The 46,834-nt window shown below is 54.3% G+C and carries 34 protein-coding genes, 1 tRNA gene, 1 CRISPR repeat array and 1 riboswitch; of the genes, 25 read left to right on the top strand and 10 right to left on the bottom strand.

Annotated elements, in window-relative coordinates; genetic code table 11:
• The first annotated feature begins 101 nt into the window (after positions 1-101).
• From BLS94_RS12025 to BLS94_RS12005, 5 genes are all read left to right on the top strand, one after another.
• Positions 102-830, top strand: a complete 729-nt coding sequence (locus BLS94_RS12025) for a hypothetical protein (RefSeq protein WP_090961365.1) — start codon at positions 102-104, stop codon at positions 828-830.
• Between the two features lie 53 nt (positions 831-883).
• Entirely contained in the window at positions 884-1,417 is a 534-nt protein-coding gene (locus BLS94_RS12020; protein ID WP_143021693.1) for a hypothetical protein, read from the top strand.
• 87 nt (positions 1,418-1,504) lie between these two features.
• Positions 1,505-1,939 carry a hypothetical protein gene (locus tag BLS94_RS12015; RefSeq protein ID WP_143021692.1) on the top strand — a complete coding sequence of 145 codons (435 nt, stop codon included), beginning with the start codon at positions 1,505-1,507 and terminating at the stop codon, positions 1,937-1,939.
• Between the two features lie 853 nt (positions 1,940-2,792).
• Positions 2,793-6,170, top strand: coding sequence for an Eco57I restriction-modification methylase domain-containing protein (locus BLS94_RS12010; RefSeq protein ID WP_090961355.1), 3,378 nt, complete (start codon positions 2,793-2,795; stop codon positions 6,168-6,170).
• A gap of 5 nt (positions 6,171-6,175) precedes the next feature.
• Positions 6,176-6,895 (top strand): hypothetical protein, encoded by a 720-nt coding sequence (locus BLS94_RS12005; RefSeq protein ID WP_090961352.1) that lies wholly within the window; start codon positions 6,176-6,178, stop codon positions 6,893-6,895.
• 140 nt (positions 6,896-7,035) lie between these two features.
• On the opposite strand, the gene BLS94_RS15340 is transcribed toward BLS94_RS12005, so the two are convergent.
• Together BLS94_RS15340 and BLS94_RS11995 are read right to left on the bottom strand one after the other, a co-directional pair.
• Complete coding sequence (locus tag BLS94_RS15340; protein ID WP_090961349.1) at positions 7,036-7,383, bottom strand: hypothetical protein; 348 nt, start codon at positions 7,381-7,383, stop codon at positions 7,036-7,038.
• Positions 7,384-7,523: 140 nt separating this feature from the next.
• Positions 7,524-7,615: transfer RNA gene (locus tag BLS94_RS11995), tRNA-Ser, on the bottom strand.
• 275 nt (positions 7,616-7,890) lie between these two features.
• Here BLS94_RS11995 and BLS94_RS11990 point away from each other — a divergent pair.
• Positions 7,891-8,418 carry an adenine phosphoribosyltransferase gene (locus BLS94_RS11990; RefSeq protein WP_090961346.1) on the top strand — a complete coding sequence of 176 codons (528 nt, stop codon included), beginning with the start codon at positions 7,891-7,893 and terminating at the stop codon, positions 8,416-8,418.
• A gap of 235 nt (positions 8,419-8,653) precedes the next feature.
• On the opposite strand, the gene BLS94_RS11985 is transcribed toward BLS94_RS11990, so the two are convergent.
• The gene (locus BLS94_RS11985; RefSeq protein ID WP_256325413.1) at positions 8,654-10,345 is read right to left on the bottom strand and encodes an alginate export family protein; all 1,692 of its coding nucleotides are present in this window, start codon (positions 10,343-10,345) and stop codon (positions 8,654-8,656) included.
• Between the two features lie 350 nt (positions 10,346-10,695).
• Positions 10,696-11,106, bottom strand: coding sequence for a nucleoside diphosphate kinase regulator (gene rnk / locus BLS94_RS11980; RefSeq protein ID WP_072767339.1), 411 nt, complete (start codon positions 11,104-11,106; stop codon positions 10,696-10,698).
• A 730-nt stretch (positions 11,107-11,836) separates the two neighbouring features.
• Here rnk and BLS94_RS11975 point away from each other — a divergent pair.
• From BLS94_RS11975 to BLS94_RS11935, 9 genes are all read left to right on the top strand, one after another.
• Positions 11,837-12,517, top strand: a complete 681-nt coding sequence (locus BLS94_RS11975; protein ID WP_090961342.1) for an O-methyltransferase — start codon at positions 11,837-11,839, stop codon at positions 12,515-12,517.
• Positions 12,518-12,688: 171 nt separating this feature from the next.
• Positions 12,689-12,792, top strand: a riboswitch (guanidine-I (ykkC/yxkD leader).
• Positions 12,793-13,005: 213 nt separating this feature from the next.
• The gene (locus BLS94_RS11970; RefSeq protein WP_090961374.1) at positions 13,006-14,472 is read left to right on the top strand and encodes an APC family permease; all 1,467 of its coding nucleotides are present in this window, start codon (positions 13,006-13,008) and stop codon (positions 14,470-14,472) included.
• Positions 14,473-14,535: 63 nt separating this feature from the next.
• Positions 14,536-15,267, top strand: coding sequence for an urea amidolyase associated protein UAAP1 (locus tag BLS94_RS11965; RefSeq protein ID WP_090961371.1), 732 nt, complete (start codon positions 14,536-14,538; stop codon positions 15,265-15,267).
• Positions 15,264-15,947, top strand: a complete 684-nt coding sequence (locus BLS94_RS11960) for an urea amidolyase associated protein UAAP2 (RefSeq protein WP_090961340.1) — start codon at positions 15,264-15,266, stop codon at positions 15,945-15,947. Before BLS94_RS11965 ends, BLS94_RS11960 begins: the two co-directional genes overlap by 4 nt.
• A 139-nt stretch (positions 15,948-16,086) precedes the next feature.
• A complete protein-coding gene (gene uca / locus BLS94_RS11955; protein WP_090961337.1) occupies positions 16,087-19,782 on the top strand; it encodes an urea carboxylase in 3,696 nt (1,231 codons plus the stop codon).
• A gap of 1 nt (position 19,783) precedes the next feature.
• Positions 19,784-21,661: an allophanate hydrolase gene (atzF, locus tag BLS94_RS11950; protein WP_090961335.1), complete on the top strand. Its 1,878-nt coding sequence runs from the start codon at positions 19,784-19,786 to the stop codon at positions 21,659-21,661.
• 734 nt (positions 21,662-22,395) lie between these two features.
• Positions 22,396-24,897: an ABC transporter permease gene (locus tag BLS94_RS11945; protein ID WP_090961333.1), complete on the top strand. Its 2,502-nt coding sequence runs from the start codon at positions 22,396-22,398 to the stop codon at positions 24,895-24,897.
• Positions 24,898-24,947: 50 nt separating this feature from the next.
• Positions 24,948-26,105 carry a DNA polymerase IV gene (gene dinB / locus BLS94_RS11940; protein ID WP_090961331.1) on the top strand — a complete coding sequence of 386 codons (1,158 nt, stop codon included), beginning with the start codon at positions 24,948-24,950 and terminating at the stop codon, positions 26,103-26,105.
• 124 nt (positions 26,106-26,229) lie between these two features.
• Positions 26,230-26,700 (top strand): thermonuclease family protein, encoded by a 471-nt coding sequence (locus tag BLS94_RS11935; RefSeq protein ID WP_072767345.1) that lies wholly within the window; start codon positions 26,230-26,232, stop codon positions 26,698-26,700.
• 158 nt (positions 26,701-26,858) lie between these two features.
• Here BLS94_RS11935 and BLS94_RS11930 read toward each other — a convergent pair whose 3' ends face one another.
• From BLS94_RS11930 to BLS94_RS11920, 3 genes are all read right to left on the bottom strand, one after another.
• Positions 26,859-27,143 carry a hypothetical protein gene (locus tag BLS94_RS11930; protein ID WP_256325411.1) on the bottom strand — a complete coding sequence of 95 codons (285 nt, stop codon included), beginning with the start codon at positions 27,141-27,143 and terminating at the stop codon, positions 26,859-26,861.
• Between the two features lie 245 nt (positions 27,144-27,388).
• The gene (locus tag BLS94_RS11925) at positions 27,389-29,041 is read right to left on the bottom strand and encodes an MFS transporter (RefSeq protein WP_072767347.1); all 1,653 of its coding nucleotides are present in this window, start codon (positions 29,039-29,041) and stop codon (positions 27,389-27,391) included.
• Positions 29,042-29,201: 160 nt separating this feature from the next.
• Complete coding sequence (locus BLS94_RS11920) at positions 29,202-30,242, bottom strand: phytoene/squalene synthase family protein (protein ID WP_090961323.1); 1,041 nt, start codon at positions 30,240-30,242, stop codon at positions 29,202-29,204.
• A 491-nt stretch (positions 30,243-30,733) separates the two neighbouring features.
• Between BLS94_RS11920 and BLS94_RS15335 the strand changes: the two genes are divergently transcribed.
• From BLS94_RS15335 to BLS94_RS11895, 6 genes are all read left to right on the top strand, one after another.
• Positions 30,734-31,663: a CRISPR-associated endonuclease Cas3'' gene (locus tag BLS94_RS15335; protein WP_256325410.1), complete on the top strand. Its 930-nt coding sequence runs from the start codon at positions 30,734-30,736 to the stop codon at positions 31,661-31,663.
• Between the two features lie 128 nt (positions 31,664-31,791).
• Complete coding sequence (locus BLS94_RS15330) at positions 31,792-32,937, top strand: CRISPR-associated helicase/endonuclease Cas3 (RefSeq protein ID WP_256325409.1); 1,146 nt, start codon at positions 31,792-31,794, stop codon at positions 32,935-32,937.
• Between the two features lie 20 nt (positions 32,938-32,957).
• A complete protein-coding gene (gene cas5c, locus BLS94_RS11910) occupies positions 32,958-33,614 on the top strand; it encodes a type I-C CRISPR-associated protein Cas5c (RefSeq protein ID WP_090961368.1) in 657 nt (218 codons plus the stop codon).
• Positions 33,611-35,314 (top strand): type I-C CRISPR-associated protein Cas8c/Csd1, encoded by a 1,704-nt coding sequence (gene cas8c / locus BLS94_RS11905; RefSeq protein WP_090961320.1) that lies wholly within the window; start codon positions 33,611-33,613, stop codon positions 35,312-35,314. Before cas5c ends, cas8c begins: the two co-directional genes overlap by 4 nt.
• Positions 35,315-35,320: 6 nt before the next feature.
• Entirely contained in the window at positions 35,321-36,436 is a 1,116-nt protein-coding gene (gene cas7c / locus BLS94_RS11900) for a type I-C CRISPR-associated protein Cas7/Csd2 (protein ID WP_090961317.1), read from the top strand.
• Positions 36,437-36,439: 3 nt separating this feature from the next.
• A complete protein-coding gene (locus BLS94_RS11895; protein ID WP_090961314.1) occupies positions 36,440-36,646 on the top strand; it encodes a 2-oxoisovalerate dehydrogenase in 207 nt (68 codons plus the stop codon).
• A 75-nt stretch (positions 36,647-36,721) separates the two neighbouring features.
• On the opposite strand, the gene BLS94_RS14940 is transcribed toward BLS94_RS11895, so the two are convergent.
• Positions 36,722-36,871, bottom strand: coding sequence for a hypothetical protein (locus BLS94_RS14940; protein WP_176767868.1), 150 nt, complete (start codon positions 36,869-36,871; stop codon positions 36,722-36,724).
• Positions 36,872-36,906: 35 nt separating this feature from the next.
• Here BLS94_RS14940 and cas4 point away from each other — a divergent pair, with 35 nt between their 5' ends.
• The 4 genes from cas4 to BLS94_RS11870 all read left to right on the top strand — a co-directional run bounded on the left by cas4 (position 36,907) and on the right by BLS94_RS11870 (position 42,575).
• Positions 36,907-37,533, top strand: coding sequence for a CRISPR-associated protein Cas4 (gene cas4, locus BLS94_RS11885; RefSeq protein ID WP_090961311.1), 627 nt, complete (start codon positions 36,907-36,909; stop codon positions 37,531-37,533).
• Positions 37,534-37,538: 5 nt separating this feature from the next.
• A complete protein-coding gene (cas1c, locus tag BLS94_RS11880; RefSeq protein WP_090961308.1) occupies positions 37,539-38,573 on the top strand; it encodes a type I-C CRISPR-associated endonuclease Cas1c in 1,035 nt (344 codons plus the stop codon).
• 2 nt (positions 38,574-38,575) lie between these two features.
• Positions 38,576-38,866, top strand: a complete 291-nt coding sequence (gene cas2, locus BLS94_RS11875; protein ID WP_090961305.1) for a CRISPR-associated endonuclease Cas2 — start codon at positions 38,576-38,578, stop codon at positions 38,864-38,866.
• 179 nt (positions 38,867-39,045) lie between these two features.
• Positions 39,046-41,749: a CRISPR direct-repeat array (repeat unit 37 nt; unit sequence GTAGCGCCCGGCCAACCGACCGGGCGAGGATTGAAAC).
• A 418-nt stretch (positions 41,750-42,167) separates the two neighbouring features.
• The gene (locus tag BLS94_RS11870; RefSeq protein WP_090961302.1) at positions 42,168-42,575 is read left to right on the top strand and encodes a CBS domain-containing protein; all 408 of its coding nucleotides are present in this window, start codon (positions 42,168-42,170) and stop codon (positions 42,573-42,575) included.
• Between the two features lie 164 nt (positions 42,576-42,739).
• Here the strand turns inward: BLS94_RS11870 and BLS94_RS11865 are convergent, their stop codons facing one another.
• On the bottom strand, positions 42,740-44,026 hold the full coding sequence (locus BLS94_RS11865; protein ID WP_090961300.1) for a PQQ-dependent sugar dehydrogenase: 1,287 nt from the start codon (positions 44,024-44,026) through the stop codon (positions 42,740-42,742).
• 345 nt (positions 44,027-44,371) lie between these two features.
• Positions 44,372-46,705: a penicillin acylase family protein gene (locus BLS94_RS11860; protein ID WP_256325408.1), complete on the bottom strand. Its 2,334-nt coding sequence runs from the start codon at positions 46,703-46,705 to the stop codon at positions 44,372-44,374.
• Positions 46,706-46,834: the final 129 nt, after the last annotated feature.

Raw genomic sequence — 46,834 nt, 5'->3', positions numbered from 1 at the left:
TTACCATATCAAGGTCTCCTTTTCGGTAACCTTCAATATGGCGCAACGTTATTTCTCAGAATACCTTTCGGTTACATTTAATTCGGCGCAATTCGTTTAAGATGAAGAAGTTTTCGGAGAATGATTTTCATAACTATATTTATAAGGTCGGTCTTGAGGCCGTCATCACATCAGATTTTCCTTATCCTGTGGAAGATAATCTGGTAGTTCAATCGAACAATGAAGAACCCGCGTTCGGTGATGAACCTTCTTTTGAGTTGTGGCGGTTGATGCGCGAGCGTGCCGTTACGCGTCTTGCCGCGCTCCATGATCTCGTCCGCTACGGCACCTTCATTGGATCAAAGGTCAAGCTGCCGACGGGACAGGACAAGCGGATGGAGCTTGATCTGCTTGGGACGCACGAGAGCGGGCTGTTCGTCCTTGAACTGAAGGTCGACAAGACTGCCGAGCGGAACGCCTTCTCTGAGCTGTTCGGCTACAGCAATTACATCGCAGAAGCCGCAGCCGCTTCCGGACGGCGGGATATCACCAACGTCCTCGTGGCCAAGCTCGACAACGAAATCACGCGGCACGCATTCCTCTACGATCTGCTCATCACTGGCCGCGACATCATCGTCTATAAGCCTGTCTGGGACGATACCGTCGAAAGCGTCAAGCTCGAACCGTTCCTGCCGGGCGACGCAGTTTCCGCCGGTTTTCCAACCGGCTCCTTTCGCACGAAGCTATGTCATGCGTCGTTGCGTCCTTCCATGATCTGGAGGGCTGGTATGATTCCAAGGAGGAGAGCAGCGGGATCAACGACTACACGAAGCACCACCTCTCGCAGGTAAGCACCTATGCTGCGCAACTCATGGAGGCAGAGGGGCTCCACGGCTTTTGCTTCATGCGCAAGCCGTGGGAAGAGCACGATTTCCACCACTACCGCAATGCTCTCATCATCTGCGCGATCAACCCGTTTAAGGTCCTGAACGAGCAAAGTGCGAGCGCCACTGCGGTCCTTGAGCAGCTCAAGGAGGAAGACCAGTCTGCGTTCTTCGAGGTGCCGATGTACGGATTCGATGGTCGGCTGATCGACATCGCGAAGCGTGCGGTCGAAGAGTGCCTCGACCATGGCCAAACAGCAAACCTCGAATGCCCGCTGTGGAGCGGGATGGTGACGAGCATGATCGAGACGGTGTTTCATCATCTCTTCGGGTTCAGGCCGACGGGAATGCTGCGTGAGGCCTATAGCAGCCAGCTCCGGTCACTATATTCCGCTAAGTCGGCCGGCCTCGACATCGACCTTGAGCTTCTTCAGGGCAGCGAAATCTTCAACTGGTTCCGCGCGTGGACTTTCATGGAGCAGTGCGGCTTTGTCGCAGGCGAGGTGCCCGACGAAACCGATGACAAGGATGAGAATGAAGTGGCCGACGACTAGTAGGGCTATCTCGTCATCGCCGATCACACCATGCCATTTCCGGAGAACCCTCATGCCCGAGAGTTCATTTGGATTACCGAACATATCATGCGGCTGATGGAAGTGCGGTCTATCCGTGCCTGGCACTACGCTCGGATGACCGACGCCGAGGTCGAACTGCTTCGTGAGAACGGGATCTATCTTTCCACCCTCGACTCAATTCGTGCGCGGTTGACAACGCAAGTTGCTGCGAGTGCTTTTGCTCAGGATATTGCTGATTGGCTCTTTACCGATAGTCCGTTTCGGAGCGAACAACTCGGCGCTCGATCCAATAAATTCTGGATGATCTCCCATCCCACCTGCACCGAGGACAGCGGTGTCGAGCTTCTTCTAGAAAGCCGGAGCGGCGAGGCTGCTTATTTCTGGCAGCAGGATCCAGACCTTCAGGCACTCCTGATGTGCATTGGTCGTCCTCGCATCCTGGAGCTGACAATGCCGCTCGTGCATACGCGCCACGATACTCGGGCGTTGAGGCAGTTGTAGAAGCCTATGGACGCAACCTTGGATGCCGACTCGATCGGAAGGTGTTTGACCCTCTATACTCATCAGCCGCTCGGTCCTGAGCATCTTCTCGCCGTTCATAGTGAAGGCGATGAGACCTTATTGGCCATGGCGCGTGGGTATTCCTGTTGGATACGTCCAGGTTGGCTGTTCTAGGGAGCCGGAGGAATGACAGAGCAACGGAGGACCACGACCCGGCTACAACCGCTAGGACGATAAGGACGTCACGGCCCGAACAGGAAATTTTCGACGAGATCGCCGAGCTGACGGTCATGCCCGGCTATCCTGCCTGGTTGGGTGTGAGAGAGCCACGTTTCCTAACTCAGTCGCTTTTTAATTGCTATCTTATTGATAAATAGCGATATAATTTATTTGTGCGGCAACCGGCGGCTTTTGGCGGCCGTCCGGGAGCCAGATGGGCCCGATGTCTACTCTATAGCCCTCCCAATTGAACCTTAAAGAAGAGGCGCCAAGCACCGGTAAGCGCCGTGCCCAAATTTAGGGCAAGAAAGGGTTCCTTTTAGCACCGTAGTGGTGCATAGTGGTGTAGCATCAAGGGTTTGATCAACATGTCCTCAAAAGTAAGATTTTCCGTCAGCTTGGACCAGACGACCAACCAAGCCATTGAGAAGCTCGCACAACGGCACAAGCCGGAGCTCTCGAAAAGTTACATTGTGGAGTATGCCCTCGTTCGTTTCCCAGATGCGATGGAAGCAAAGCAACTTGGTGCGGGAGGCCGGATGTGATGCAGACCGCTGAGCACGCCACCCGTCTTACTGAATGACGACCTGCCTGATGGAACGCCGAGCCCTGCAAATCGCGATCGGAGTATGCCGTGGATAATCAAGGCCGCGCGCTCCTCGATCAGATATATAGTAGCTTTTCGGACAGGTCGGACAATCTTCTCGATGCGGTGGCAGAACCCGGCGCTCTTCAAGAGCTGGACAGTTCCGCTGAGCGCTGGACTGACTTGGGCGATTGGCTGAGCCTCGCGGAGAGGCTCGGAGCCGAAAAAGTTCTTTTTGTCCGCGGTGATCCCGTCGCGGTGTTCACTGACGCTCGCACGGCGCCAGATGAAGCAGCATTGGGTGAGCTTTATCGACGCGCTTGGTGTATGTCGGAGCCGCGATGCCTTTTCGTGGCGCTTCCGCACGAGCTTCGCATCTATGATCTCAATCTACCCCCGAAGCGTGGATCCCCTCCAAGCGATCCTTGGCGGGTGCTGTCCTCTGCTGCCGATGTGCTCAGCCTCACGCGCGAAATCGATGAATATGGTCCCGATCTGCAGGGACTGATGCAGGTGGGTGGTACCACACCTGCGCGTGCTGACCGTCGACTCATTGAAGATTTGAGGCATGTGCGCTCACAGCTTGAGTCGACAGGCCTTTCCATGGCTGAGGCGCATGCCCTTATTGGTCGATCTATCCTCGTACGCTATCTGGAAGATCGTGGGGTGTTGACACGTGCCTATTTCGAACGGGTGGCTGGCGACAATACTGACTGGAGGCATGCGCTCGACGACGAAAGCACTATACCCGTGCTTGGACCGCTGGGAAAGCAGCGTCTCTATGATAGGGTGCTCTGCAATGCCAGCTTTACCCATGCGCTGTTTAATAGCCTTGCCGCCGATTTCAACGGTGATCTGTTTGCGCTTGGAGAAGCTCGGGAAAAGCGGTTCGGCGAAGCGGCGCTTCAACTGCTGCGAACTTTTCTTCTTGGCGAGATACAGGCCGAGCAAAAGCCTCTGTTTTTCTGGGCTTATGATTTTGAGGTAGTCCCCCTTGCCCTGATCAGCAGTATCTACGAGCAGTTCTATCATGACGCCCTTAGCATGGAGACGGCTCGCAAGGCATCTCTGGGAAAAGATTGGGACGCCCGAGAAGCAGCAGGCGAAAGGAAGGGGGCATCTGCCCATCGTGCTGGCGGGCGTCTTGAGGGGGACGCCTCTACGGAAGACGAGCTAAACTATGGCGCCGGTACTCACTACACGCCTGCAAATCTTGTCCATGATGCGCTTCGCCGCACTTTGACGCCAGCGTGCCTAGCGCTCAAGCCGACAATTCTCGATCCAGCGTGTGGGTCAGGTATTTTCCTTGTAGAAGCATTTCGGCGGATCGTTCGCTACGAAGCACAGGGACGGAAACGCAAGTTGTCGCCCGTCGAGTTGCGTGAAATTTTGCAGCATCGCATTTTCGGGGTGGAGATCAACGCGGAGGCCGCACGGGTAGCCGCATTCAGCCTTTATTTGGCTCTTCTCGACCAGCAGGAGCCGCCCGACATCGTGTCAAGCGGCCCGCTTCCCTATCTCATCCACAATGGTCTGCGCGACGAGGCGCATTTTGGCATTTTGGTCGTTGCAGACGCCTTTATTCTTACTGATGAGGAGCGACACCAACTGTCTCTGCGCGTCGCTGCCAAAAGAAGCTACAAAGGTCGTGCGGGCGACGTCCGCCTGCTCGCCACCGCTGGCGCTTTCGATTTGCCGCTCGGTGGCTTCGACGTAGTGGTCGGCAACCCACCTTGGCAAGAGTCGCCATCGGAAAACTCCATACCCCGACTTTGGGCAGTCTCATTCAAACTGCCCACCGGCGAAGGGTCTTATTCTCAGCTGTTTATTCATCGCGCCCTGACAATGCTCCGGGAGGGCGGGACTCTGGGTCTGCTCATCGGCATGAAAATATTCTGGAATGACCGGGATACGAGCAGAGGGTTTCGCTGCCACCTCCTAGCGCACGCTGCGGTTAGGCAAGTCGTGAACATGACCCATGTGCGACGCGTGTTCTTTGCCAAAGCTGTCGCACCGTTCGCGTTCCTGCTAGCTGAAAAGCGGTCGCCCTTACCTGACGAGCTGGTGGTGTTCTGGAATGCGAGACGGGTTGGGTCCGTTGATCGGTTACGCTCTCTGGCCGCCGTCCCACTTGATCGGCGCGTCGTGGCTCAGAGCGATCTGGCGGAAGCGGATTATCTTTGGAAAGTCTTTTGGTGGGGTGGGCATCATGATGCTGCACTGGTATCTAGGCTTACACTAGAGCGGTCGCTTGGCGAAACGGTCAAAGATGTAGATCCAGAACCTCGGTACGGTTGGCAACGGGGGAGCGCTCTGCCGTCCGGGAGGGTCGCGGTCCTGCGTGAACTCGACAATAAAAAGGTTCAGGCATTTGGCGCCTTGCAGGATAGCTGGTTTCTTCCGCCACCGATCGGCGTCAAGCGGGACCCCGATCAGCGCATCTATAACGGCCAGCGCCTTGTTATCACGCGCGGAGTCCGGGAACCGATCGGCCCCGTCGCGCGCCTAGAGACGCGGGAGTTCTCTTTCCGCCATAGCTTCTATTGTGTTCCTTTGCCACATCTCACCGAAACTGAGGCGAAACTGGTGCTCGGCGTGCTGTGGTCCTCGCTCGGCCGTTATCTCCTATTCATGACCGCAGGAAGCTGGGGCGGATGGCATGATCAGGTGACGGCACGCGACGTTCTGCGTGTTCCTGTGCGCCTCAAGCCCTCTTGGGGCATGTCAAAATCGGAGCATGACGAGGCTGCAGCACGTATCGTGCAGGCAGTAAACTGCCTGCGCGAACTTCCATCCCAAACCCCTACTACTTTCGAGCTTTTTGGCACTCCGTCGCATGAAGCGCCCGAAAAAGCGTGGCTCTACCAGCTCGACGACGCCATCTTCGACCTATTCGAGCTTTCCCAAGCGGAACGCGAGCTAGTCGAGGATTTCTGGGCCGAGAGCCATGATCTCTACTGGAAAGGGGCGGATGCAGAGGCGACAAACCGTTTGCCATTGCCCCACGCTGCGTATGGCACCCGAGCAGACCTTGGGGACGCCCCGGTCAGAGGCGGATTACAACCCTACCTCAGCGCTTTTCTGGATGCTTGGAATGCGCAACTGCCAGAAGGTTCCGAATTCCATTGGCAGGTGGTTGCCTCGCCGGGTCGCGACGCGATCGCTGTGGTCTTCGCCCTGACCGATCCACAGGGGCTGAAGAAACAGGATATTGACGGGTTTTGGCAATCCGTCGTCGCCCGGTGCGCAGATGCTCTCGACCAACCCATCTCACCGGCGTTCTATGTGAAGCGTGCCGTCAGGGTAGCGTCGGCTGACAGCTTCATTGTCCTTAGAGAGAATGCGCGCCGGCTCTGGACCGCCAGCACCGCCAGAGAGGACGCCGAAGCATTGTTCGTTCAACTTGCCTCGCGTAACGGAGGTTGATCTGGATGGCGGGGCTGGATGCGGTTTCGATCAACCTGTGGCCGTCGTTTGTCGAGAAAGTACAGGACGTTGTTCGGGCAGGCCTTGAGCGGCTAGCCGTGGATGCAGGGAAAAATGGTTTCGGTGCATGTTGCGAGAATGATCTCAACAGGGAGCTATTCTTCCGAATGAGGCGGATTGCAGCTAACCGTCACAAACTGCTGTTATCACTCTCCCCCTGCCCAGCCCTATGTCGGGAACACACTTGGAATCTCGTACCCGTGAACGAGGCCAACAATCAACCGAGTCCGGATGATCCTGAGAGAACTCCTCGAGAGAACAAGCGCCCCGATTTCCAATGGAGCTTTCAGGACGATCAAGCGGTAGATCTCGACCGTGCTACGCGAACCTATGTCGTTGAATGCAAGCGCCTTGGCCAAGCGATTGGCACCTGGATATTCAACATGAACTATGTTGCGCAGGGGGTGCGGCGGTACATCGACAAGTCGCACCTCTACGGCAAGGACGACATAGGAGGTTGTATGATCGGCTATATTCAATCCATGGACGTTGAGACGATCTGGACTGAAGTTGACCAACAGCTCAACATGGCCGGATATGAGAGGCTCCCTAAACCCTCTCCTTTTCCCGGATCGTCGGTCCTGCATTTCGCATCACATGACCTGACCCGGTTGGATAGCTCGTCGCCATTTCAGCTGAATCATGTCTGGGTCGATCTCCGATGATCGATTTGATCAGGGAGCGCCTTTTGCAGAGGGTCGAGTGTGAAAGTCGTAAATATATCTCCCTGATCCCGCTGTGGACCTTTGGGGTTTCAATTATCAGATGGATGTTTCGATCGTCGTCACCATCGATCTACTCCTCATCAAAAAGACCGCGAACCAGATAATGCTCGAGCCTGCGATGATAAATATATTGAGGCGGCCCAAGATGTGCGTAGCCGTCGCCATCGTTCGATGTCGTCGTGGTTCACAGCTTCTCGCGCTTCTTTCGCGACGAATTTGAGATGGAATTTTATTACCGCAAGCTGGCGAAGAATGGCGTCAAGCTCGTCAAGGTCATCCGCGATCAGACCATAGCCGACGCTGACTGAGCGCAAGCGCTGCTTGACAGCCCCGGCCACAGCGCGATCACCCTCACGATGATCCGGGGATTCGCGCCGCGCGCACGCGAGCGCATCCGGGGCAGCGAGCGGGGCTATCGGCGGGATCATCTGCGCGCCCTAGCGCAGCGTGTCGAGGTCGCCGACGACGCAATCCCAATCATGGGATCGAAGGCGGAGCTGCTAAGGAAGCTATTGCTGACCAAGTGCGGCAATCAGCGGCGATTGGCGTGCCCAGAGGCGGTCCAAGGTGGCGGAGAGAGAGGGATTCGAACCCTCGGTACGGTTTGAGCCGTACGCACGCTTTCCAGGCGTGTACCTTAAACCACTCGGCCATCTCTCCGAATACAAAATCACCTGCCGGAACCGGCAAGGGGCGCAAAGAATAAACCAGAACGCCGTTTCCGGCAACTTTTCCGGTATTATAAAGGATTAACGCCGTTTGCCCTCGAAAAACCATAAAGCGAACTGCGTTATTGCCAATTTATAGCTGCTTACCTGTTCCGCTTCCCAAATTGAGAGCTCATCATTTTACGCGAATAGCGGAGCCCCAGGCTATGGCGGCATATAGGCGCTCCGGGTGTCGAAGAAACTAAAATCAGAAAAACAAGACTTCTTATGCAAATTAAATCCCGCATTCGCACCATCGCACATTATCCTCATGAAGGCATCATGTTTCGGGATATCACTACGTTGTTGAAAGACCCGGTCGGTTTGCGCGCCACCATACAGGAAATAGCGGAACGTCATAAAAACGTAAAGATCGACAAGGTTGCCGGGATCGAGTCGCGAGGTTTCATCATCGGAGCACCGGTTGCTTATGAGCTTGGCATAGGATTTGTGCCGGTGCGAAAAAAAGGCAAGCTGCCTGCCGAAACACGTGGCCGCGATTATCAACTGGAATACGGGAGCGATCGCATCGAGATTCATGTGGATGCGATTCAGAAAGGCGATCGGGTGCTGCTCGTGGATGATCTCATTGCCACCGGTGGAACGGCGGAGGCCGCCGCCAAGCTGATAGAGGAAATGGGCGGCGAAGTGGTGGAGTGCTGTTTTGTTATCGACTTGCCAGATATCGGCGGCAGATCGCGTCTTGAAAATCAGGGGTTGAAGGTGTTTGCCCTATGCGAGTTTGAGGGAGATTGAGCATCTCAATAGGGTATCTGGATATTTCTGGGTCATGGCCGGGTGCGCTCCTTGCGGCTAAGCGATAGCGGGCTCCCCCACAGACATTTTCGACTTCAGTGAACAAGGTTGACTCTCTAAACATTTCCATGCGGTGCAATGCGCTTTGCTTATTGCGCCCTACGTTTTTACTCATCCTGGAGCCAGTATCTTTTTCTAACTAGCCATAAGGACTCACGTGTTTATTGGCCTATCGTTAGAAACGGAAGTTATACTGAACGTAGAAGAGGCTAGGCGATACGCCCGGTGCTCTTGCCTTTAGAAAATTCCCTGCAAACAGCTTCGAATATCCCACCAGGACGTCCTGGTGCCGGTCGACATGAACATTGAGACGGAAGTCGATTTCATCACCGACATAGCTGCCTGATTGGCCGGTGGGATCTCGCAAGGTAGCGGCGCCTGCGGCGTTGTATAGAAAGTCGCGCTTGTTTGCCAGATAGAACCGATGGTACTGGGCTGTGAAAGTTGCCCATGGCTGGGGATGAAGATTGATCTGGGCATTGAAATCGTGGATATTCTGCCTGCCAACGCGATCGATCCAACCCAGGTAATAGTTTCCGAAGGGGAAGAGCTGATTGAATGTGTTGCGGCTGCCGTCAGCCGAGTTGTTATCCCCGGAGGCGAAGTCATAGCGCAGCCAGAACTGGGGATTCATCGGCGTTCCCTTGAAGTGATAGCCGGCACCGGACGCGACCGCGAAGGCCGAGATGTCCTGATTGGAATACTGGCCAAACTGGTACATGCCTTCCAACTCGTACAGAAAACGGTTGTAGTCGCCTGCAATTCGACTGCCGAGGGTATGCACGATTGAATTGCCTCTTGCATTATTTCTTCCGATCGCAAGATCCCGATTGTCGGCAAGGCTCAGGAAATAAAAATCGGCCAGTTGACCCTTCATGGGCTTGTACGTTCCCCACAAGCCGAAGAATTCACGCTTTGTGTCCCAGTTATCAAATGCATCTCTTTCCGTATTCATCGGGCGTACCCAGAACGCGTCCAGATCGAATGTCGGGGTTCGCCAGAAGCCCTTCACACCTTGAAATGTGCGCCGCGTATTAACCCAGTCCAGGGTGGAGATCAGCCTCTGCGAGCCATAGAGCAATTCCTGGCGGCCGACGCGCAGATAAGCCGGCCCGTCCTTGATGTTGGCGATCTTGATATCCGCAAATAGATTCAGCATGTCCGTATGGTTGACGTCCGTGGCAAGTGGCGTCAGGCCCTGGCCGAAGCTGCGTGCATCCAGAAACTCGGCAAATAGCCGGACCCGGTCCTGGTACCAGAAATCGGCATGGAATCGGCTGCGTATCAAATGGTAATTATCATTTGCGGAAGTCAGCCGGACATCGGATTCCCGCATATACCGGTACCAGAAGCTGCCCCCAAACGACAGCAGAAAGTCATTGCCGATATGGATGCGTTTGATGGGGTCGAAGAGATCCTTTTCATGCCCCGGTTTTTCCAGGTAGCGGAAATCGATATCAAAAGCCGGTGTGGTCATGAGCGCATAGGGCGCGTAAGGCGAGACCGGCGGAGTTTGGCGTTGATTGCCGGTGACCTGATCCAGGAGCGAGTAATATCCCGGCCCGGATGGCGCTATCGAGAACAGGCCGGGACGCGATGGAGCGGTGACAGGAGGAACTTTTGACCAATCGAATAGAGCGCTGATGGTTGGGCCCGCCGAAGCTGATGCAGCAGCCGTTGCCGTTGCAGTATTACTGGCAGATATGGAATCCGCCGCCCACACTTGAAGAGTCAAACTCAGCGCGCTTGCCCCGAGGCAGAATTTCAATAGTGGGGTGCGCGTGAGTGGTGTGGATAAAATGGAAAGCATCTTTGGTTCGGCGCCGCCGCTTGTGGCTACCGAAACCGGGGAACTGATCAGGGTCATGGTGGAGGTTATTGCAAATTTCCGGGTTAAAAATTGGCCGCGACTATAGCAGAATCAGGGCAGCCTTTGAACAACTGAGCAGTTGACCGGCATTGGGTTTCCTGCCGGACCCGAGGTTTCCGCAAAGTAATTTCAAATTTCAGCAAGTCATGACAAGGTGTAGGGCGGCAATAAGCGCAGCGCATTGCGCCGTAGGAATAGCCGTACGAATCGAATAAATCAGTCCGACTGGCGGTATGACTGATGGGTCAAGCAGGTGAGTGAGCGGCCATGTGTAACCTTTCATCCACTGGATAAAAATGAACAGTTATCCAGTGGATCTGCAGAAGCCGATTGAGTGCTGCAGGGCTCTAGCGGTAGAATTTTCCTTCGCGTTCCGGTTGGTAGACGATTTCCACTATCCGTACCTTTATCATGCCTCCACCCGGTCGGGGCCACTCTATTTCATCCCCGGTGGAGAGGCCCAGGAGGGCGCTGCCTACCGGTGCGAGGATGGATATCTTGTCACCGGAGCCGTCAACGTCTTTGGGATAGACCAGAGTCAGGCAGAAGTCATCACCGGAAGAATCGATACTGAAGCGTACGGTTGAATTCATGGTTACCACGGAAGGCGGTATCTGCTCGGGCTCGACGATTTCGGAGCGGTCAAGCTCGGCTCGCAATTCCTTGGCGGGAAATGCATTGGCTGGAAGGGTCTCGAGCAAAGCTTCAAGCCGGTCCAGATCCTGAGACGTTAGTACAACTTGCGGTCTGCTATTCATTTCACCCTCATTTCAAGTTTGGATTTTAATTCAGGCAATCAAGGCAACTGTTTGCCTTGGCCGATTTGCGTTAGAGTCGCTGAGGCCCACACGAAGGCCAAAGGAAGTAATGCGACTGGGGTTTTCGTTATCTGTTTGACCGGCACTGTACAGATTAGTGCGGCGCCTTACCTCAGGTACATTGCGCAGGTACATCTACCGGCGATCCAAATGTGATAACCCAATTTGGAAAGGAAGAAATACATTCTACACCAAATGGCATCAATATTACTCAGCAGTGCTCTGCCTGCCAGTGCCAGTGATTCGCCTCGTTGGTAAGTAAACATGACCTATTCAAAATATGCACTCCGGGGCGTCGGGTAGTGCGTTCCATGCTGTAGGAATGGGCCTCCAATTTCAATTGATTCTGCCATTTTATATCTATACAGCATAGCAGTAATCTGAAGGTTCCAGCATGTGAAAGGTTATCCATGGGCATGCGCCATTAAGAACAGCCGACCATGCGTTGACCCCTCCTTGCGTTGAGCGTAGAGTCAATCATTGAACCTAACTCCGGCAGTTGACCGCTCATTTGTGAACAGCGCTATAACCGAATAACTGAAAAGGAGTGCGCTTGCTCTGCATCCCAAAAACCGCTTACTCCACCCCGACCAACTGCCGGATTTAGGTTGAATCCAGGTTCAGCGGGCAGTTTCCATTCCTGTTTGTTTCCTGAGGAGCAATCATCGAAATGCAATCTCCTACCGTTTCAAATCCCGTCGTATTAGCCCCGCTTAACCCGGCAATTGAAAAATACATGCGCAGCCTGGTCAGCCAGACCGATCATCCAGTTCTGGCCGAAATGGAAGCTGTAGCGGAGAAAAACAATTTTCCTATCGTAGGCCGCCTGGTGGGCGTTTTTCTGGAAACCCTGGCAAAGACTGTTAATGCGAAACGTATATTCGAATTCGGCAGCGGCTATGGTTATTCCGCCTACTGGTTTGCGAAGGCAGCGGGCATGGATGGACGAGTGATTTGTACCGATGGAGATCCTCTCAACAAAGAGCAGGCCGAGCGATACCTCAAGTCTGCGGATTTAGCGCAGCGGGTCGATTTCCATGTTGGGATCGCACAGGAGACATTCACGCAAACCGAAGGAATATTCGATATTTGCTACAACGACGCCGACAAGGGCGATTATCCTCAGATTTGGCGTATGGCTAAAGACCGGATTCGCCCTGGCGGTCTTTACATCGCTCATAACGTGCTTTGGCACGGAAGGGTGGCGCTGGAGCATTATGTTGATATTGTTCCCGGCTGGACAGAAGCCATTCTTGAGCACAATTCACTCATTTTTAACGATCCCGAATTTGATGCTTTTATAAATCCGACCCGTGACGGCGTTGTCGTTGCACGTAAAAAAGAGATGTGACGAGAAAACGGGAGTGTGGAAGCCAATGCTCTGCAGCGACTGGCCCTGTTCAGAGGTTAAGTATTGCTTTTTTGGATGAGGTGTGTAAAATTATTTGTACCTGAAACAGTTGCCTGATTTGCTGTTTATTTAAAGAAATACAGAAACACGCCGCAGTGTAGCGCGGTTGAAGTAAAGCGAAACTAGGGTTCCGGCTTTCCGTTGAAAGTGTCTGGTCCAAGAGTTTCCGGCTTCGTCGTGACGAGGCTCCACGGAGGGATAAAAGCCCGGGAGATAATGTAGGTAATACATTAACTCTTGGAATTTGATCCGCTGATAAAGGAGACTGGTCATGCACTTCTCTTTAGTTTTTTCTCCCCCTTTAGCAATAATCGATAGTGCCCGGGATCGCTTGATCTCATCGAATGGCGTTTTTCCAGCATGAGTTGGCGCGTGGGTCATCGGCCAGGCATGGTTGTCCCGCTCCTCTCGAAATGGGCGTCATCTCAATGAGGGAGAGCCGGTATATCCCTCCTTCCGCTGCTACCGTTGCAGCGGCGCCCGTCGTCGCCGATAAACTCCACCGTAGCATGAGTGTCTGGAGTAGCCTCATCCTCGGTTTCGCCGTTGTTTCGCCGGTAGTAGGGCTCTACGCCATCATTGGCGTACAGACTGTCGTGACAGGCGGCGGCTGGTTTGGCGCGCTGATGCTCTGCCTGGTGATGCAATTGCTTGTGGCCACCGTCTATGCCGAGCTTTCCTCGCAGTTTCCAATCGCTGGCGGCGCCTACAAATGGGCGCATCAGCTCGGTGGCGCCATCACCGGTAAATATGCCGGCGTAATTTACGTCAGCTCCACGGTTGCAATGCTGACCACAACTGCTTATACCGGGGGAGTCTGGCTTTCCCTCTTTTTTGGATCAGAGAGTGAAACCGGGCTCAGGTTGGTGACGTGGGGCGCGGTATTTCTATTGCTTTGCACGCTGATCAACGTGGCGCACATCAATATTTTCAAGCTGATCATTTCATTGGGCGTTTATGCGGAAATGATCGGGTCCGTGGGTGTGGCTCTGCTGCTGTTTCTTTTTTTTCGGCAACATTCATTTTCGGAGTTATTTCAGCATTTGGGCACGGGCACGGCACCCAATGAGATAAGCGCCTTTCTGGCGGCGCTCGCCATCGCGGGTTGGGCGTTTATCGGGTTTGACGCCTGTTCCACCATCGCCGAAGAAACGCATGATCCCAAACGCATGGTGCCGCGCGCGGTCTTCTTTTCCCTGTGCATGGTGGGGTCAGTAGTGCTGTTCAATTCCGCGGCGCTGACGCTGGCTTTCGATCGCGATACGCTGATTGCCAGTGCGACGTCCGACCCCATTACGCCCGTGATCATCTCAAGCTTCGGCGCGTGGGCGGAGAAGCCGTTCCTTGGAATTGTCATGATCGCCTTTCTCGCTTGCGGGGCATCGGTGGTGAAGTACACGTCGCGCATCATTTATTCGATGGCCCGCGAAGGCAATATGCCTGCTGTGTTAAGCCGATTGGCGCCGGACAAGACGCCGCGCAACGCGGTGATATGCACGGTATCGATGTCCGGGCTTGGGTTGCTGTTCGGGCTGAACGATGGCGCCGTGGCTACGGTGATTGCGTTTGGCACAGGTGGACTCTACGCCATGTTTTCCATGACCACCGGGGTTGGGTTGTATGCCCGGCTCTCCGGCCGCTGGAACCCGGCTCTCGGTGAGCTAAAGCTTGGTATCTGGGGCTTGCTGATCAACTCCGTAGCCTTTGCCTGGTCGGTGTTTGAATTCGTCAACATTGCCTGGCCGCGCGCCTACGCGGTTGCACCCAACGCACCCTGGTGGCAGCTCTGGGCGGTGCCCCTGGTGCTGGGCGGCATCCTGGGAATAACGACTCTTCATATCCTGATGTCTCGAACGCAGCAAAAAGACTTTGAAAAAAAGATTTTGTCTAAATGAAGTGCGATGTCAGCCTTCTCGAAATTCATTCAACCGAAAATTTATTACGACGAGGAGAAAAACATGAACCAACCGGATGCATTGATTTGGGAACAGCACATCCCCGGCGGGTGCCACTGGTCTGGCATTGTGCGGCGGGGTACGACACTACGCCTGGTGGATGTGATAGGACGAGCCAATGCCGCCGTACTATTTTTTAATCAGGAGGAAAAACTGGAACGTTACAACATGGCCGATACACTCAAGTCTCAGCATACGTTCCGTTTGACTAAGGGCCATGCGTGCCATTCGGATATGGGCCGTATTTTCTGCTGCATTACCGAAGATACCGCCGGGTGGCACGATACCGTATGCGGCATGAGCGATGCCGAATTGATACGCCAGAAATATGGTTCGGCGCGGTTCGAGGAGCGTCGTAACGAGATGTTTCGCAACGGGCTGGATGGCATGCTGATCGAATTGGGAAAGTGGGGGCTGGGCATACGTGATGTCGTATCCAATATCAATTTCTTCAGCAAGGTAACCGCCAATTCATCCGGTGAATTGACGTTTCATCCGGGTAACAGCAAGGCGGGAGATTATGTGGATCTGAGCTTCGAAATGGATACGCTAATGGTCTTATCCGCTGCGCCACACCCGCTTGATTCGTCAAAGACTTACCAGCCGGGCGCAGTCAATCTGGTGGCTTTTGTGACGCCGCCATCGGTGGTAGCGGAGTGCACTCGCATTGCCGAGAACGCGCGCGCGCTGCTGAATACCCAGCATTTATATGCTTGTCATGGAGGTGCGGCATGAACAAGAAGCAATTTGTTGAAAGTAAGCTCGATCCCGAGGCAGCAACGGTGGACGAAGTCTGTCCGGCAGGTGAGCCTTGGGTCAGGCTGCTGACAGAGAATCAGGTGTTCCGCATTGTCGATCTGGGAGGTAACCAGGCTGTCGATACATTGTTCTACAACGCATCCCATGCCTTTGAGCGATACAGCGCAACCGATACCATCCGCCGCCAGAAGAAGCTCTATCTGACCACCGGCAGCAAGCTGTATTCCAACTTCGGCAATGTCATGCTCAATATCGTGGCGGACACATGCGGACGGCATGACACCATAGGCGGGGCCTGCGCCGCGGAGAGCAATACCGTCCGGTATGGGTTGGAAAAATTTCCAATGCACAGTTGTCGCGACAACTTTCTGCACGCGCTGGCCCATGAACCGGTTTGTGAACATCTTGGCATGAGCAAACGCGATCTGCCCAGCAACATCAATTTCTTCATGAACGTACCCGTGTCGGAGGCCGGCGGCCTGGAGTTCGCAGATGGAATGTCCGCCCCATTCAAATATGTGGAAATGAGGGCCGAAATGGATGTGATCGTGTTGATTTCGAACTGTCCGCAACTGAACAATCCGTGCAACGCCTACAACCCTACACCGATCCGTCTCCTGATCTGGGATGATCCCGAAGACATGTCGTTTGATTAATCTTCCCGGGTTGCGAGCAGATTGCGGAGTGCTGCACGTCGCCATTGTGATTCTTTCAAATTACGAGAGCGACGCTACTGCGGAGGTTCGCGCGCATCATGCGGTAGCTTCCAGGAAGTAGGACTGAACAGGATAAACCATGTTTAAGAAGGTATTAATAGCTAATCGCGGCGCCATCGCCTGCCGCATCATCCGTACATTGCGCCGGATGGGCGTGAAAAGCGTGGCGGTCTATACGGATGCCGATGCACTGTCGCAGCATGTGATAGAAGCCGATGAAGCATACCGAATCGGCAGCGGCGTCGCTGCGGAAAGCTATTTGCGGGCCGACAAGATTCTGGAAATCGCCGCACACTCAGGCGCCAAGGCTATTCATCCTGGTTACGGCTTTCTCAGCGAAAAGGCGGACTTTGCCGAGCAATGTGATGCGCATGGCATTTGTTTCATTGGCCCCAGCCCGCAGCAGATGCGTGCGTTCGGGCTGAAGCATACGGCACGGGAACTGGCTTTGCAGAACCAGGTGCCGCTGCTGCCGGGAACCGGTCTTTTGGAAGACCTGGAAGATGCACTCCGTCAGGCAGCCCACATCGGTTATCCAGTCATGCTGAAAAGCACCGCGGGAGGGGGCGGTATCGGCATGCGGTTGTGCTGGAACAGGGAAGAGCTCAATGCCGCCTACGAATCGGTGAAGTATCTGGCCCGAAATAATTTCAATGATGCGGGTCTGTTCCTGGAAAAATATGTGGAGAATGCTCGCCATATCGAAGTCCAGATTTTTGGTGACGGCAAGGGCGGGGTTATCGCGCTGGGCGAACGCGACTGTTCCATGCAGCGGCGCAACCAGAAGGTGATCGAAGAAACGCCCGCACCCCACTTGCCATCACGCGTGCGCCAGGCGCTATTGGATGCGGCGGTACGTTTGGGCAAAACGGTCAACTATCAGTCGGCCGGGACAGTGGAATATATTTTCGATGCCTCTACCAGCGAATTTTATTTCCTCGAGGTAAATACCCGGCTGCAGGTCGAACATGGCGTGACAGAGGAGGTGACCGGTATCGACCTGGTGGAATGGATGGTCCGGGAAGCTGCCGGAGAGATGCCGCCTCTGGATTCATTCAATATCGAGCCGCGCGGCGCATCAATTCAAGTGCGGGTATACGCCGAGAACCCAGCCAAGGATTTTCAGCCATCCTGCGGTACGCTCACCTCGGCCGAGTTTCCGCCCGCGTCAGTAGCGCGGGTTGAAACCTGGGTGGAACGCGGTGTTGAGGTCTCGCCGTTCTATGACCCGATGCTGGCGAAAATAATCGTGCATGCGGCAGACCGTGATCAGGCCATCGCCAAACTCCTGGCCGCGCTGGATGCTACGGCACTGAACGGCATTGAAACCAATGTGGGTTATCTCAAGCAGATCCTGCGTGGGGCTGTATTTCGCGGCGGACAGCACACGACGAGCTTCCTGAACGGCTTCCGTTATGTTGCTCATACCGTCGATGTGTTGAGCCCCGGCGTGCTGACCACGGTGCAGGATTACCCAGGGCGAACGGGCTACTGGAATATCGGCGTGCCGCTATCCGGACCGATGGATGGGTTGGCCTTCCGCTTGGCTAATCGGTTGGTTGCCAACACGGAAGACAAGGCAGGGCTCGAGATCACCCTGGCGGGCCCGACCTTGCGTTTCAACTGCGACTCCATCATTGCGGTATGCGGCGCGCCCATGGAGGTGCGCCTGGATGGTGAGCCGCTGACCTTTTGGCGACCGTATCCGGTCAAGGCGGGCGCAATATTACAATTCGGAAAGCTGGTGAGTAATGGCTGTCGCGCCTATCTGGCGGTTCAGGGCGGTTTCCAGGTTCCTGACTATCTGGGCAGTAAATCCACCTTTACCCTCGGACAGTTTGGCGGCCACGCTGGGCGGACTCTGCTTACCGGCGATGTGCTGCACATCGTTGCAGCCGATGCCAGTGATGCCTCAGACCATGATGGCACGCGCAGTAACGGTGCAAACGGTGCCCGGAGCTCACTACCGGCAGAGTTGATTCCCTATTACAGTGATAAGTGGGAAATCGGCGTGCTTTATGGTCCGCACGGTGCGCCGGATTTTTTTACCGAAGAGGACATTCGGACACTCTTCGCTGTCGACTGGGAGGTTCACTACAATTCGAATCGAAGCGGCGTACGCCTGATCGGTCCCAAACCAAAGTGGGCGCGAAGCGATGGCGGCGAAGCGGGGCTGCATCCGTCCAACATTCATGACAATGCATATGCTATTGGCACAGTGGATTTTACTGGCGATATGCCGGTGATACTCGGGCCGGATGGACCAAGTCTGGGTGGGTTTGTCTGTCCCGTAACGATAGTTCAGGCTGAATTGTGGAAAATGGGCCAGCTCAAACCGGGCGATAGCGTGCGTTTTCGCCGGGTTTCAATGGACGAGGCGCTTGCACTCGAAAAATTGCAGGATGCCGCTGTCGAAAACCTCCGGGTGTCAAAAGCAGTCCCGCTGGAAATTGAACCAAAAACACGGGCCACAGCAGTAACCAATACGGCAACGACAACCACACCAATCCTCCACGCTATCCCGCCGGCTGGCCAGCAGGTACAGGTAGTGTATCGACAGGCAGGTGACAAAAATCTGCTGGTTGAATATGGCCCGCCTGAGCTCGATCTCAACCTGCGCTTCCGTGCCCACGCGCTCATGGAGTGGGTTCAGGCTGCCGTCGATAACGGCAGCCTGAAAGGTATCCTGGATCTGACGCCCGGCATCCGGTCTTTGCAAATCCATTTCGATTCGCGCCTGCTGGCGCGCGATAAGCTGCTGAATTTTTTGATCGCCGCGGAAAAGAAGCTGCCGGACATCGAACACCTGGAGATTCCCACACGCATCGTGCATTTGCCTTTGTCATGGGATGACGCGGCAACCCGGTTGGCGATCGACAAATACATGCAATCCGTGCGAAGCGACGCGCCATGGTGCCCGAGCAATATCGAATTCATCCGCCGGATAAACGGGCTCGAAAGCATTGAAGAAGTGCAACGCATCCTGTTCGAGGCCAGTTACCTCGTGATGGGGCTGGGTGATGTATACCTGGGTGCGCCGGTAGCGACCCCTGTCGATCCCCGCCACCGCCTGGTCACTACGAAGTATAACCCCGCACGTACCTGGACGCCCGAAAACGCGGTGGGGATAGGCGGGGCCTATCTATGCATATATGGTATGGAAGGGCCTGGCGGTTACCAGTTTGTCGGGCGCACTGTACAGATGTGGAATCGTTATCGTCAAACCGCTGATTTCAAGGATGGCAAGCCGTGGTTGCTGCGATTCTTCGATCAGATCAAATTCTATCCGGTTAGCGAGAGCGAATTGCTCAAGCTGCGCCGCGATTTCATCACTGGGCACTTCAAGCTGCGCATGGAAGAAAACAGGTTCAGCTTGAAACAATATAACGCCTTTCTACAAGAGAACGCGGCGCCAATCAGCGCTTTCAAGGCAAAACAGCAAGCTGCGTTTGAAGCCGAGCGCGAACGCTGGGATGCCGAGGGCAAGGTCGAATATGTAAGCGAGATTACGCTTGAGGAAGCCGATGCGCAAAGCGAACTGGACCTTCCGGATGGGGCGCACGCGATCGCCTCGCACGTGACCGGTACGGTATGGAAACTGCTGGTCGAGGAGAGGCAGCATGTCGAAGCGGGAACGTCGATTCTTATCGTCGAATCGATGAAGATGGAGTTTGCCGTGGAAGCGACAGTGAGCGGCACGATTGGTCAGTTTTTCTGCAAGGTAGGCGGACATGTGACCGCCGGCCAGTTGCTGCTGGTGATTCAGGAGGATTAACTTGAACGAATTGATGCCTTTAGGTGATGTATCTTCGTTGCTGCAGCGCTATGCCAGCGGCGAGTTGACGCCCGGCCAGATGGTGGAAGCGGTGCATGCGGCGATCCAGGACGATGCGGCTCATGTATGGATACATAAACTGCCGCTTGAAACCTTGAGACGCTATGCCAGCGTGGTGGAGGCCAGGGCCAGGACCGTGGGTAAGCCAGCACTGCCGCTGTACGGTATTCCCTTCGCCATAAAGGACAACATTGATCTGGCGGGCGTGCCGACCACGGCAGGGTGCCCCGGCTTTGCCTATACGCCGCAGCGCAGCGCAACGGTGGTGCAGAGATTGATTGACGCTGGCGCAATTCCCATCGGCAAAACCAATCTCGACCAGTTCGCAACCGGATTGAATGGTACTCGCTCTCCGTACGGGGCTTGCTGCAACACCTTCAATTTCGATTATATTTCAGGTGGGTCGAGCTCCGGTTCGGCGGTGGCCCTGGCGAAAGGCTGGGTATGTTTCAGCCTGGGAACCGACACCGCCGGTTCCGGCAGGGTGCCGGCTGCATTCAATAATCTTGTCGGGTATAAGCCGACCAGGGGCTGGCTTTCCACGCGTGGAGTGGTGCCCGCCTGCCGCTCGCTTGACTGTGTTTCCATCTTTGCCCTTACCGCAGACGATGCTGAGCGAGTTCTTGAAGTAACCGCCAGCTTTGATGCTGAAGACATTTATTCGCGGGAAAGACAAGGCCGCGGCCCTGATTCTGCTACACGACGCTTTTCGGAACATCGTTTTCGCTTTGGTATTCCCCGCAAGGATCAATCGCAATTCTTCGGTAATCGAGAGTATGAACGGCTGTTCAACGAAGCTATCGTAAAACTGCAAGGCCTGGGCGGTAAATCCGTTGAGATAGACTTCGCGCCCTTTCTGGAAGCAGCGCGCTTGCTCTATGACGGTCCCTGGGTAGCCGAGCGTTATGCGGCGATTCAGCAATTTTTTGACTCGCGTAGCGAGCAGATAATTGCGCCAGTACGGGAAATAATTGGCAGCGCCAAACGATACTCCGCTGCCGACGCCTATAACGGTGTATATCGCTTGCATGGGCTTAAACGGCAGACTGATCGAATCTGGACTGAAGTGGATTGTCTGCTGACGCCAACAGCCGGAACCATTTATACAATCCAGGCGATGCAGCAGGACCCCATACGCCTCAACGCAAATCTTGGTTACTACACCAACTTCATGAACCTGCTGGATTATTCAGCGGTAGCGGTGCCCGCCGGTTTTCAAGGTGACGGACTGCCGTTCGGCATAACCCTTTCAGCGCCAGCCCACCACGATGAGGCGCTGCTGCATCTCGCCGGACGCCTGCAACAAGCTTATGCGCTGCCCCTTGGGGCAACCGGCATTCCCCTGCGAGAAGAGGTCTTGCCGGAACATCTCTTGATTCGGAGCTCATCAGAGACACCGCGATCCGATCAGCAGCCCGGCCACGTACGCGTGGCGGTTTGTGGCGCGCACTTGTCCGGGCTCCCGTTGAACGGACAACTGATCAGCCGCAGCGGACGTTTGGTGTTGAGCACCACGACTTCACCAGACTATAAACTTTACGCGCTACCGGGAGGACCGCCCTATCGTCCCGGATTGGTGCGAGTGGAAAGAAATGAACAAGGAACCGCCATCGAAGTCGAAGTGTGGGAATTACCGACGCAGGAATTCGGCAGTTTTGTGGCGGGTATTCCTGCGCCTCTAGGCATTGGTACCATTACCCTGGGAAATGGCGACATTGTGCAGAGCTTTCTGTGTGAGGGATATGCAGTCGCAGATGCGGAGGATATCAGCCGGTTTGGAGGCTGGCGAGACTACATGCAACAGCTACGCAACGCCTGATTAATTACGCTCACGGTGGGTCGGGCTCCGCCCGAAATCATTTTCTCGATCGTCGGGCGGAGCCCGACCTACCGCTGCAACTCCGAGTTCTGTTGATTATTTGCGATTTGGTTGATACTGGGCAAATGCCGCGATCATGATCTGATATCGCACCGGAAAATATCGCTTCCATTCAAACAGACTTGCGGATCGGCTTAAAAGATTAGAAGCTGCTGGACCGAATTACGCTCATGGTAGGGCGGGCTGCGCCCGCCATCGTTTCTTAGATCGTCGGGCGGAGCCCGCCCTACTGCTGATTATCCGGAGTGCTCACCAGCAGAAACCTGTACGCTACGAATACCTTTAATAGAGGAGGGCGGCGATTGAAGCCCGTATTGGAAGCGATAAGGGGATGGGGTAAAAAACACTATCTCGGTACTATAGGGTTTCAGTCATCAAGCTCAACTACTCAACGCCTAATTAAATTACGCTCACGGTAGGGCGGGCTGTGCCCGCCATCGTTTCTTAGATCGTCGGGCGGAGCCCGACCTACTGCCGCAACTCCAAACGCTGTTGATTATGGTTGTGAACACTGGTGAATTTTGCCATTATGGTTATAGCTTACTTTTAGGTGTCGCCATGACCACCATGAATATTCTCGATCGGTGTTAGCATGAACTCGCTGCAAGGATTTAACCGACAGGATTTCCTGAGTACTCACAAATAATTAGCCACCGTATTTACAGCAGGGTTTCATGAACATTTTCAAGCTTTCTTTTCGGATGCTTCGCCGCGATTGGCGTGCGGGGGAGTTACGTGTACTGACGTTCGCTCTGGTTATTGCGATCGGTGGGATGACCACGGTCGGGTTTTTTGCCGATCGTGTGCAATTGGCGCTTTCCCGCCAGGGCAACCAGTTGCTTGGCGCAGACTTGATCGTTTTTTCAGACCATCCGCTGGCCCCGCGTTATGCCGATGAAGCGAAACGGCTGGGGTTGGCAGTTTCCACTGCGCTTAAATTCCCCAGTATGACCGGGAAGGGGGAGAGCAATTTACTGACGGAGATCAAGGCGGTCACCGCTGGGTATCCTTTGCGCGGTACCTTACGTATCACCGAGGACTTCAGCAATGTATCCCCTGAAGCCACACGGGTTGCAAATGCAATTCCGGCGCCTGGTTCGGCATGGGTGGATGAGAAGCTCATGGTCCGCCTTGATCTCCATCGAGGCGATAAGATAGAGGTGGGGGCGGTACACCTTACTGTTGACGCACTGATAACGCAGGAACCGGATTATTCCATCGGATTCCTCAACCTGAGGCCCCGGGTGCTGATCAATGCGGCGGACCTGCCCGCAACCAAGTTGGTGCAGGAGGGTAGCCGGATCGGCTATCGTCTTCTGGTTTCCGGAGAATCCGGCGACGTGGAGAATTTCAGGAGATGGGCCCAATCGCATTTGATGCTTGGGGAAAGAATAGAGGGGATTCGCGATGCCCGTCCCGAAATCAAAGCGGCGCTGGAGCGTGCGGAAAAATTCCTCAGTCTTGCCGCACTGGCAAGCGTAGTGCTAGCGGCTGCGGCGGTAGCGCTTGCCGTACGTCGTTTTACTCAGCGCCATCTTGACGGTTGCGCGGTGATGCGTTGCCTGGGCGCCAGCCAGGGTTCGATGTTACGCCTGTACCTGTATCATTTTATTACACTGGGGCTGATCGCCAGCGGGGCAGGATGCCTGCTCGGTTTTGTTTCGCAGGAGGCGCTGACTTTCTGGCTTTCTGGGTTGGTGGAAGCTGAATTACCGTGGCCGAGTATATGGCCCGCCGTGCACGGGTTGCTGACCGGCATGGTGTTGCTGCTTGGGTTTGCATTGCCGCCTCTGCTCAATTTGCGAAGCGTGCCGGCGCTACGCGTATTACGTCGCGATATTGGTATGCCGAATACCTTTAGCATTACCGGCTATGCGCTGGGGCTGGCCGCATTGTCGATATTGTTCTTATGGAAAGCCGGCGACGTGCGCCTGGGTGTATCTGTCATAGGCGGATTCGTTGCGGCGATCGCGGTTTTTGGTTTGATTGGATGGCTGCTGTTAAAGGCCCTGACGCACATGCGTGGTCATACAGCGGGCGCATGGCGTTACGGATTGGCAAGTATCCGCCGGCGTGCGACTTCCAGCGTGGTTCAGGCCGTAGCATTGGGATTGGGGCTGATGGCGATGCTCGCGCTGACGCTCATCCGGGACGATCTGCTGCAGGACTGGCGTACCAGCCTGCCACCGGATGCACCCAATCATTTTCTGATAAATATACAGGAAGACCAATTACAACCATTGGCGGCATTTTTTAGTCAGCACAACATGGAACGCCCACCCGTCTTTCCAATGGTGCGCGGACGCTTGACCGAGATCAATGGCAAGTCGATCGCGTCAGGTGAATATGCCGATATCCGCGCCAAACGCCTCGTGGAACGTGAGTTCAATCTGTCCTGGGCAGACGAAATGCAGAGTGACAATCAGATTGTCAGCGGCCACTGGTGGAAAAAGGGAGACAGCGGAAAAGCGGAATTGTCCATGGAGGAGGATATCGCGAAGACAATCGGCATCAAGCTGGGCGACAGGCTGACTTACGATGTGGCGGGCAGCGTATTTTCCGCCAAAGTGACCAGTCTGCGGAAAGTAAATTGGGATTCCTTTCGCGTCAATTTTTTCGTGGTGACGCCGCCGGGTGTACTGGAGAAATACCCGGTGAGCTATATTACCAGTTTCCATTTGCCGTCTCAGCAGATAGAAGTGACGAACCAACTGATCAAGGCCTTCCCCAACCTGCTCGTGCTCGACGTTGCGAACATCATCAGCCAGGTCCAGAAGGTAATTGAACAAGTGACCAAAGCGATCGAATTCGTTTTCCTTTTTACGTTACTGGCGGGACTGACGGTGTTGTATGCCGCCATTGTCTCTACTCAGGATGAGCGGATTCATGAGGCTGCCATTTTCCGCACCTTGGGAGCGAAGCGCCGACAACTCGCAGGCGCATGGGCAGCCGAATTCGCCATATTGGGCGGCCTTGCCGGGCTGTTTGCTGCGGCGGGCGCCAACGCGCTGGGCTATGTCGTCGGAGAATACGCGTTGAATCTGAGCTATACATTCAACCCGTGGATATGGTTGACCGGCTTATTTGCAGGGATTGTGGGCGTGACCGCGGCGGGGCTGATGGGCACTCGCTCCGCACTCTCGACACCGCCGCTTATGACATTGCGTAAAGTTTGATGAAAAACCATCAAACTTTGTTGTCTCCGATTTAGCCGGGAGGCTGTTAAGTGTGCCGGCGTATTGCTCACCTCGATATGGATGCCTTCTACGCATCGGTCGAGCTGCTTCGCTACCCCGAATTGCGCGGTTCGCCGGTTGTGATTGGCGGGCGGGGCGATCAGCAGCCGGAGAAGCTTAAAGACGGCAGCAGGCGTTTCGCCCGGTTGAGGGACTATGCCGGCCGGGGCGTCATCACTACCGCCACCTACGAAGCTCGTGTTTTCGGCGTCTCCTCCGGGATGGGTCTGATGAAAGCCGCACAGCTTGCGCCGGATGCCATCTTGCTGCCTGCCGACTTCAGCGCATATCGCCACTATTCAGGCCTGTTCAAAGCAGCTGTGGCAGAGGTTGCTCACCACATTGAAGACCATGGCATTGACGAGATTTACATCGACCTGAGCGAACTGCAGGATGATGTGTTGACGCTTGCCCAGCACATCAAGCAAGCTGTGCGCGACAGCACCGGGCTTTCTTGTTCCATTGGTGTTGCTTCCAACAAGCTGTTATCGAAAATCTGCTCCGATCTGGAGAAACCGGATGGCCTCGTCATCCTGAATCCAGCGGATATTCCCCGCCGGATATGGCCTCTTCCAGTCAGCAAAATCAGTGGAATCGGGCCAAAAGCCACTCAAAAGTTGGCGATGCTCGGCATTACTACTATCGGCGAGCTGGCTCAAATTGATGCTGCGTTTCTTCAAACGCGCTTCGGCCGCAGCTATAGCCGCTGGCTGCAAGAAGTTTCTCATGGCATCGATGAGCGGCCGGTAATAGTGAATTCTGAACCCAAGTCGATCAGTCGCGAAACGACGTTCGAAAGAAATCTGCACGTTCAGCATGATCGCTCCATTCTGTCGGAAATTTTCACCGGCCTTTGTGCAGATTTGGCAAAAGACCTCCAGCGAAGGGGTTACGTTGCCCAAACCATCAGCATCAAGGTGCGGTACGAAGACTTCCACACCATAACCCGCGATATTACCTTATCCTTTCCTGCGGCCGATGCTGTCGCAATTCGTCGGGCGGCGGAAGAGTGCCTGCGGCGCACGCCGTTGAAGCGCAAGTTGCGATTGCTGGGCGTCCGTGCCAGTTCGTTATCTTCAGGCAGCACCTTGCAGAGCATGGGCATGGCGCGCCAGACGGAATTGCCGCTGACTGTACTGGAAGCATGATACTGGGCGCTAGCGATTGCAAACGGCAACTATAATTCATGACGACCCGCCACTTTTGCCACTCTTGCCCAGCAGGCGCCATTAATAATAATCTGGAGCACTACCAGCAGAATAGGTACCGGATATGCAGCATCCCATTGTTACTCTTGCGCTGCTTATATTTATCGCCTTCCCCGGCGTGGCCCGCGCGGACCTCACCGGCAAGGTGGTCCATATCGCGGATGGCGATAACCTTACCGTGATAATAAACAATGAGTGGGTAAGGGTTCGTCTGGCGGGAATCGACGCGCCCGAAACAAACCAGCCCTTTGGCACCCGTTCGAGACAATCCCTAACTGAACTGTGCTTTTGGGAAAAAGTGACAGTGTCTCCGAAAGGCAAGGACCAGTATGGCCGCATGTTTGCGAAGGTTCGCTGCGGAGATGTCGATGCAGGCGAGGAACAGGTGAGACGCGGCATGGCCTGGGTATACGACCGCTACGTAGAAGACCCGACCCTCGACCCCCTCGAGGATGAAGCCCAGGCCGCCAAGCGCGGATTATGGTCTGATCCTTATTCTTCCCCTCCTTGGGAATGGCGCGAAATATGGAATTAGCTTAAATTCATCCAAATCCGTCAGCGCGCCCAGGCTGAATAGCTGAGGCAATACACGCCTGAATCGTAGGTGTGTTAGCCATGCCTGTTGTGCCGGATAAGTTTTCTTGCCGCCATTGCTCTACCTGACTTGGCTGCAAAATCGCGGATTCTTAATCCTTACAAAGACTGCTTGTCTCTGCGCAACCAGCGAAAAAAGAATACATAAATAAAAGCTGGAAGAAACGGCAGAATCCATGGAAACATCTGCGAAAACCATGCAGAATAAAAACTATGCACATAGCGCGCCTTGGCCGAGGCGCAGGCCTCAGCAGCAGGCACGCGGCAGGAAAGAGCGATCTCCAGGGATACCTGGGTATGGGCCCGCCATATCCAGTAGGTCATTGCTGTGGCAAAAACAATCAACAACAGCGCGAGCAGGGTTATGCCTTTTTGTCGTGGCATAGGTTGCAATTCTCCGGATACAGGAAGAGTTTGTTAAAAAAGAGGAAATTCAGCAGCTTTGATTGATGCTCGGGAAATTCATGGGATGATAAAGAATCCATGAACGTGTAATTCCGGGTTCAATGATGTCCTCCAGCCACGATGTTGTCAAGGGGTGAGAGAGCACATGAGGCATTTGCAACTGAACAACTGACCTTCAATGAAGTATGGGGCTGGGTGAAATAAATGTTTGCAGCCCGAGCAGTTCAGGCATTGCGAAATCGCGTGCGCTTGACCAGCAGGATAGCCAGTAGCGGCAGCACGAAGCCGATCGCAGTTACCGAGATCAACAATATGCCAAGCTGACTGTAGTCCGCGGGAACCAGGATCTGGCCGGTAAGGGGATCATCTACCTCGCGCGTAACGATGAAAATCTGATTCATGTACTTAGTGGCGAGCTGCGAAGCGGACAGGGCAAGATTAGTGAACGAAGCCATCACCGCGAAGAAAGTCGCCTTGAGTCTTTCCGGCGCCGAGTTGGCGATCCACGCCAGCATGGGAATCATTGCGATTTGCCCCAGAGGCGATTCAAGTGCAGTATCGATCACGGCAATAAATCGCGCGTCCACTACGCCACCGGTCAGGGAGGCGGTCCATTCATGCAGCCCGAAGTACATGCCGATTGTAGGCAGCGAAAGCAGGGTTCCCAAAACGGTGAGCGCGCCGATGATATATGCGATCGACCGTTCAGCCATGAAACGGCGAAAAATGAACATTCCGGCAAGAGTCAGCGTCGCACCAATCAGAGACAATGCGGCGAGAAACTGCTGGTCGAAGCCCAGGCTGTCAATCATCCACCAGGTGGAACCGGCGCCCGGTCCCGGTATCGCGCGAAATACAAATATCAGAACTGCCGTACCCACCAGTACGTTGCGTGCATCAGGCTCAAGTTCGCCTGTCAATCGCCACATCAGAAACAAAACAATTGCCATGGATACCGCGAAGATAATTTCTTCCCCGCCGGGGATGCGGCTTAGGCCGACGCTCAGGGACACCGCTGTAAAGGCGAATCCGCCGCCGAGAATCCACCAGTTGACTGGAGGTGGGTCTATATCAATGCCAAGGAGGGCCTCGGCTTGCTGGCGGCTATGTCCCTGCGCTGCAAATCGTGCCATATCCCGCCGCCGCAACCAGGAGGCGAACAAGACGCCGGCTACTGAAACCAGCGGAATTATCAACGCAAGCTCGTAGACGAACAGATAAGCGGCTGCTTTCTGCGCTTCGGGTAATTCGCCCACCCCTTGCAACACGACGACATTCACAACCGAGACCAACACACCGCCACTGATAATCGCAACCCGCCCGAGCGTCTGCATGGTGACGTGCATGGACTTGCGATTTTCAAGGGTCAGCGGATGTCCATTTGCATCCACTCGCGGCACGGCCTCTACCGTCATGGCGTCTGCTACCACATCCTGAACAACATAGCCGATGGGTGCGAGCAAAGCGGCGGTAACGTACCAGGTTTCTACTGTAGCGATAGCGCGCATGGCGTCCAGGTGCCCAAGCAGCCCGATCATGATCAGCAGGCTCAGCGTGATCAGGGCCGCGCCGAGATACACAAGCAGGCTCTTCCATCGCCACACCAGGTCTACCAGATGGCCGAGCGGCATCTTCAATGCCCAGGGCAGCATCATCCAGAATCCGAGCGCCGCCAGAAACTCGGCGGAAAGCCCTAGCCGCTCTTTAACATAAAAGGTGCCAACGATTCCCGTCAGGCTGGAAATGCCAGCGGCGGCGTAGACCATGAGCGGGGGAAGATAAGACAAACGCATTTCACGCCCCAGCGCGAAAATGTTGGCGTCGAGCCAACGGCCTACAGTCGCGAAGAGCCCGATGGCTGGGGGAACGGCTGTCATAACAAGGGGCTTCTCATGAGCTTTATCGGTTGAACGGCCGAGCCGGCCGGCCGGATTATTCTAGTCAAAAATTTTCGCGGATTTTATCTTGCGGATTATCTGCTTCATCCGCTCAAACTCGGGCGACTCACCGCTACGCTGCACCAGCCAGATCCGCTGCTCAGGCAACCTGGTTTCTGAGGTGATCCCAATATGAAGTCGCAACGTAACTGTTGGCGCAGGTAAGCGTTGTCAAGGCCATCACACGGTAAACCACGCTGCGCGGCACTTTGACATTCACGGCCGGATTGAGCAAATCGGAGGAGACCGCGACCCGTTTCAACGTTTCCCCTGCCAGTAATATTGGCCACATGCAGGCCAATCTTTGGCGGATTTCGGAGACGGGAAGCGATATCGTGTAAATCCACCCCTGATCCAGGTGTTCCATGGCAAGCCCAATGAGCTGATTCAGGATGGGCCTGAACTTGGGGAGGTTGCCCTCAACCAGCAAATCGGCCGGTTTCAATCCGGCCTCCGCCAGAAGCGACTCCGGCACGTAGCAACGACCGTTGTGCAGGTCACGGGCGACATCTTTAACGATATTGGTGAGCTGCAAACCTTTGCCGAATCTGACGCCGATGGCCGACATTTCCGTGACATTCCATCGGGCCATTGCCGGCCGGTGCGCACAGACCATCCTGGTCCAGAATTCTCCTACGCACCCTGCAACATAATAAGTGTACTGGTCCAGCTCGTCCAGCGTGGACAATGCGGCAAGTTGCCCGCTGGACTCACCGGGGAAGCGGGTCAGGTCCATTTTCATCCCCTCGGGTAGCACCTTCATCAGCCATTGGATTCGCTCCCGGTCTCCCGCAGAGCATTTTTCATATAATTTCAGGCAGTCTGCAAGGCGCTGAAGGAGAATGCTCTCCGCAGAGTCTTTCTGGTGGGGAACAAGCGCTGCCTGAATCTCCTGGATGGCCTTCCAGTCAATCTCGGCATGTGCGAACTGCGAAGAGAACTGGTTAAGGTATCTCAGGCGCTGCGGGCGATCGAGCAGATCCGTATCGGCGATGGTATCTGCTGCGCGCGCAAAGAGATACGACAACCCCATCTGGTCGCGCACGCCAACCGGCAGCACATTCAGCGTGAGATAAAACGAACGGGAAACCTGCTTGAGGATATCGTGCAGGAGCTCATGTGTAACCGGGTCAGTACTCAACGATGGAATCCAAAGCCGCTCAATTAACAAGGGGCGAACATTACCTGTTGTGCAACCTTAAGGTCAAGACGTTGTGTTCCTGAAATAGGCTTACCAGTCGGGAAGCTTCGGATTTCCAGAGGGCAAGAGCTGACCAATCCTGAAGAAATGCAATTGGAGTTTAAGTTGGGCAGGTGCTTAATAGGCTGCCCTAGTTGTTTAGTAGCTCAGTAGGATGGGTGGGAGCGTAGCGGGAACCCATCAATGAGGTGAAATGACATTCATCGCTACACCTCGATGCAATGCTTGGGCTTGAGGATGTACGGACATCTCAGCTTTTCGAGTAGTACTTTAGTCTAATTGCTATAGCAAAATCAATGTCGCATAGTATCAGAAGCTCTGCTATTCACGGATAAGGCTATCGCTGCTGTAGCGCAAAACATAATGCTCGAATAAAAGCCAAAATGATAAATGAAAGTCGAAGTGACGAAAACAGTAATGGCTCAACGCATATGGCTCACGTCAGAAAAGATGACGATGGTGTTTGGCATAAACACTCGTTGGAAGAGCATTTGCGAGAGGTTTCGCGCTTGGCAGGTGAGTTTGCTCAGCCATTCAATAGTGCAGAATGGGCGACGCTTGCCGGATTATGGCATGACTTGGGTAAGTATTCGGCGCGCTTCCAGATTTACATAAAGTCCGCCAGTGGTTACGACCGGCAAGATGCTCATATTGAAGGTTTGCCGGGGCGAGTAAACCATTCTTCGGCAGGCGCAATCTACGCTTGTGAAAGGATGGGCGCAAAGGGAAGATTTTTGGCTTACTTGATTGCGGGGCACCATGCCGGATTGCCAGATTGGTTCTCAATCGAAACGGGAGCGGCGGCGCTGGCATATCGTCTGGAAGCCAAGGAACATTTAGCAGAACTGCCATTCTCGATAATTCCATCCGCAATTTCCAATCCAGGCATAACGCCGTCAAGTAAACCACCGGGTGGGGCAACCGGATTGGCGCTGTGGCTACGAATGCTGTTTTCCTGCCTCGTGGATGCGGATTTTTTGGACACTGAAATGTTCATGAGCGCGGAAAAGGCAGCTACTCGTGCGGGCTATCGCCCACTTGGAAGCTTGATGGCTGATTTTAACAACCACATGCTAATAAAGACTTCGCAAGCTGATTTAACGCAAGTTAATGTCATTCGTAATCAAATTTTGCGCCAATGCCGCGACAAAGCGGTGCTACCCTCAGGGATATTTTCGCTATCCGTTCCTACCGGCGGCGGTAAAACATTGGCAAGCATGGCTTTTGCTCTGGAGCATGCCCGCTATCAGAACAAGCAGAGAGTGATTTACGTTATTCCTTACACCAGCATTATTGAACAAACTGCAGGAATATTTCGCGAGATATTTGGTGAGAACGTAGTTGAGCCCACGCCAATCTAGACCCGGACAAAGATGAAGACGCCCGTTCCCGTTTGGCAACCGAAAATTGGGACGCTCCAATCATCGTAACGACTAACGTCCAATTCTTCGAGTCGTTATTTGCTGCCCGGACCAGCCGCTGCCGCAAATTGCATAACATCGTAAATAGTGTAGTGATATTGGATGAAGCTCAGTTGCTGCCACCAGAGTTCTTGCAACCTGTTGCGGATGTGATAAACCTGTTAGCGGTTCACTATGGTGTAACGTTTGTACTCTCGACCGCCACACAGCCAAAACTTGAGTCGTTTCACTCTGTTGGTGTGCAGCCATTTCGTGGCCTGGATAGTGTTTGCGAAATTATTGACGATCCCGATGTCCTGTATGGCGCGCTGGAACGAGTAGAGGTTCATGTTCCCAGCGACCTGACCACCCCACGCAGCTGGGACAGCCTGGCTAATGAGCTAGTTCAACATCCCAGTGTACTGTGCATCGTAAACCGCCGTGATGACGCGCGCCGACTTTACCAACTTATGCCTGAAGCTACTCTGCACCTGTCCGCATTGATGTGTGGCGAACATCGCAGCCGTGTCATTGCCGACATCAAGACGCGATTAAAGCGGAAAGAGCCGGTGCGCGTTGTTAGCACGCAACTGGTCGAAGCCGGAGTAGATTTGGATTTTCCAGTAGTTTATCGTGCCCTGGCCGGATTGGATTCCATTGCTCAGGCAGCAGGAAGGTGCAATCGCGAAGGCAAGTTGAATAGTCGGGGACAAGTTGTGGTGTTTGTGCCGCCCACCCCAGCTCCGCCCGGCCTGTTGCGGCAAGCGGCTCAGATTTCATTGAGTCTGTTGGCGGGTTCTGATCGGAATATTTTGAGGCGTAATCTGGCTAGCCAGTTTTTTGAACATCTCTACGTGCGTGCGCCATCGCTGGATAAGCAGGGTATTACCGATTTGCTTACTTGCGATGCGCATGATGGTCAGATTCAATTTCGCACGGCTGCTGAGAGATTTCGGCTTATTGACGATAGCGCCTATCAGACCATTTTGGTGTGGTACGAAAAAAGCCCGGCACTTTTTGAAGAATTGGCACACGTCGGGCCGACGCGATATCTGATGCGTAAGTTGCAACGCTATGCCGTGAATATACCCAGGCACTTATTTTTAAAATTGGAAAAACAGGGTGATGTGCATCTGATACGGGGCATATACGCTCAAGTGGGCGACCGGCTTTATGATGAATCCCTGGGCGTAGTCATAGACGGCAGCATAGCGCCCGATGAGCTGGTTGCATGAACATGAACCAAGGAAAAAGCATGAAGATATTTTGCCTGGAAGTGAGAGGCGATTTTGGCTGTTTTACTCGACCCGAGATGAAGGTGGAGCGCGTCAGCTATGACGTTATTACACCTTCCGCGGCGCGTGCGGTATTTGAATCGATCTTGTGGAAGCCGGCAATACGATGGCAGGTGATGAAGATCGAGGTTTTGAAGCCAATCAGATGGATTACCTTGCGGCGTAATGAGGTTGGGGCCGTGGTGTCGTCGCGCAACGTGCGGACAGCCATGACTAGCGGCACCGGCAACCTCGGACTTTATATAGAAGATGAGCGTCAGCAGCGGGCGGGGCTATTCCTACGTGATGTCGCCTACCGTATCCATGCGGGGTTTGAGCTTCTACCCATCGCAGGCGAGAATAATACTCCCGGCAAATTTTTGGACATGTTCGAGCGTCGTGCCAGCAAAGGCCAGTGTGTAAATCAGCCCTATTTAGGTTGCCGAGAGTTTAGTGCTGCTTTCCACCTTGTTGATAAACTCGACGCTACATCTGCGCCTATTGCGGAAAGTCGTGATCTTGGCTGGATGCTGTATGACATGGACTACACTAATCGCGCCAGTCCAACCCCACGTTTCTTCCGTGCAGACCTGAAAAATGGCGTTCTCGATTTAGCTAATGTGGAGGTGCGGGGATGATTCTCCAATCGTTATGCGATTACTACGAGCGCAAACCAGATTTGCCCCGCCTTGGCTTTGAGACCAAAGGTGTTCCCTTTGTAATTGAGCTCGATAGTGCCGGCCAAATAATACAAATCGAAGATACTCGTAGTATTGAAGGGAAGAAGAGAATTCCGCAGAATTTTCTTGTGCCTCAGGGCGAGAAGAGAGCTTCTGGCATTGCTGCCAATTTGCTATGGGATAACGCTGAATACGTGCTGGGGGTAACAAGCCGAGGTAAACCAGATCGAGTCCGGCAACAACATGCTGCGTTCAGAGTACGGCTTGAAAAGTTCTCTTTTATAGCGGATGTCGGACTAAAAGCTGTAACACTTTTTTTTAATACTTCGAATAAAGCACGGCTGGAAGCCGACATGCTCTGGCCAGAAATCCTGGAAAGCAATGCGATCCTGACGTTCCGCTTGCAGGGTGATCGCGAATTGGTATGTCAACGTCCCGCTATTAGGGATGCACTTGGAAAAAACACAGGTGGCGCTGCAGCGCAAATAACATGCTTGATTAGTGGTGAACCTGACAGCTTCGAGCGCTTGCATACGGCTATCAAAGGTGTTCGTGATGCGCAAACCAGCGGTGCGAATATCGTCTCATTCAACAAGGATGCTTTTAACTCCTTCGGTAAGGAGCAGGGAGCGAATGCTCCGGTTGGAAAGCGTGCGGCCTTCGCCTATACCACAGCGCTCAATTATTTGTTGAGCAAAGGGAGTAAACAGCGTATCCAGGTCGGTGATGCTTCAACCGTGTTTTGGTCCGAAACGCAAACTCAGTTGGAAGATATTTTTGCTGATTTGTTCGATGAGCCACCTAAAGACGATCCGTCGAAACAAACGCGAGCCATTGAGGCGCTATTCAAATCTCCCGTGACAGGCGCGTTTACCAACGACAGCAATATCCGCTTTTACGTTCTTGGTCTCGCGCCGAATGCGGCACGCGTAAGTATCCGTTTTTGGCAGATTGGCACAATTGCTGAGATGTCAGCACGGATTCGGCAGCACTTTGACGATCTGCAAATTATTCATGCTGGTTTTGAAAAGCCTCATCTCTCACTTTTTCGGCTATTGCTGTCTACTGCTACGCAAGGAAAATCAGACAATATTACGCCCAATCTCGCGGGAGAATTCATGCGCTCTATTTTAAGCGGGCTACCTTATCCGCAATCATTATTGCAGTCGGCCATTCGTCGTCTTCGCGCAGAGCGGGAGGTTAATTATCCGCGTGCCGCCCTCATAAAAGCCTGCCTTAACCGGCAGATGCGATATTTGCAATCTCAAGAGAAGGAGGTCAAGGTGTCACTCGATGAAAATAACAGTAATCCCGGGTACCGTATTGGGCGTCTATTTGCCGTGCTGGAAAAAGTACAGGAGGAAGCGGTCAACCCTGGCGCCACTATACGCGACCGCTTCTATGGGGCTGCTTCATGCACACCGGGCACAGTATTCGCCAACCTAATGAAACTGAAGAATCACCACCTTGCAAAGCTGGGAGAGGGGCGTAAACGTTACTTTGAGAAACTCATCGGTCAAATAATGTCCAAAATTATTGATTTTCCTTCGCATCTGATCTTGGCCGATCAGGGACGTTTTGCCATTGGGTATTACCACCAACGACAAGCCTTTTTTACCAAATCCGCGTCCACCTCATCCAATAACCAGGGAGAATAAAGAATCATGGCACTGAATAATCGTTACGACTTCGTTTTACTATTCGATGTGAAAGATGGCAATCCCAATGGTGATCCCGATGCAGGTAACTTGCCTCGTCTGGACCCTGAAACTGGAAAAGGGCTAGTAACCGATGTTTGTATAAAGCGAAAAATCCGCAATTACGTCTCAATAAAGCATCAATATAAACATGGCTATGACATATATGTGAAGGAGAAAGCGGTATTGGGGAGGGCACATACTACGGCTTTTCAGGAATTGGGTATCAAGTTGGGCCAGGATGCGAGCATTCCTATTCCAGTTGATATCGCCGAAGAGCTTGCCGAAGCCGAGTTGCCCGAGGGGTTATCGTTCGATACTAATGACGAGGATAAGCCAATTCTTCTTTTGGTATCAGGGGTACTAGATAAAAAAGAAGCTAAGAAAGCAATCAAAGAGAGTGACTTATCAAAGAAGATGCAGGCCTTCCTCAATAAATCATTAGCTGAGGCAAAACCCCGCAAACCTACTGGCGATGAAACAGAGCGTGGCAGAGAAAAGATGTGTGAGACTTTCTATGATATTCGAACCTTTGGCGCCGTGATGTCTCTGAAATCCGCGCCCAATTGTGGGCAGGTGCGCGGCCCGGTGCAGTTGACATTTGCCCGTTCGGTTAGTCCCATCGTCGCGCTGGAGCATTCAATCACCCGCATGGCGGTTGCGACCGAGGCAGAAGCGGAAAAACAGGGGGGCGACAATCGCACTATGGGCCGCAAGCATACCGTTCCTTACGCCTTGTATGTTGCACATGGCTTTATCTCTTCTCATCTTGCCAACCAGACTGGATTTTCCGAGGATGACTTGGATTTATTGTGGGACTCACTCGTGAACATGTTCGAGCATGACCGCTCCGCTGCGCGCGGCGAAATGACGACACGCGGGCTATATGTATTTAAACATGACAGCCAGCTTGGCAATGCCCACGCTCATAGCCTGTTTGACCACGTGTCGATCGAGCGTAAGAACGACGTCGAGGTACCACGCGAATTCGTCGACTATAACGTGCTGGTGGATGGTAACGAAATGACTGTTGGTGCCCAGCTTTCCCCTGCGCCGAGTGTAACGCTTACACGGATGGGTTAAACCATGAACGAAATTTTATTTCTGGTGGAGGAGGCACCCGAGGGCGGCTACATCGCCCGCGCCCCTGGTGAATCCATCTTTACCGAAGCAGATGATCTTGAGAGCCTTCACAGGCAGGTGCGCGATGCCGTCCATTGCCATTTTGATAAGGGCGAGATACCGCGGATTATCCGCTTGCACTTTACACGCGAAGAAGTCATCACGGTATGAAGCTAGTCACGGTATGAAGCTGCCCCGCGATTTGACCGGTAAAAAACTGGTTAAGGCTTTGGAGAAGATGGGATATCATGCGACGCGCCAAACTGCAGCCATATGCGCTTGTCGTGCGGCGCGATGAGTCGGCACACCATAACTGTTCCATTGCATGATCCGCTCCGGGTAGGAACGCTTGCCGCTATTCTTGCCGGCGTGACAGCGCATCATGAATTGACCCACGATGATCTCATTTTCAAGTGGTTCGGGAAAAGCTGATGGATAGCGGTGAGCGTGATGACATTATCATGATCTCCGCCATCCAGCATCATAGCTACTGCCCGCGCCAGTGCGCCCTGATCCACGTCGAGCAGCAGTTTTCGAGTAATGTTCACACGGCGCGTGGCGATGCTGTTCACGCGCGTGTTGATGAGCCGGGATGGGAAACACAACCGGGGGCGCGTGTCGAGAGAGCGCTGCCAATCTGGTCTGATCGTCTTGGATTAGCAGGGCGATGCGATGCTGTCGAATTTCGCCATGATGGCAGTATCTATCCCGTGGAGACCAAGCATGGCCCACGTAAAGCTAAAGTACATGATGATTTACAGCTTGCCGCACAGGCCATCTGCCTGGAAGAAATGACGGGTAAACCAGTTCCACGTGGCGCAATTTATCACCACACGTCCCGCCGTCGGCGAGAGGTAGCGATAACAGATGCATTGCGCCATCAGGTGGAAGAAATAACGGTAGCGGTACGCGGCCTGCTGGCTTCCGGCAGGCTGCCGCTTCCCGTAAACGACGTGCGTTGCAAGGAGTGTTCATTGAAGGATATTTGCCAGCCGGAAGCGTTAATGGCTAAACCAGCGCAAATATCCTTGCTGTCATCTCTTTTTGTACCTGATTAAACAATATGCGACAAATCCTGAATACGCTTTATGTCATGACACCTCATGCCTACGTGCATCTGGAGAACGACACGTTGCGCATAGATGTGGAGCGTCAAAAGAAAATGCAAGTTCCGCTGCATCATCTTGGTTCGGTGGTCTGCTTCGGCAATATTATGGTTTCCCCCGCTTTGATGCATCGTTGTGCCGATGACGGTATCAGTCTGGTATTGCTTGATCATAACGGACGCTTCAAGGCGCGACTGGAGGGCGCCACAAGTGGCAATATCTTGCTGAGGCAGGCACAGCATCGCGCGGCTGCCGATGGGCAGTTTGCGCTTTCAACAGCGCAGGCGGTAATTGCTGGAAAGCTACGGAATTCACGCCAGGTGCTGATGCGTGGCGCCCGTGAAGCGGACGAAGCACAAGACCAGAAAGTACTAAGCGTTGCCGCCGATTCCTTAGCTCGCTCCATCCGCAACATTCCGGTAACTGGTGATCTTGATATGTTGCGCGGAATCGAAGGCGATGCTGCAAAGATTTATTTCTCCGCATTGTCGTGCCTGGTGCGGCGCAACGTACGCGAATTTTTCACAATGAATGGACGTTCTCGCCGTCCACCTCGCGATCGCCTTAATGCGCTGTTATCGTTTCTTTACTCAATGGTGATGAATGATTGCCGTTCTGCCTTGGAGAGCGTAGGGCTTGATCCTCAATTGGGTTTTCTCCATGCTGTACGACCCGGAAGAGCAGCATTGGCGCTCGACTTGATGGAAGAATTTCGCGCTATTCTGGCGGATCGACTGGCTTTGACCTTGATCAATCGTGGCCAGATTACCGCAAACGATCTCAAGGAACGCGAAGGCGGGGCGGTATATTTGGAGGGCGATGCCAGGAAGGCCGTAGTGATAGCATATCAGGAGCGCAAACAGGAGGAAATTACCCACCCACTGCTTCAAACCAGAATATCGATAGGTTTATTGCCACAGCTTCAAGCACGTTTCATGGCGAGAACCATACGCGGCGAGATGGATGGATACCTGCCTTTCTTAGCGAGATAGCCTTGCTTATCATAGTAACTTACGATGTTTCCACTGAAACCAGGGAAGGGCGCAGAAGGCTGCGGCGAGTAGCGAAGGTATGCGAAGGGATGGGGCAGCGCGTCCAGAAATCGGTGTTCGAATGCAAAGTTAATCTAATGCAATATGAAGAGCTGGAGCGAAGGTTATTAGCAGAGATCGAACAGAAAGAGGACAATCTACGCATATACCGTTTGACTGAGCCAGTCGAACTGCATGTGAAGGAATATGGGAATTTCAAGGCAGTAGATTTTGAGGGACCCTTGATCATTTGAAGAGCGCGAACCTCAAGCTGCGGCGAAGTCGCGCTAGGTTCGCGCTTCCGCTAGACATTTGGTATCTATGACTAATTTTGCCCAAATTTCATGTTTCAGACCCTTATTTAGACTAGGAGCAAGGGGTTCGCGTATTTGTAGAAAAATTCATCATTTTATTATGTAGTTGTAGCTGTACCGTAGCGCCCGGCCAACCGACCGGGCGAGGATTGAAACCGACTGACTTCGGCGTGATCGCGGTTGACTCCGCGTAGCGCCCGGCCAACCGACCGGGCGAGGATTGAAACATCAAACAGGACTGATACCAAGGAAAACCTCTTGGTAGCGCCCGGCCAACCGACCGGGCGAGGATTGAAACATATCGTAAAAGTACCAAGTAGCGTACACCTCATGTAGCGCCCGGCCAACCGACCGGGCGAGGATTGAAACTTCTCGGCTGATGGATAATGCCTGTAGTTCTTCAGTAGCGCCCGGCCAACCGACCGGGCGAGGATTGAAACCTGGGAATAGTTCATGGAGAGGAACTTCTGGTAGAGCGTAGCGCCCGGCCAACCGACCGGGCGAGGATTGAAACCAAAACGCTTCCTGCGCAGGGCTTGCTGGTGCGCGTAGCGCCCGGCCAACCGACCGGGCGAGGATTGAAACATATTGTTGTAAACGACAGTGCCGCCCACAAAATTGGTAGCGCCCGGCCAACCGACCGGGCGAGGATTGAAACCTGATTACGACGACTTTTCCGACGCAGCTCTTCTGTAGCGCCCGGCCAACCGACCGGGCGAGGATTGAAACATTTGCAGACAGAAAGGCTAAGGAAAAAGCGGATGGTAGCGCCCGGCCAACCGACCGGGCGAGGATTGAAACACGCTATGGAAAGGAGATCAGATGGTTGGGATTTTTGGTAGCGCCCGGCCAACCGACCGGGCGAGGATTGAAACACGCTCGATATTATTAGACGCCATTGTAACCAGCAGTAGCGCCCGGCCAACCGACCGGGCGAGGATTGAAACACGTATCTTTTGTAAACGCGGCTTTGATTTTTCAGTAGCGCCCGGCCAACCGACCGGGCGAGGATTGAAACAATCTGGTACGTTGACGTTGGTTCCCGTGATCCTTGTAGCGCCCGGCCAACCGACCGGGCGAGGATTGAAACGTTGCCTGCGCGATTTGCGCGGCGTGTGGAAAGTGTAGCGCCCGGCCAACCGACCGGGCGAGGATTGAAACTGACCAACGCTGACTGATCGCATAGATTGTGATGGTAGCGCCCGGCCAACCGACCGGGCGAGGATTGAAACCTTGTACTCACCACCTAGCCCGCCTTGCAGCCACCCGTAGCGCCCGGCCAACCGACCGGGCGAGGATTGAAACTCTATTTCAGGCTGCGCGAGATAACCAAAAAACTCGTGGTAGCGCCCGGCCAACCGACCGGGCGAGGATTGAAACCCGTCGTGCCGAAGAAACGCACGTTTTCCGAAGAGGTAGCGCCCGGCCAACCGACCGGGCGAGGATTGAAACATTTCGTCGAATTCAGTAACGGAACGGCGGGCGAAGTAGCGCCCGGCCAACCGACCGGGCGAGGATTGAAACGACTACACAAAATACATCCGCCTGGCCGCCAATGCCGGTAGCGCCCGGCCAACCGACCGGGCGAGGATTGAAACTTTTGCCCTCTCCATTTACTTGCGCGACCAAAACGTAGCGCCCGGCCAACCGACCGGGCGAGGATTGAAACTTCAGAAACTTGACCATGATTTTATGACCTTTAAAATGTAGCGCCCGGCCAACCGACCGGGCGAGGATTGAAACCAATGGTGCGGCGATGTACCCACATACTAGCCACTGTAGCGCCCGGCCAACCGACCGGGCGAGGATTGAAACCGCCTGCGGCGGGTGAAGTCGCGCTGCCGGACATGGTAGCGCCCGGCCAACCGACCGGGCGAGGATTGAAACTCAATCGTCTAGTTTTTAAGCAGTTTCGACCGCATAGTAGCGCCCGGCCAACCGACCGGGCGAGGATTGAAACCAACGTGCCCGCATCAAGGAAATAGAAGAAAGGATGTAGCGCCCGGCCAACCGACCGGGCGAGGATTGAAACACATGACACCGTAGAAGCGCTACAAACCTTGTTAGGTAGCGCCCGGCCAACCGACCGGGCGAGGATTGAAACCGCTCATCGCCACGGCCACCGCATCGCATTGCAGGGCGTAGCGCCCGGCCAACCGACCGGGCGAGGATTGAAACAGAAACGCCTGCAGATGGGCGATCCTGTATCAATGTAGCGCCCGGCCAACCGACCGGGCGAGGATTGAAACTCGAACGATCACATGGAGCGCGGACACGAGCAGGAGTAGCGCCCGGCCAACCGACCGGGCGAGGATTGAAACTCGCGTACATGCCGATCATTCCGCATACCGCACCGTAGCGCCCGGCCAACCGACCGGGCGAGGATTGAAACAGGTATATCGCTATCCTGGTCATATGGGCTGTGGTAGCGCCCGGCCAACCGACCGGGCGAGGATTGAAACCTATTTGACGCATCATTTTCCATTACCCCAAAGTTGTAGCGCCCGGCCAACCGACCGGGCGAGGATTGAAACATTCACCTTGTCATAATTGCCGGGTACGACATTGGTAGCGCCCGGCCAACCGACCGGGCGAGGATTGAAACAACGTGTCAACGGGTGGCGTTCTGCCGGTAACAGTGTAGCGCCCGGCCAACCGAGCGGGCGAGGATTGAAACACGCTCAAGTTCGATAGCGACGTAGACCGCGCCGCGGTAGCGCCCGGCCAACCGAGCGGGCGAGGATTGAAACGCAATAAATGACGGGCCTCCTCCAGTTCGGGCGGAGGTAGCGCCCGGCCAACCGATCGGGCGAGGAGTAGTAGTTGAGCGTGTTCGTCGCCCCCAGGATGGTAGCGTCCCGCTGTCTGACGGCGGAGATTAAATTGTCGTGCTGGTATTAACCTTCCTCGTCTGCGCAAGTAGCAGCGCCAAGAGACTGATCAAGGATGATTGAAGCGCTGGTAAGGGTTAAGTGAGTGGGTGATTGGTAGCGCAGAGTAGAAAATTTTCGAGGATCACTGCCTAGAGTAGTAGGCGGGAAGAAGCGTGTCCAAGTTAGCTAGAATCGAAATATGAAGGGTAGCGTTGTGCGTTAGCATCGGCCTTTTACACAAATAATTGGATATCGAGGAGGCCGGCCTCTAAGGATGTGTGCGCTGCCGTACAGAAACTGCTGAATTTCAACACTACGCTGAATTTAATATCTCTGGTCTCGTATTAGCTCCAAAGGAGGAGATTGACATGCGAACAGTTGGCGATGTGATGATTCCGGACGTGCACACCATCAGCCCGGACGCAACAATCGAGGAAGCAGCGCAAGAGATGCGCGATGGGGATTTTGGCCTGATGCCTGTGGGAGAAGAAGACCAAATGCTTGGTGTGATAACCGACCGTGACATCATAATTCGCGCGGTCGCCGAAGGCCAGGGCCCGAGCTTTAAAGTTCGGGATGTCATGTCCAATGAGCCTGTCTGGGCGCATCAGGACGATTCTATAGGTAATGCAGCCCAGATCATGAGGGAGCATCAGATTCGACGCTTGCCGGTAGTGGACGACGATCAACGGCTCGTAGGGATCGTGGCGCTCGGGGCCTTTGGCGTCGAGGACGCCGATATCGGGCCTGTCTCCGAAGCGCTGTCCGAGTCTTGAAATTATATTAATACGGGTATTTGATTGTGTCGTAAGGGAAGCGATAGCTCTATAACTCCTGCCTGGAAAGCTGGCGGCTAGCGGCTTGTGCCCGTGCAGGAATGGTATTGCTTTCCGGTATTCAGTCCGGCACGTTCGTTGCGACAATAAGGCGGACGATTATTTCACGCTACCCGAGCGCGACCACTACTTTTTCTTTGTGTCTTGCACTTAGCGAAGCGCCTCACGCGTAGCGAGACAAGGGCCATGCCTGCAAGCATCATAGCCCAACCCTCCGGTTCGGGTATGGCGGTGATCATTCCCACTTGACCATTGATGCTCACCAGATACAGGTTACCGGCAGCATCCTCGCCAAATGAGGAGATGCCACCTGAAATACCGTTAGGAGACAGCAATTCGGCGGTGCGATCGGTAACATCGGCATTTGTAATGGGCGCGCCGGTAAAGTGGAAAGACATCACCTTGTCGTTAATGAAGTCCGCGAAGAAATAAGTGCCGTCCAGCCCATCGATCGCCGACCCACGGTAAACATAGCCACCTGTGATCGAGGCACCGCCGCCATTGTGGTCATATTCGAAGATTGGCAATGTATGATGCGCAAGCGACGGATCATCAGGAAAATTTAACCGTGTGCCCTCGAACTTGCGCCATCCGTAATTGGCGCCAGCGGTGCCAATATTGATCTCTTCGCGATTATCCTGTCCGACGTCGGCAATATAAAACGTGCCGGTTTCCCGGTCGAAGCTGTCCCGGTATGGATTGCGCAACCCATAAGCATAGATTTCCGGGTTGCCGCCAGGAAGGTTGCCCGCAGGGATTGCATAGCCATATTGCGCAGCATCGTTAGGCAAACGATCGGTCGATACATCTACCCTCAACATTTTTCCCAAATTTTCGGAAAGATTCTGTGCGCGATTCTGAGGATCATCGCGAGATCCGCCGTCGCCGGTGCCAATGTAAAGGTTCGCGGCCTCGCCGGGGCGAAAACCGATCCAACCTGCCTTGTGATTGTTGAGCCCGGCTGGTTGAGCGATGGTGATTACCGTTTGCCCGCTTGCGGCATCCGCTATATTGGGTTGCGCCGCGCTGGCCTGATAAGTGGCGACGACCGTGTTGAGCGTTGTCTTGTCTATATAATCGACATAAAAGCGGCGATTGGTCGCGAAATTCGGATCAAACGCCATACCGAGCAGGCCGCGCTCGCCGTCGGTATTGACCGAGCCGGACAAATCGAGAAATGGAGTGGAACGCACCGCCCCGTTCTCGAGGATTTTGATCAATCCACCCTGCTCTACAATGAATAGCCGCGAATCGCCATTGGGTGAAGTAGCGAACAAGGGCCGGCTTAAACCGGTGGCGACGATTTTGGTTTGCAACTGCGCAAGCGCGGGTGGTATCCAGACGGTAGCGGCAAAAGCTGCAGTGAGCAAGAGGGGAAAAAACTTGTTCATGATAGCTCCTTCGCGTCGAGTTATATCGGGCTATACAAAGCTATGCAAAGCCGAAGCAGAAATAACACAAGTGCCCGTTCTTTATTTATATAGACAACGCTCAGTCGGTTGTCAAATGGGTGCGAGTCATGACTTTCGTTTTTTACGCTGCCAATCTCGCCGCTGGTCTAGTCGGCTTGACCGGTTTGTGTGCAGCTACTGATGAAGCATCATTCTGGTGAATTGGAGTTGGACGCGCCGTCTAGCCGGACGAATCCATGCCGGCAAAGAGAAAATGCTTAAGCCGGTGGAAAATCGTAACCGGCCTTCATGGGGAAAATGAAGTAACAGGGTTTCAGCCCCCAATTACGGCGTTTTCTCAAGCGGATGCAGGTGCAGTGCCTGTTCGGGTGGTCCCGGGAGAAATGGAGTGGGTATGCCGTTAACCCAATCGGCATGCCCGCTGCCATAATAGGGTGAGAAAGGGTGCCCGCTCTGTCCGCCGGGCATTTCGAAATAACCTCGTTCTTCATTACCGGGGGCAACTGCAAAACGATTTGCGGCCCCGAAGCTCGGCCCCTGCACCCGAGGCATATTGCTGTCGCCGGGCAGCTCATCCTTTGGCATATTCAGCCATACTCCGATAAAGTCAGGTAGAGCACGGCTGAGTGGATGCCTGATGCGGGCGGTGTTACGCTCACCCCAGTTACGAGCCATTATGCCGCCCCGTTGGCTTCGCATACGCTCCGCCACGCGTCTGGCAGAGCTGCCCAACAAGTCTTCCCAGTGGGCATAAGCAGGCGGCAACAGGTGTCGTGGACGTTGCTCGATCAAGGTCCACACAGCGTGTTCGGCTTGATTCAGCTTTGGCAGCACGAAATCTGGCGACTGACTGCGCACTGCTGCCGCAAAACCGTCGAGTACTCTATTGGTAACCTCCCGGCGGAATGTGCGGACCAGATGATAGGCAACCGACGATGTCGAGGCATGTCCATCCCAATCGCGGAGCGCTTGCTGCATTTCGGCCTGCCAAGGCGCCGTTTCTGCACGGTTCAGCGTCAGTTCGAGAAGTCCCCGCCAGCGCTCCAGAAATAACGCGCGATCGTCCAGCTGGATTGCCAGCATGCTTGCGGGTGAGAAATGCCCGCTTCCGCGTAAACTATCGCGGATCTGCTTCGAGCGGGCACCGAGGTCATAGCCTCCATCGCCGAGCCGGTCGAGCATAAGGCCGTCGACAGTACGTGCATTCGCCGTCCACAGTCTCTGTTGGGGCGGATTAACGATCAATGGGTACTGGGCGGGCATAAGCCAGCCGCTCCACCCCATACCCGGCTCGCTCCAGTCTGCCGGCATTGTTGGATCATAACCACCGGTTCTGACTGGAATACGCCCGGCAATGGTCCAGGCAATATTGCCCTCGCGGTCACCGACAATAAAATTTTGGGCGGGAATGCCCGCATTCTGGGCAATCATGACGGCTTCATCCACGGTTTCCGCCCCGTCCAGCTGGGCGAGCTCCATATTGATCGCGCCGGGCTGGTGCGCAGTCCAGGCGAGCGCAAGCGGCACGCCGTCGTGGTCAGTCGCGAGTATTGGTCCCCACTCGGTCTCATAAATATCGAGTGCCTCATCCGGCGCGCCGCGCGCATGCAGGGTTTCGCGATGAACGGTGACGGAGTTCCACCCGGTTGCGTTGCGGTACCTCGATTTATCCGCCGGGTCCAGCCTGACCCGCACCCAGTCCGTGAAATCGCCATAACTGTTTGTAAAACTCCACGCGATACGACGATTCGAACCGACTGCGATTGCGGGCGTGCCAGGAAGGCTGGCCCCGATAATGTCGTGGTCAAGCCCGGGACGCCGCAAGTTCGGGTAGATCAAACGGGTACGGAACCAGATATTGGGAACACGCAGTTCCAGATGCGTATCGTTGGCGACTAGCGCGGCGCCCGCAGCCAACTCGCCGGCCACGGCAAAGCTATTGCTGCCGGGCAAATTATCGCTGTGATCCTCGGTATCGCGCAAAAGGCCGGGGTCGAGCTTGTGCAGGTCGAGCTCATCCGCGGAAGGCGTTCGTGGCCACTGGGATGCGGTGCCGAGAAGTGGCGCATCCCATTCACCGCCACCAGCGGTGAGAAACCGGTAAGCCGCTTCGGGTAATGTTGCATGCATGGTAGAGAATGCAAGCTCGCGAAAATTACTTCCGTCATTTAGCGTGAAATACATCGCATTGACGACCAGTATGCTATCTTCAGTGCGCCACGCAACCGGGAGCGTGCGCGTCAGCAGATATGGGAACGGCCGCGTAGCGAGCGCGTTCAGGCCTCCATTTACCCCATCGCGATATACGTCGAGTAGCTGCCGCTGGCCGGTCGGCAATTCTTGCAATACCGCCGATGCACGCGAGCGCATGCGGTGCCTCCGCGCTTTGCGGTCGGCCGGCAAGGCTGCCGGTCCGAACAACTCTGCCAATTCACCGGCTGCTTGTCGTCTCATCAGATCCATCTCGAAGAAGCGTTCCTGCGCATGGGCATAACCAAGCGCCCAAACCAGATCATGGCGATCCTGCGCGTGCAAAGTCACGCTACCCAGCGCATCGCGCTCGACAGTGACCTGAGCAGACAGGCCCTTTACATTCACTGTTCCGGCATACTGCGGCAAGCTCCCGCGCAGCACCAGCCAGCAGCCACCTGCCAACAATACCGCCAGTATGAGAAATACCAGTAGAACCCGGCGCGTTGCGCCATAGAAAAAGGTTACCGAAACAGTTTTGCAGTTAACGTTGTGCCATAAGGAAAGGAATTCATTTTAGTGCATCGAAGATGATTT

The organism is Nitrosospira sp. Nsp18 (assembly GCF_900103145.1).
In the GTDB taxonomy this organism is placed as follows: domain Bacteria; phylum Pseudomonadota; class Gammaproteobacteria; order Burkholderiales; family Nitrosomonadaceae; genus Nitrosospira.
This window is presented reverse-complemented; position numbering and strand designations above follow the sequence as displayed.

Bases quoted from the DNA above. Each gene is read 5' to 3' on its own strand.
- cas7c (WP_090961317.1), top strand. From the start codon at position 35,321: ATGGCACTGAATAATCGTTACGACTTCGTTTTACTATTCGATGTGAAA.
- BLS94_RS12005 (WP_090961352.1), top strand. From the start codon at position 6,176: ATGGCGGGGCTGGATGCGGTTTCGATCAACCTGTGGCCGTCGTTTGTC.
- BLS94_RS11930 (WP_256325411.1), bottom strand. From the start codon at position 27,143: ATGCCACGACAAAAAGGCATAACCCTGCTCGCGCTGTTGTTGATTGTT.
- BLS94_RS11870 (WP_090961302.1), top strand. From the start codon at position 42,168: ATGCGAACAGTTGGCGATGTGATGATTCCGGACGTGCACACCATCAGC.
- rnk (WP_072767339.1), bottom strand. From the start codon at position 11,106: ATGAATAGCAGACCGCAAGTTGTACTAACGTCTCAGGATCTGGACCGG.
- BLS94_RS11935 (WP_072767345.1), top strand. From the start codon at position 26,230: ATGCAGCATCCCATTGTTACTCTTGCGCTGCTTATATTTATCGCCTTC.
- BLS94_RS11985 (WP_256325413.1), bottom strand. From the start codon at position 10,345: ATGACCCTGATCAGTTCCCCGGTTTCGGTAGCCACAAGCGGCGGCGCC.
- BLS94_RS11975 (WP_090961342.1), top strand. From the start codon at position 11,837: ATGCAATCTCCTACCGTTTCAAATCCCGTCGTATTAGCCCCGCTTAAC.
- BLS94_RS12015 (WP_143021692.1), top strand. From the start codon at position 1,505: ATGCGGCTGATGGAAGTGCGGTCTATCCGTGCCTGGCACTACGCTCGG.
- BLS94_RS15340 (WP_090961349.1), bottom strand. From the start codon at position 7,383: ATGATCCCGCCGATAGCCCCGCTCGCTGCCCCGGATGCGCTCGCGTGC.
- BLS94_RS11925 (WP_072767347.1), bottom strand. From the start codon at position 29,041: ATGACAGCCGTTCCCCCAGCCATCGGGCTCTTCGCGACTGTAGGCCGT.
- cas5c (WP_090961368.1), top strand. From the start codon at position 32,958: ATGAAGATATTTTGCCTGGAAGTGAGAGGCGATTTTGGCTGTTTTACT.
- cas8c (WP_090961320.1), top strand. From the start codon at position 33,611: ATGATTCTCCAATCGTTATGCGATTACTACGAGCGCAAACCAGATTTG.
- BLS94_RS12025 (WP_090961365.1), top strand. From the start codon at position 102: ATGAAGAAGTTTTCGGAGAATGATTTTCATAACTATATTTATAAGGTC.
- BLS94_RS11990 (WP_090961346.1), top strand. From the start codon at position 7,891: ATGCAAATTAAATCCCGCATTCGCACCATCGCACATTATCCTCATGAA.
- BLS94_RS11865 (WP_090961300.1), bottom strand. From the start codon at position 44,026: ATGAACAAGTTTTTTCCCCTCTTGCTCACTGCAGCTTTTGCCGCTACC.
- BLS94_RS11960 (WP_090961340.1), top strand. From the start codon at position 15,264: ATGAACAAGAAGCAATTTGTTGAAAGTAAGCTCGATCCCGAGGCAGCA.
- cas1c (WP_090961308.1), top strand. From the start codon at position 37,539: ATGCGACAAATCCTGAATACGCTTTATGTCATGACACCTCATGCCTAC.
- BLS94_RS11970 (WP_090961374.1), top strand. From the start codon at position 13,006: ATGAGGGAGAGCCGGTATATCCCTCCTTCCGCTGCTACCGTTGCAGCG.
- BLS94_RS12020 (WP_143021693.1), top strand. From the start codon at position 884: ATGCGCAAGCCGTGGGAAGAGCACGATTTCCACCACTACCGCAATGCT.
- uca (WP_090961337.1), top strand. From the start codon at position 16,087: ATGTTTAAGAAGGTATTAATAGCTAATCGCGGCGCCATCGCCTGCCGC.
- BLS94_RS11965 (WP_090961371.1), top strand. From the start codon at position 14,536: ATGAACCAACCGGATGCATTGATTTGGGAACAGCACATCCCCGGCGGG.
- BLS94_RS11895 (WP_090961314.1), top strand. From the start codon at position 36,440: ATGAACGAAATTTTATTTCTGGTGGAGGAGGCACCCGAGGGCGGCTAC.
- BLS94_RS15335 (WP_256325410.1), top strand. From the start codon at position 30,734: ATGGCTCACGTCAGAAAAGATGACGATGGTGTTTGGCATAAACACTCG.
- BLS94_RS11945 (WP_090961333.1), top strand. From the start codon at position 22,396: ATGAACATTTTCAAGCTTTCTTTTCGGATGCTTCGCCGCGATTGGCGT.
- cas4 (WP_090961311.1), top strand. From the start codon at position 36,907: ATGGATAGCGGTGAGCGTGATGACATTATCATGATCTCCGCCATCCAG.